The sequence below is a fragment of the Verrucomicrobiia bacterium genome, from assembly GCA_035946615.1.
Taxonomy (GTDB): domain Bacteria; phylum Verrucomicrobiota; class Verrucomicrobiia; order Limisphaerales; family UBA8199; genus DASYZB01.
The window spans coordinates 1-47,105 of record DASYZB010000109.1 but is presented as its reverse complement, the minus strand read 5'-3'; the positions used below and the strand labels follow the sequence as shown (position 1 = coordinate 47,105).

The following is a 47,105-nucleotide window of genomic DNA, read 5'->3' as shown; positions in this document are numbered from 1 at the left end:
AGCCTCCAGGCCGTAGGTCAGGCCGCCGGTAGCGCTGACGGTGAAGAGGAAGTTGCTGCCGTCCGGGCTCAGAGACAGCCCGCTGATTATCGGGGCTGGATTGGTACTGCCGACTCCGTTCATTTGGAAAGAAAAGGGCTGGATTGAGCCGGAGGTGTTGACCACATCAAGGAAGTAGTGACAACCAGCCAACCACGGCCAGGAGCTGTTGAGCAGGCTGACATCGAAGCTGGAATCCGCGCCGCTGCTGAACCAGTGATCAGACAGGGTCATGGTCGGTAGCGTGCCCTGTTCGAGATAAAGCCGAACGCCGCTTGAGTGGATGGCCGTGTGCGACCAGGCTGCGGCGCCCTCGGGCACGTCAATGCGATAGCGCAGGACACCGTTGGGAGAGATCAGGTTGGTAGTATATCCACCGGCAAATGGAATGACGCCGTCCAGGACAATAAGGTTGGGACCTGGCGTCGAGCGAATGGAGAAGGTGGCATCACTCAGGGCCTGCACGCCAAGGAAGTACACATTGCCAGGACGCACCGGTGGGATGGTGAGGGTGTAGGCGCCGGCGTTGAGGAAACGCGGATACGGGCCTTGGTCTTTTTGGTCGCGGCTCCAGTCCAGATTATCTGTCGAGTTGGTTCCTTGCCCCGGGGGAATGGTATCCCGAACATAAAGCGCCATACTGCCCCGGTCGGCGCTTAAGGACAGGGTCCATGAATCCGGCAAGTCCAGAGGCAACTGCACGCGGTAATATCGCCAGTCACCGGCTGCCAGGCTCTGGTTGTCCAAGCTGCCTCCGGCAAAGGCCAGGTCCGAGATGGCGCCAGTCGAGACCTGCAGGCGGTAGGTGACATTGGCGCCCCAGCCGGCATGGACGGCAATGTACCAAACACCGGGGGTCAGCCCGACCTCGGATTTGCCATTGAGCGGAACCCAGTTGCCGTATTCGGTGAAGGCGTTGGTGAGGAAGCGGTCGTAAATGGCGCCGCTGGCCCCGTTGGCATTATGGGAGAGCGTGGGAGGATTTGCGTAGCGCAGGTAGAGGTTTGGATTGCCGCTGAAGGCGTCCAATTCGGTGCGCAGCAGTCCTCCATTGCCCGGCGGCACGATGACTGCGTAATAATCCGAGCTGTCCTGCTCCAAATCCACAGGGCCGGTATCACCAAAAACCTGGCCCAGGGCGGGCATCTGCCAGGCCGCTTGGGCGAGAGTCAGCGCCTGGCTGGTCAGGGTGTAGTCGGTCAGACCGGTTGCGCTGACCTCGACATACCAAGTGCCGGGGCTCAGGTAATCTGGGACACAGACCGCCTGGCGCAGGAAATTAGTCGAAGTGCCGTCGCCGGGGACGTCGTCCGGGAGGGCGCCTCGGCGCAGCCGCATTTTGGGCGTGCCATAAAGGGAGCTGAGGCTGAGCTTCCAGCCCATAACCGGCTGGCCATTCAAGGTGTAGGGTATCTGAACACGCCAGTAACCTTTAAACCCATCCTGCAAGATGGCTTGGGCGACATTGGCCAGGCCGTTGGTGTTGAGTGTCGAATCGAAGTTCAGGTCGGGGATGACCAGGTCCCGCACCCAAAAGCGGACATTGGCATCGGGATAGTTCGTTCCGGACCCAGCAGCTTGAACGGTGATGGAAAAATCGCTCGGCGAAGGGTTGGGAATAGTGATGACGCCAGTTTGGATATTGGTTAGGAGCCACTGCGGTTGGGCGGTAACGCCGCCGTCGGCGCCGTACCGGTTCGGGGTAGCCATTGGATAAGGAGCGGCTGCCGGCGGATAGTCCCCCGAAGTCATAGTCAGAACCGGGTTGCCGGTAGTTTGGGCCGGATCAAAGACAACTTGCAAGGCGAGCACACCGGACGGCACCGTGAAGCCCCAAGTGTCGCTATCACCCCCTGTGAGCACGGTTTGACCCAGCAAATCCAAAGGCCCAACCCACCCCATGTCCAGAGGCGGCAGGCTCCCGTCGGTGTAAAGAGTAAAGGAATCGCTTCCGGCGCCGATGCGCCCGAGAGAGTTGCTCAGATTGAGACCCTCGCTGACAACTCCAAGGTAATAGGTCCCAGGCATCAGCGGAACGGTTGCGCCGGCCGCCATGCTCAACAGGTGTTCATCGCCCGGTTTCTGCATTTTCTTGCCGCCATTGACGGGGCTGTTCTGGGCAGTCAGAACGTTGGCCGAAGCAGCGGCCACATTGGGCAAGGCGCCGCGCTGCGCCAGCAGTAATCCGTCGCCGGTATCGAAGTTCAAGGCGACTTTCCAGCTCAGGACGTTATTCGAGACGACGAGGCGATACCAGGCCGCTTCGCGCGCTGGAAGAACTCCCGTCGCGCTCCCGCCGGCAAATGGCAAATCCTGGACCGGGACGCTCAAGCCGGCACCGATGCCGCGGCTGACAAGGGTATAGGAAGCTGGGTGGGAGCTATCCAGGTTTGTAATACCGACGTAATAAGTTCCCGCCTGGAGCGGATTGCCCAGGCCGGCCTGGAACACCCGGCCAGCGCTGGAAGTTCCATCGGCTTCGTTGAGCAGAGTCCAGTCGTTTGTCGGGGCCAACTGCGCTCCGCTGGGCCAGGTTGCCGAGGCGAATGTAACGCCGCTACTGGAATAAGTGCTTGGCGCTTGATCACGGCGGATGACCAGCCCAGGCGAGCCACTGCTGACATTCAAGAGACGCAGGTCCCAGCCGAGTGCGGTGGCAGGGACATTGATCATAAAGGCCGTCCAGCCGTTGGCTTGGTTGTTTACCTGGATGCTGCCGCCGTCAAACGGCAGGGTTCCCGGAGGCGACTCGACATGGAGCCGGAGAGTATATTGCAGAGGCGGCCAGTTGCTTGAAGTGTTGCCGGCCAGCACTGCCAGCGAATAAAGGCCGTTTGTCGGATTGTTAATGACATTGGTCACTGCGCTCCAGATAGCCGGGTAGCTTCCATCCTGGCCGTACAGCGAAGCGCTCAACGGCACGTGCGGGTCGTTGCGCAACCGCGCCACAGGCATGCCCGTAACCCTTTCGAGGCTAACGGTGTGATTGAGGGCGTTTGGCGAGAGGGTGAACTGGTAGGCGGCTGTTGCGCCTGCATCCAGTGTATTGGTGACCAGCAGGTCGGCCCCAGGCAGGACGGTACCCAGGTTGATCGGCGGAGAGGGCAGCGTGCTGGCAATGCTGAAATCGATCGTGCCGCCGCCGATGATGCCCTTTGATGGTTGGGCCAAAATGCCTTCACCGATGACGGCAACGTAGTAAGTGCCCGCGGTTAGGTTGGTCTGTCCCAGCAGTTCACCCAGGAGAACATTTTCGCCGCCGCCCTTCTGGAATTTATGGCCGCCTCCAGGGCCGGCAGCCAGCAGGTTGGTAGCAGCGGTAACGTTTGGCAGCGCGTCCTTGCGTACTGCCAGGAGTGCGTCTCCAACGGAGGGCGCCAGGTTAAGTTCCCAGAGCGGCGTGTTGGTCGGGACACTGAACGAAAAGTAAGCAGGGTCGCGCGGGTTCAGGCCGGTCTGGGAGACTACGGAGTAACCGGTGCTGACCTGGGAGACAGGAACGAGGAAACTGGGGCCAATGCCGCGGCTGACGATCGAGTAAGACATGGCGGTTGAGCTTCCAGGGGCGCTGCTCACACCGATGATATAGTGGCCGGGTTCGAGGGGGCTGCCTATGCCGGCGGCAAAGACTGTGCCGGTCGTATCGATGAGGTTCGTGCTCGTGCCATCGAACGGGTTGATGTCGTAGCGGTAGCCGGTCCAATCGATAGCGGGCGCGGCTTGGGCGCCGATGGGCCAATTTGTGGCGGCGCCCCAAGCCCAGGCAGTGCCGTTGGTGAGCCGGGAAGTTAAATCGTAAGGCCAGCCGGAGCGGCAAACCACCAGCCGCGGGCTGCCGCTGATGATATTGGTTAAGCGGATGTCCCAGCCTAGCGCCGTGGGCGGCACATCAACCGAGAAGAAGAGCCACTCGCCTGTAATGTGGCCGGCGATGCTGGTTTGGCCGCCGTCAAAAGCCAGCGGAATGGTATAATAGGCCAGAGGATAGATGCGCAGTTTGTAGGCGGCATCCGGGTATTGGCCCGAGACGCCTTCAGCCTGGATCAGCAGGTTATAAGTGCCACCAGCGGCCAGTGTGTCCAAACGGTTATAGGTCGGGTTACTCCAATCGGGTTGCCAGCCGCCCTGGCGGCCATAGTTTTCAAGCGTGCTCGGGCAGAGAGGACCCGCTCGAATGGTCATGGCAGGGTTATTACTCACGGTATCGATCCGCACCACCATAGGCCCGAGGTTGGCGGAATTGGGAGTGACATTGAAATCAAACGCCAGCACCGAGCCACCCGGCTGAACGATGTCGCGCGCGAAATAGAAATTCGTATCGATAGTGCCCAAGTCAGTTAGCGGCAGGACGCCGATGCTTTGGAGGACGTAGGCGCAACTGTTGGACCCAATCCGGCTTGTCGTTGCCGAGGGCGACATCCCCTCGCTTACGACGCCGAGATAGTACGAGCCCGGAGGAATGTTTGTGCTCGGCTGGACCGGCAGAAGCACGAAATGTTCGTCGCCGGTTTTCTGGAGCTTGCAACCAGCCGGGTTGGTGACCGAGGTGGTCATGGCTGCGCCGAAGTTCGGCAGTCCATCCTTGCGGATGAGCAAAAGCCCCTCGCCATTGGTCAGGTCCAGGTTGACTTGCCAACTGGGCGTGTTGCTGGGGACATCAACCCGGTAATAGACTGCCTCGCGCGGAGGAGTCGAGGTCATGCCGAGTTGCCCGCCGCTAAACCCCAGCGGCGTAATGGGCAGACTGTAATTGGTCCCAATGAGGCGGCTCAGGAGTGTGTAGTTCATCGGAACGGGGGTGGGGGCGGCTGTCCCGCTCGCAATCCCAACCACATAGTCGCCGGGTTCGAGCGGGTTGCCCATCGCAGCCATGAAAACCGTGCCCAGGGAGTTGGACCCCTTATTGGAAAGTCGATAGCCAGTCCAATCGGTGTCGGGCGCAATTTCCCACGCAGCGGGCCAATTCGTGGAGGTGTAGGGAGTCCAGGAACCGCCTGTGGCCGTCCGCGTCGTGAGGTCAAAAGGGAAATTAGTGCGGCAAATGACCAGGCGCGGGTCACCGCTGGTGATGTTGGTCAGGCGCAGGTCCCAACCCAAGGCATCGGGTGGAATCCGCACCCCGAAATACATCCATGTATCGGAAGGTTGGTTCGTAGCGATCATTCCGCTGTCGGCGGCCAAGGTCGTGAACGAGCCGGCCGAGACCTGGAGCGTGTAGCTGGTGTTTGTATATTGGCCGCTCACACTGGAGGCCTGCACTAAAAGCGTGTAAACACCCGCTGCGGGCCAGGGCACCCGGAGGACATTGGGACCCGACCAGGCTGCCGGCCACCCCCCGATACTGCCGTAGGTCGAGTCGGACGGGCGGCCCAGTTGGACATCTGCCCGCAACGACATGAGAGGATTAGAGACCCGATTGGTCAGCCGCACCTCGATGACAGGGGTATTGGGCAGGACTGTAAATTGGTAACCGAGGATTTCTCCACCGGCTTGAGTTGCCTGCGCTATCAAAGCGGTCTGGCCGAGAGGATCGACTGCGCCAAGGTTGGCCAGTGCCAGGGGTCCCTGGCTGGTGAATGTAAAACTCGATGTGTTGGACCCCGCCCGGCTGCCGGAGGGCGACTGACCTTCAGAGACAACCCCTACGTAATAGGCCCCAGCGGTGAGATTAGTATCCGGCTGGTTGGGCAGCAGCAGGAAATGCTCGTCCCCGAGCTTGCGTACGAGGCACCCGGTAATGTTTGTCAGCGAAGTGAACGTTGCGCCGTAATTGGGCAAGCCATCTTTGCGCGCCACGAGGAAACCATCGCCCGCGTCCAACCCCAGGCGCATATTCCAGCTTGGGGAGTTGGTAGGCACCACAACGCGGTGCCAGGCCACCCGGTGCGGCGCAAGGCCCGTCGCTGAATTGCTGCCGCTGAAAGCAACGTCGGTCACCGAGCCATTGGTGAAAATGCCCCGCACAAGCAGTTGATAGTTCATCTCATTGGTGCTCAGTGCGCCGTTGACGACACCAATGTAATAGGTGCCCGAGTCGAGCGGGTTGCCCATGCTGGCAAAGAAAAAATGGCCTTGTTCGCTGGCGCCGCTGCTATCGCTGGTGAACCCGGTCCAGTCATTCGGATAATAAACTTGAGCGCCAATAGGCCAATTGGTCGAGGTATTAGGAGACCAAGTGTTGCTAGTGAGCAGCCAAGTATTGAGACTGACGGGCAACTCGGCCTTGCAAACCACCAGGCGCGGGTCTCCGGTAGTGATGTTGGCCAATTGCAGTTCGAAGCCCAGTGCGTTTGTTGGAACATCAATATGGAAGTACTGAAACCAGCCTGCGGGCTGATCGCTCACCTGATTGATGCTCAGGGTTGGCCCAAGGGTTAAATCGGTGCGCGCGCTCTCGCGTCCGGACAACACGAAAGGTCCCAAGGGCTGGTTGGTATTATTGACACCTATATACCACACATCGGCCGGGTGCCGTGGCTGTTGCAAGGCGCCCGTAACTGACGCCGCGTCAATCCAAGTGGTGACCCCGGACGAATTACCCTGGGTGTAATTAGTCCGGTAAGTCCACTGGCCCGGGACGGCGCTGTGCCGGACCGCTATCTCGGTGCCAGGGGCAAAGTTGTTGAGGAGCAGTTCCCACCCCAGCGAGCCGATTTGGGAGGTGATGTTAGTGACTGTATAGAAGCGCCAGCCCTGGCGGGCGGGCAGGTCGTTGGTAATGGTGAAAACGTAATCCACCACCGTAACCGCCGGGCGCGAGTTGGTTAGACTTGCCGAGAAGGGCGGGGCGCCAAAGACCGTCAGGTAAAAAGAACCGTCGGTGAGGGTCGGTGGAACCAAGGTGACCGTTTCGAAGGGGGCATTGGCGGTGGCCGAGAAGGCGGTGCTGACATACTCGTTGGGGACGGCCGACTGGCGCACGGCGATGGACGGGTCCCCTGTGCTGGCCAGCAGGTCGAGTTGCCAGGCGATCTGGTTCGGAGGCACTTGAACATGAAAGGTGACGTAGCCGTAATCGGTGGCAGTCACGTTCGTAGCCGAATCGAACGGCAGTTCGATGATGGGCTGTTGTCTTGAGTCCAAGGTGAATGGCTGATTGTTTGTGCCGGCGACCGTCACGAAGTACTCGGTTCCGGATTTCAAATAAGGCGGCGCCAGCAGGATTTGGCCCGGCTGTTTCCAATCATAATAGCTGGCGGAGTTGGTAAAGGCGGTGGCGCCCTGGTGTACAAAGAGGTTATTGGTCAGTCCGCCCAACCCCAGGCGCCAGGCGATTGTGTTGGAGTCGATGGTTGTGCGATAAAAGTTAATCCCCTCCGGGCCAATGAACGTATTGGTCCCGCTGGAGGCATCGGCCCCGGGCGATGGCAGAGGGGCAACGAACAGATTGCCCGAATAGATCGACCATTGCGCCCCAGGGCTTGCGCTCACCATGGCATACCACACCTGGCCTGTCTGGTACTGAGAAGCCGGGGGGTTCTGCAAGAGGACCAAGCCATCCGAGCCGGGCTGGCTGGAGGAATAATCATACGCAGTCGCGGTGGGCAGGTTGGTTCGGCGCAGAAAGAGATTGGCCTCGCCGCCCAGGACATCCAGTCGCGTGCGCCAGGCCCCCGAGTCGGCATTGAGTGGGGTGATTTTGAAAAAATAATCGCCGCCCAACAGACTTTGGTTGGTGAACACCGCCACTGGCACGGCCGCCGAGCCGGGTTCCCAGTTGAGTGTCACCATCGGGGCGATCTCTGCCGCAAGGGTGTAGGTGGCCATGCCAGTGCCTGTGGCGGGAACAGTGACGCCGATGAAATAGGTGCCGTTAGTCGCGTCGGTGCTATCCAAAAAGACGGTCTCAATAGAGCGGCCGGTGCTCCGTTTGAGGTAGCTGGTGGTCGAGGGCAGCGCACCGCGCTGGACGTAAAGGTCGGGGATGGCCGTGCCTGAAAAGGAGGCGAGCACGACGCGCCAGCCCGGGAGATTAGTCGGAACATCGACCTGGAAAAACTGGGCTCCGCCCGGAGCGATGCTTCCAGTGGTGGAAAAGACCAGGGGCTTAAGGATCGGCATCGAGGCGAGCCGAGCGTCAGCACGATTGGTCGTAAGCGTTGCGGCAAAGGCCTGGGCAGTCGAATTAGTCGGGGTAAAAACTAACAAGCTGTAACTGCCAGCCGGGACCAGTTCGGGCACTTCAAGATTGATGCTGTTGGTGGTCTGGTTGAGCCGCGAGACGAAATCGTAGTTGGTCAGGGCGGCGTTTCCTCCACGCTTGAGGTACAGGTAGGAAAAAGCCACCGAGGAGTTAGTGGCCACCAAGGATATATTGGTTATGCCGGCGGCCAGGCTGAACCCGAAGGATGAGCCGCCGCCCGGCTGGTTATTGCCGAGAAAGGTTTGAGCCTCCGTTCGAGGCGCCTGCCCCAGGGCAGTCAAGGCCAACATAACCGAGATTAGTTTTTGCATAAAGGATTGTGGGTTTCCGACTCGCTCCTGCTTGATGGCGAGAGTTGAATTTTTGTTATTGGGCATTCTCAGCGATCTCCGGCTTCGAGGCATGATCTGTCTCATTATTGGTTTCCGGTGGCCCGTTTCAGCACACTCCACCGGCTGGCGCTTTTAGCCGCGCGGTCCTGCCGCTTTTGCGGCTGCTAATAAATAGCCCAAAATGCTTGCCGATGGGAACGAACCCACCAGAACTTTCTCGACAGAAAACTCGAACCAGGATTATGTCACAGCATATTGATTGCCAAAAGCAAATTGTTTTGAGACTGTCCATGCAAGGGTGCAAGACAGAATTGAAAAAGCTATAAATCGCTTCCAGTCGAATTTGGTCCTCAAGACGCCAGAGACGCGAGGCTTCCGCAGAGCCGCATGAGCGGGCTGCTGGAATCAGCAAAAGATTGGTTGAACGTCGGGCTGGGCTTTGTCTATCCCGAGGTGTGCCAGATTTGTCAAGAGCAGCGGGCAGGGCCGGCGGAGTGTTTCCTATGCCAGGACTGCCGGGCTGCTGTGCAATGGGTCGAACGGCCTTTTTGCGAGCGCTGCGGGTTGCCTTATCAGGGCGCAATCACCACAACCTTCGAGTGCGCCAATTGCCAGGAGCGTGAGTGGCATTTTAACTGGGCGCGTTCAGCAGTGCTGGCGCGAGGAAATGTGCTCGAGGTGATTCATCGCTATAAGTACCGGCGCGCGCTTTGGTTCGAGCCATTCCTGGCTGAGTTGCTCGTCAAGGCGTCAGGGCCGGGATTGCTCGAGGGCAAATGGGATGCCATTGTTCCGGTGCCATTGCATCCCATCAAGGAACGGGAACGGGAATTCAACCAGGCTGCTCGCCTCGGCAAACGGCTGAGCGCGGCCGCACAAATTCCCCTGAACACCAGAATCCTGCGACGCGTGCTCCCAACCCGCACCCAAACCCTCCTGAACCGCGAGGACCGCCTGGCCAACGTGAATCGCGCCTTCGCCCTGCGCAAGGGAGCCCGCCTGAATGGCGAGCGGTTGTTATTGGTGGATGACGTCTTTACTACCGGCGCAACCACTAGCGCCTGCGCACGGGTTTTGTGCGCCGGCGGCGCCGATGAAGTTTGTGTCTGGACAGTTGCGCGCGGAATTTGAAATTTAGAAGGCTGGTTCCTGGAAATTGCCTTTGACCGGTTTTAGCGGCCAACGTACGTTGGGGTTGTGGAAAAAGGGAATGCCAGCGCGTTTGATTCACGCCATGTGCGCGCCCTGTGGCGTTTGCCTTTGCCACCGACCTTCACGCATTACCTGGGCCGCAGCCTCCTTCGCCTGCTGCTAACCGTCCAGGGTTTGGGCGCTTTCACGCTCATCACATTAGGCGTCATCCTCGCCAAGTTCCGCTCAGCGCGGCATGTGGTTTGGCCGCTCATCCATCGCGAGACGGCGCGGGCGGGCCTGCGCTTGCTGCCGATGTTCTTGTTTGTGGCTGCCGGCCTTGGGCTGCTGGTGATAGGTCAAAGCGTCTCCTGGCTGACGCGCGTTGGAGCCATCAATTACCTGGGCACAATCATGGTGCTGGTGGTCGTGCGTGAACTCGGACCGCTCATCACGGCGCTGTTGGTGCTGGCGCGCATCGGCACGGCTAACGTGGTCGAGTTGGGCACCGCTCGGGCCACCGGCGAGGTCGAGGCATTGGAAGCGCTGGGCATTGACCCGGTCCATTACCTGGTTGTCCCGCGCGTGATCGGGATGGCCTTGGGTGTGTTCGCCCTGACGGTTTATTTGATCATCGGGGCGTTGTTCAGCGGCTATCTTTGGGCATTTCTCCAAAATGTGCCGCTGCTGCCGGCTGATTATTTCCGGCAACTGGCCGTGTCGCTGAGCGGTTTGGATTTTGCCTTGCTGGCGCTTAAGACGCTCGTATTCGGATTCGTTATTGCCATCGTCACCTGTTATCATGGCTTGGCCCAACCGCTCCACCTCGAAGAGGTGTCACATGCGACGGTTCGCGCGGTCGCCCAGAGCGTCATAGCCTGCGTGCTCATTGACGCGCTGTTCATCATCATTTATCTCGCGACTTGATGGACTCGCCTGCCCCTCAACTCCAGCTCCCGGTTATCCAGATGGAGGACGTCGCCGCCGGGTCAATGCTCGACCCCAGCCTCGTCGCCGCCGAAGGCATCCACTGGTCGGTGCAGGCGGGCGATTACTGGGTCGTAGCCGGCCTCCAGGGCTCCGGCAAGAGCGATTTCCTCATGATGACCGGCGGCGTGCTGCCGCCCCTGAGCGGACGCTATCGCTTGTTCGGAGAAGACATGCCAATCTTCGATCAGGCGCGTCTGAACCAGCGCCTGCGCCTGGGTCTGGTGTTCGACGGCGGCCAATTGTTCAATCACCTGACGGTGAGCGAGAATGTCTCGCTGCCGTTGCGCTACCATCGGAATCTGACCCCAGCCGAGGCCGAACCGGATGTGCGCGCCGTGCTTAAGGCGATGGAGCTGGAGCCTTGGGCCGACAGCACCCCGGGCGCCATCGGACCGAACTGGCAGAAGCGGGTCGGCCTGGCCCGGGCCCTGATGCTGCGCCCGGAGATATTGCTGGTGGATAATCCCCTCGCCGGGCTGGACCTGCGGCACTTGCAGTGGTGGCTGGATTTTCTAGACAAATTGTTACAAGGCCATCCCTTGTTCGGCGGAAAGGCCATGACCCTGGTTGCCACGACTGCAGACTTGCGCCCCTGGAAAACCCGGGCGCATCAATTTGCCATCATCGAGGGCAAACAGTTCCGTGTGCTGGGCGCGTGGCAACAGGTCGAAGAGGCCAGTGGCGAGCTGGTGCAGGAATTGTTGATGACAGAACGGGAGGGGAATTCAGGAACGCCAGGCTGACGGCTCAGCGCGAGGCCAAGCCCGCCCAGAGCAAAGGAAGGCGCGGCGCAATAATCCTGAATGAATGCCGCTCTCACGGTGGCAGGATTAAGATTTCCGGGCGCAATCTGCCGATGAATTGGTTGGGCAATCTTGTGTCCAGCGAACCGGACAGCATTGATTCCAGCGCCACATGCCCATCACAGAAAGTGACGTTGGCCTTTTGAGCATGGCGGAAATGGCCGTTGGGATAATTCACTGTGTTATCCACATAATACCATTCTTCAAACATCGGATTGCTGTGCGAAGCCGGCGCCTGGAAATCGTTCACCTGCGCGGCGTCAGCAAACAAAGCGGTTTCTGTTGGCCGCTTGATTCGGCTGCAATTTATCGGCGCCTGGCTGAGACTGACCGAGAGATAGTTATTGTAACCGTAACTGAACACCACATTGGTGGCCTTCAATTTGAACTGCGCCAACGTGGGGTCAAGTGCCGGGCAAAGCCGCACATCGCTGCCATTGAGATAAGGAAATAATTTCCCAACCGACAAGTCAAAGGGCCGATGGCCTTCGGGTCCCGGCCCGATCCAGCCGAACCAATAGGCCTGACCACCGTTAGTGGGGCCGTATAAATAAGTGAAGCAATTCCCTCCACTGTCACTCCAGTAGAGTTGCGTGGCGACGCCCAGTTGACGCAAGTTGCTTGCGCATCGGGCGCGATTGGCCGATGCCCTGGCTTTGGCCAGCGCCGGCAGCAGCAGCGCCGCAAGAATCCCAATGAGGGCAATCACCACCAGCAGTTCAATCAATGTGAAGGCGCGCCGCTTCATGATCTTTCAGCGCCGCACGCGTTCAACCGCTTCCCCCAAACACGCACGACATAGGCAAGCCGCCCCGGGCGCGCTAGACGGCTGGAGCGGTGGAAAATCATCGCACCAGCATCCGCCCATTTTGCACACGAACGCGTGGCCGCAGAGGGGGCAAGTTTTGATTCGGCTTTTGGATTCGCCGGCACTCGATGTTGGAATTGCGCGAAAGGCATCTGCGGGGCCGTTCCAGTCGAACAGTTCCGGGTGGAACAGATGCGCGAGCAGTTCCACTCCGTCCACCAGGCGCGGGCCGGGCCGGGCGAAATAGGCGTTGGCGTTTACGGCGAAAACACAGTTATCGCGGACCGCCGGCAGCTCGCTCCAGCCCGGCTGCTGCAAAAGCAAATTCGCCTGTTCTGTGGCCTTTTCGATGCCAAAACCGCAGGGCGACACGATTAGAATTTCCGGCGCCCACGCCGCGATGTCCGCCCACTTGGTCCGAACGGAATCAGTTTTCTTGCGCCCAAGCGCATCCTGGCCGCCGGCAAGTTCGACCATCTCCGGCACCCAGTGGCCGCTGCAGTAATATGGGTCAATCCATTCGAGGCAGAAAACGCGACGATGCGACGCCGTTTGCGTCAGGTCGGTGACTCTTTGCAAACGCACACGCGCGGAAGTGACAAGTTCTTCGGCGTTGGCCGAACGGCCAGTGGCCTTGCCCAGTTCGCGAAGGTTGTCGAAAACGTCCTCGATGCTATGGGGCGTGAACCAGAGGATTGTGGGCTTGGAGGGCAGCGCTTTGAGGGCGCGCGCGATTTCGCCGCCGGAGGGCGCGCAGACCTGGCACAGCGCCTGGGTGAGAATGTGCGTTGGCGCCAGCCGCGCGATGGCCTGTTGGTCCACCTCGTAAAGATTGCCGCCCTGGCCGATGCATTCGGCAACCGCAGAATCAATTTCCCGCAGGCTCATCGTTTCTACCGGCAACGAACACCGAACCACGACCGGTTTTGTCCTGGCGTCTGGAGGAAAGTCGCATTCATGGGAGACGCCAACGACCTGGTCCCCAAGGCCAAGGGCGTATGCCATTTCCGTCGCCGACGGCAGAAAGGAAACAATGCGCGCAGGGTTCATAGGACTTGCTCAAATGGCGTCTTCTTGCGTTCCGAGGCCGACTGTCTTGCTCGAGCAGCGGCGATGACACGAAGCTTTTCGGCATCGGTCAAGCGACCCCAGTTTGCGATTTCAGATAACGACCGAAAACAGCCGATGCAGACCGTTTTGTCTTCGGACATCAGGCAGACGTCAATACAGGGGGATTCGATGGTCATCAGACGACTCCCAACGCAGGTTCGCGCAGAAGGACAAAACGGCTTTCTGCGAGGGCGAATCCCCCGAAGAGCAGCGTCGAATAGAGCAAATCACCCAATAGCATATTTCGGAAGAAGGGGATGCCGGCAACATAACAATCGATCAGGCCCGCCAGGGTTTTCGGGTACAAGCTATCAATCGCCCAAACGCCGAAATTCGTCAGCGCGAAAAATAAAATTGCCCCTGCCAGGACTCCTAATGCGATGCGCCGCACGGAGCGGTGGCGGCGCACCCAAAAACCAAGGCAAACCGTGAGCGCGAAGCTCGCATAAACCACCGCGGTGATCGCGTAAAATCCTAAAGCGAGATCGCTCAAAAGCAGCCCAGCCAGCGGCACCAGGAACGCAACGCGTTTATCTGCGAACTGCGCGCCGCCAAACAGGGCGATAGCGGCAATGGGCGTGAGGTTTGGGGGATGCGGGATCAAACGCGAGGCGGCCGCTCCCAGGATCATTCCCGCGAGCACGATGAATCTACTTTTGTTCATATCTGTTTCCTTTCCGGTTTGTGGCCGGTTAAAACTTCTTCTGTTGTGTTGTCTGGTAACAAATCGCAAAACCAAAAGCCTTTGGTGCGGCGCGGAGCAGCCGGGCAAACGTAGGCCGAAGTCGAATCGCTCGGATGGGTCACTTCAACCGGGCGGTAAACTTTCTCGCCAAGTTCGAATTTCACCGGCTGCTTGAAAACCGGACCCGCAAAAGCAAACGAATGGAACTCACCGTTTTCGCCGCAGGGATCGACTTCCGGCGGCAGGGCGCGCAGGAATTCTTCGTCGATGTTGCGCCCCACCATTTCTTCGCCAAGATAGGCATCGTTGGCGCAGCAGATGACTGTGCGAAAGCCAAGAGCAAAAAACTCCTGAATGAGTTCGCGCGAATCCACTTTCCAAATCGGGTAAATCCCGCGCATACCGATTTTTGCCAGGTTTTCATCGCGCCAACGCTTCAGGTCTTTGAGGAAAATGTCGCCGAACGCGCAACCGCTCACGCCGCGCGCCTTGTGCGCGAGCAAGCACGCGGACATTTTTTGTTGATACTCCTCGTTGGAGCTGCGCTGGCTGACAAAGACCTTTTCCAGCGGCAACCCGATGGCTTCGGCCTGCGCGTCGAGCAGCTCCAGCCGGACACCGTGCATCGAGACGCGCTGGAAATGCTCGTTGCAGGTTGTGAGCAGCGAAACGATTTCGTAGCGGTTGTCCTGCCGGAGCCGGTTCAGCGCCAATGCGGAATCCTTGCCGCCGCTCCAACAAAAAAGGATTTTCTCTTTGGTCATGCGATTATGGGCGTTGGGCGCGCACGCGATAGAAACCCTGGCTTGCCGGCGCATTCGTGTCCTGCAAAACCAGATTCGCACCGTTGCCACTGGCGGCAAGAGAAACGTCCGTCCACGAAACAAAATCCGTCGTGCGTTCAAGCGTGTAAAGCCAGTTGCTGCGGCTGGTGAATTGCGCCTGCCACAGGCCATCACTGAGGGCGCCGGTCAAATTTTGCACCGGCGGCGTCGGCAGGGTGAGAACAAAATTGTCCGCCACGCCGTGCGCGAGCAGCGACCCTGCGTAGATAATCGTGCTGCCGTCGGCATTGGTATAAATGGTTGTATCCTGTCCTGCCTGGCTGTAGCTGCTGATGGAAATGGCATCGACGCGAAAATCCGTAAAACTGGCTCCCAACGTGGCGATGCAATTGGAAACAAACATCTGGTTGTTACGCAGGATGGTCATCACCAGATTGGAGTTGCTGGCAGTATAAGCCAGGTTCACCCGGTAAAGGTCGTTGGTCGTCAGACTGTCTGGGGCATAACCGCCGGATGCGTAGTTGAAACCGGTCGCATCACTGATGACCGCCGTGAGTGACGGCCCATATATCCAAGAACCGCCCGGATCAGGGAAAAAGGCGAACTCGACCAGGTCAGGGGAGTTATACCCGGTGCCGCGCAGGAAACCGGGTTGTGAGGCTTGAGCCAGATTGAGCAGCCCGACTGACAATGGGAATGTGCTGGGCATCTGTGGGTCCACACCAGCCATAAAGTCATTGAGCCGCAGATCAAACGCGACGCTGAAATCGTCGTCGCGGGCGAGAATGGTCCCCAGGGGATGGTAAAAACAACTGTTCGTTTGCGCTGAATCCCAAGTGACGGCAAGATTTTGACCCACCGAATCCCACTTGAACAGATTCGTCTGGCCGAAAACCTGCCAACCGTTTTGCAACGGATTGGTGGAAAAACTCTCAGTGAATGTGGCCGCGCGGACGGCGGGCAGCGCGAACAGGCCGGCAATTGCCAGCAGGCGGATTTTTTTCATGGCTGATCTTTCATTTCTGTTCCGAAAAAAAATTCGCGGAACGGTTGAGTTGAGAGACCAGCGCGAAGTTTGCAGGTTCTTGAAATGAAAAACCTTCAAACCCCTCGGCAAAACGGAGAATGAAGGCACTCAGCGAATCCCATCCCGCACTCACGGAACAGGCTGGCCTCATCCTTCTCTTTGACGGAGAAGTTGATCCCGCAGAGCGGGGTCGTGACGAGCACAGCCAAACCGGTATCCTGACTTCGGGCTCAAAACCTCGCTCCCGCCTTCCCGGCCTGGTGGACCAGTGGCTTTGGGAGTCTGTGACCCGTTACAGTGGCGCAACCGTCCCCGATTCACACGGGGTTCCCTGACATTTGGTTGTGACGAGATGATGAACCCAAAGGTCCATCACTTTCAAAGAACAGCGCCAGTTAAAATGGGTTCCCCCAAAAAGCCAAGAAAATTTTTCGCGCCGCCGCTGTTCTGCATGGACATGCCGGAAAGCGCAAAAATATTTCTGTGGTCGGAGTCCGTCTGGAGATTAGTGATCGTCAGCTCAAGGGGACCAACGATTCTTCGGAAGGGCATCCGAGGCGTCAGGTTCGGTTTGCAGCGTCTCAGAGCAGCCGTCTGCGACCGGAAATGAGGTTGACCAGGATCATGATGACTGCAATGACTAACAGCACGTGAATAAATGAGCCCATCGTGTAGCCGGTAACCAGACCCAGCAGCCACAGGAGGATCAGGACGACCGCAATTGTGTATAACATAATTTGTTTTTCCTTTCCGTTTTGTTCTTGGAACCCGCCGCCGACGCGCGCTTCCAGACGCTCGTCGGCTGGGGTTCGCCAAAATTAATTCGCGGACACAACCATCTCGGGTTCTTTCAGCGCCACCCTGACGCCATTGATGGGTTTGCTCACCGCCTTGCGGACCGCCTCGACCGCCGTCGAACCCACTTCCCCGGCGCCTTTCAAAGCGCCGCTGGCAGCGGCCGCGGCGGCCTCCTCGGCATTGACTCCTAATTCCTTAGCGCCCTGGATCGCCCCCTGGACGAGACCCGTGGCCGCAGCCTCGAGGTTGCCTCCGACCTTGGCCGTATCTCGCACGGCAACTTGTGCCGTATGACTGATGGCGTCCAGGACCGCCGTGCCTGTCTCTTTAGTGCCGCGCAGCACCCCGAGCATGATCCCTTTGGCCGCCTGCGTGAGGTCCACGCCAATCTGCGCCGCGGCGCGGATCGCGCCGCTGGCAACGTTGGCGATGGCACCCGTCACCGACGTGCCCACCTTTCCGGTGTCTTTGATTGTGGTCGCGAGGATTTGAGCAACGGTATCCACTGTCGCCTGGACGATGTTTCCCGTGCCTTTGATCGCGGTCACGATCTTGTCTTTTACTGTTTCAATCATTCCCGAGTTTGTTGTTTTCATATGCAGCTTTTCTCCATAAAACCCTTCCGCCTCATGGCGCGATTTTGTCGCTCACCCACTGGCGTGCCTGGCTGAACCCGTCCTTCGATGATTCGTAGGCTTTTTCGAAACCGCTTTTGACGCTGTCCCAGGTGGACTCGGTCGCGTTTCTGACACCGTCAAGCTGTTTGCTCAACTGCGCCGTTTGGTTGCGCAGCCCCTCGAGTTTGGGCTTGGCATCGGCCTTGACGGCGTCGCTGGAGCTTTCGACCTTTGCCGAAAGCTGGTCCAAATCCTGATTGAGCGCGGCCAACTGGCCTTGCATTTTCTCGACGAAGGAGGATTTTTGGGCGTAGGTGTAATCCTTCATGTCCTGCGCGGCCTGTTTTGTTTCCGTCTGGGCATTGTCGAGCTGTTGAGAGGTGGTTTGCTCTTTATTGCATCCCACCGCAAAAGCGGCAGCGCAAAGCAGTGCGAGAGTTAATATCTTATTGTTCATAATTGTGATCTTCGTGAATCCTCAGTGTCTAATCTTTTGTTTTGGCTCTTAGTAACGGTAATCCGGCCGCCTTTTCATATAGGGCCCCTTCGTGCCCGTGCCATCCAATTAGCGTGGGGTGTGCCACGTTCGCTTCCCAGCACCGCACCGGAAAGCAGCTCCAGGCGGGCTCCCTGCAAAAAGCCCGCAACCCCATTGCCAGCAACAATGTCCTTTGGCGATCCCCGCTGACACGGGTCGCCAACCGGTGGTCGAACGGTTTTCAGCGGCCAGTTGAAACCTCTTGTCCACCGTGCAAAGTGCATGGCGCGGCGGGGCTTGTCGTGCAGGCTGCAACGCTTTTGGATGGTGTTCATTGCGCGCCCAACGTCATTTCGACGAGCTGATGCTGCATCGCGTAGTGCATCAACTCGGCGTTGTTTCTCAGGCCCATTTTCTCCAGGATACGGGTGCGGTAGGTGCTGATAGTCTTGACGCTCAAGGCAAGCTCGGCGGCGATTTGGCTGACGATCTTGCCCGAAGCGATCAGGCGCAGGACCTGGAATTCCCGGTCGGAGAGCAGTTCCTGAGGCGGTTTTACCCGGTCCCTCGAAAGATTCGTAGCCAGTCTTTCCGCCAGCGCCGTGCTGACGTAGCGGCCCCCGGCGAGCACCTTTTTGACTGCCCCCACCAATTCCTCGGCGGCGCTCTCTTTGGTCATGTAGCCTGCCGCGCCAAGCGTAAGCACACGGACCGCAAACTGGTTCTCCGGGTGGATGCTGAGCACCAGCACCGGGAGCCTGGGCCGCGAGTTTCTGATCTCGCGCATCACATCGAGACCACTTCGCCCCGGCATTGTGATGTCCAGGACAACGATGTCCCAGTGCTCCTTCCCAACCAGGTCGAGGGCCTGCTGGGCGCTGCCTGCCTCGCCGAAGGCCGCCTGTTTAAACTCATCGGCCAATATCTGCTTCAACCCACGGCGCACGACGGTGTGATCGTCCACTAAAAGAATCCTCATGATTGCTTTCGGGCGCCTGGGTGCGGCCCTCCAGGGGGCGCGCGCAGGTGCGAGCGCGCCGATGCGCCTGGCCGGTTAATTGGGGCGAAGTTGGATTCCACGACACCTTTGGAAACCGCATAGCGGGTTAAAGTGGCGATTTCATGAATATCCAGCTTATCCATGAGAGACTGCCGGTGCTTCTCTACGGTTTTAAGGCTCACAGAGAGCAGGCGGCCAATTTCCTTGCCAGACAGGCCCTCGGCTATCAATTGCAAGACGTCCATTTGGCGGTTGGTCAAAGCCGGGCGGGCCGGTGAACTGGATTTGAGATTGCGGTGTTGCCACTGTTTCAATAAGCGGCTGGCTATGGGCGGACTGAAGACGGCGTTTCCCTTGAATGCCTCGCGGATCGCCTTCAGCAGACTCTCGGAAGCGGATTCTTTAGTTAAATAACCCGCAGCCCCCGCCTCGACGGCTTGTTGCACGTGCTGGTCGTCGCTGTAGGTGGAGAGAATAAGCACCTTGGCGGCAGGAACTTTCCGGGCAATCCGCCGGGCGGCTTCCATCCCGTTTAACAGCGGCATCGCGAGGTCCATCAGGACCACATCCGGCTGAAGTCTTCTGGCCTCGCCCACTGCCCGGTAGCCATTCTCGGCCTCCCCGATGACATCGATGTCGTCGGTTGCTTTCAGCAGAGACCGCAGCCCTTCGCGGAAAACGGCGTGATCGTCCGAGAGCAAGACAGTGATTTTTTTCATAGGCTTCCTTTGAGATAGCGGGACCGCTTTGGTCGGCGCACCCCATTAACGTGTGACCGATGCTTCGGCGCAAAACCGGTGAGGGATGGATGGGCGAGCCACACGACTCGTTCCAAGGGAGCTTCCAGCGCAGGCTCCTGCGGCAGCGTGTTGTGTGTCAGCCAGAAATCCTTGATGGCTTTGACCATCTCCTCAAGCTTGCTCGCTTCGGACGGCTTGGTCAGAAACCCACTGGCGCCCAGGCGATAGGCTTCCACAATGTCTGCCTCTGAACCAGAGGCGGTCAGCATGAGGACCGTCAAGGCCATCCCGGGTTGCTGGCGAATCCATCGCAGGACATCCAGCCCCATCACGTAAGGCAATTTCAAATCCATCAGCACCAGGCACGGAAACGGGAATTCTTCGCGGTCAGCGAATCTGCCGGAGCCTTGCAAATAGTTAATGGCCTGCTGTCCGTCACTCGCGACCTGGATGGGATTAGCAACGCCGACTTTCGTCATCGCGTGCCGCAGAAGGAAGACATCGTTGGGATCGTCATCGACCTGGAGAACTGTTTTCACGGTTTTATGCCTTCTGTAGTTGAATCCAGAAGCGGGCGCCCTTGCCCAGTTCCGATTCGAAACCGATCTCCGCGCCCATGCGTTCGCTCGCCTTTCGCACGATGGACAGCCCAATGCCGGTTCCCTCGTACTCGGTCGCCGGCTGAATCCGCTCGAACAAGCGAAAAATGCGCTCGTGATTTTCGGGGGCAATGCCGATCCCATTGTCCTTGAACCATACCCGTATGGAGGCGTCTTCCACCTTTTCGGCCGAGACCTCGAGACGTGGCGTGGTTCCGGGCGCAACAAATTTTGTGCCATTGCTCAGCAAGTTGGAGACGCACTGGGCCAGCAGCGCCTCGTTGCCCATCACCTGGGGCAGCGTGCCTTGGATGCGAATCTCCGGTTTGATACGCTGTCCGTTCGGGAAGGTTTCAACCATGTCGCGCACCAGGCGGTCCAGATTCACCCGCTCCAGCGGGAGGTTGGAGTGGAGAACCTTGGTGTAACTCAAAACATCCTGGATAAGCCGATCGAGCCGCACGGCTGAGCGCATGATCCGGTGCAGATAATCGACCCCTTGTTCATCGAGCTTGCTGCCGTATTCATCCACCAGGAATTGAGCGAAGCTTTGCATGGCCCGCAACGGCGCCCGCATGTCGTGCGAGACGCTGTAGGAGAATCCTTCCAGTTCGCCAATGGTTTTGCGAAGCTCACTGGTGCGTTCCGCGACCACTTCCTCCAGATCGAGGGCGCGGCGCCCAATCTCGTCTTTCGCATCCAAGAGCGCCCGCTCCGCCCGCTTGTTCTCGGTAATATCCAGTGTCACTGCGAGAAAGTATTGCTCGCCAGCGGGAGCGTGATTGATGCAGGAAACGCTGCTGCGCACCCAAACGATGTCTCCGTTGGGTCGCAGGCAGCGCTTTTCGATGGAGAATCCCCCGCCTTCCTTTCTTAGCTTTTTCAGAAGGGCTGTGTTGCGGGCCTGGTCGTCCGGGTGGACGAGGTCCTGCATTCGCAAGCCGAGCAATTCCTTGGCCGTGCGCCCGGCAATGTCGCTGTAACATTTATTGACGAGTGTGAAGCGTCCATTCATATCCGTTTGCGCTATCCCGGCGGTGGCCTGGCTGAAAATGGCGTAAAACCGCTTCTCACTTTTCCGCAGCGATTCCTCGGCCTGTTTGCGCTGGGTGATGTCGCGGATGTTGCACTGGATGACTTTCCGCCCGCCTTCATCGTAGAGATTGCTGACAAACTCGACCTCGCGGCGCTGACCCGTTTTGTTTTGGAGCGGCAGGTCCTCGTAGCGAATGAAATGTTTCTTTTGCAACTCCCGAAAAGCCGACTGGTTCGCCTTTTCATCTTTCAGCAAGCCGATTTCCCAAAGGTCCTTCCCGAGCAATTCGCCGCGAGGGTAGCCCAATAATTCCGACATGAACGGATTGGCGTCCGTGATTTTGCGGGTGGTGGGATCGAGAATCAGAATTCCGTCCCGGGCCGCTTCAAAGAGGCGGCGGTAGCGAATCTCCGAGACCTGGATGGCGGCCTGGGCCCGCCGCCGCTCAGTAATGTCTTCTATGAACAGCAGAATTCTCTGCAAGTGATCCACCTGGCGTCCGCTCAGCAGCATCGTGCGCTGGCCGATGCTTTCAAACTCGTGCGTCACTTCGAATTCTTTGAAAAACTTCTTCCGTGGCAGCACCTCCTCCAGCAAGGTGCGCAGCTTGGGAATGTTCCACTGCCCATTGCCCAATTTATACACCAGGCGGTTGAGGGTCTGGCGTGGGGAAATTTTGAAAGCTTTGCAGAACGACTGGTTGGCCGTCCGCACGCGCAGTTTTTCGTCGAGAACCAACAAAGGCGGCACCGCCTCGATGACCGCTTCGGCATAGTCGCGCGCGGCGAGCAGTTGATTCTGCAGCAGCAAGGCCTCTTCGAGCTTCGGCCGCTCCTGTTGGCGCGCGCGTTGCGGGTTGCCCCTCCGTGGCGGCCGTTTCCGAGCTTTGATTTCCACCCCACAACCTTAACCGAGAAGGCGCGCGCTGGTATTCTGGGATTAACCGTGGGGTGTTTCCCCCTCGGAGGCATTTGCGGAACTCGTGCAAGGCAGGTTTGACCCTGCTGTATCGCCGATGTCCAATCATTTCCAATCTGCAGCGCTGCGGCATGCCGACGACCGGCCAACTGGAAGCCGGTGATACAACAGGTTGAAACCTGGGCTACTTTTCGAGCGCGTCGATCCTGCCAAACATCTGAAAGGAGCCTTTTTGAGATGTCTCCGAGACCGCTTTCGGGTTCGCTGGTTGCTATCGATTGATCGGCGAGACCCCTCGTCGCTTTCTCCACCGGCGTCTGCCGCCCTTCGCTTTTCCTCCGCCTGGCTTTTCCAAAGCTCATTTCGCAAGAGGACCAGTAGGCCCCTGCTGCTCATGGAATTTGCCGGGCGCGGGATTCCGTGGCTGTCTTTGAAGTTCGCCACAATATCTCTTCTTCCGATGTGTGCTTGATTTATTCGCTTATCACCGGCTCGGCTTCTCTCCTCACCTGTGGGCGGGCTGGGCCTGAGCCGACTGGCCAAATGGGCGCGAGGCTGGTCTCAACCATTCCGCTGGAAACGGCGTAACGGGTCAGCATGGCAGTCTTGTGGATGCTCAGCTTGGTCATGATGCTCTGCCGATGTTTCTCGACCGTTTTTACACTTACGCGCAGCAAGCCGGCTATTTGTTTGTTGGCAAAGCCTTCGGCGACCAATTGGAGGACCTCCTCTTGACGCCTGGACAAGGTCGGGGTTCCGTTAACCGGGCGGCGGCTATCACGGCGCGCTTCCCAATATTCTTTTGAGAGACGGACGAGGAGCGGGGGGCTAAAGGGGGCGCCTCCATCGCGCGCCTCGCGGATGGATTCCAACAAATTATCCCCGGCGGATTCTTTCATCAAATAACCGGCAACCCCTGCCTCAATGGCCTCGCGCAGGTGTTGCGCGTCACTATAACTCGAAAGGATGAGCACCTTGGCTGTGGGGACCCTGCGCGCAATCTTTCGCGCGGCTCCTACTCCGTTCAACAGGGGCATGGCCAAGTCCAGCAGGACCACATCTGGCCAAAGCCTTTCGGCCTCGCTCACGGCCTGCTGGCCATTTTCCGCTTCGCCGGCCACCTCCATATCTCCTGCCGCCTCCAGCAGGGCCCTGAGTCCCGCTCGAACAATGGCGTGGTCGTCAACCAGCAACACTTTGATGGGTTTCATAGATCGCTCCGGCTGCAGCGGTGGGCTTATTCCTGTGCTTACGGTCATGTCGTGAAAATAGACCGGCAAGGCGGTATGGGGTATTATGGGGATAACCTTAGGGGATTCGCCCCATACAAGGCAGGGAAAGCCGCGGCGCTCCGCGCACTCACCTGTTTGAAGCCTTGGGTGAACCCAACCCCCTCACCGGCGCTTCCGCGCTCGATGGCAAGGGCCGCAGGGGCGGCGGATTGGTCCAATTCACGTACTTGCGCAGGAGCCAGTGCCGTTGCATCGCTTCAACCAACCGTTCCAATTCGCGCATCGAAATCTGCGTCTGCAAAGCCAGCCCGGGAAGTTGTCCAGCCTCGTGGCCAACGGCCGCGCTGATCGCCGGCAGATTGGTGCTGGCAACCCGCAGGTCGCCGCTCGCCGCCTGCAGATTGGTCAGCGTAAGCTGCATTTCGTCCACCGACCGGCTGGCTTTGCCGAGGAGGGTCTTCAACTCCTCTGCGGCCGCGGGATCGCTCAGAAGCCTGCCCGCCGTGCCTTTGCCCTGCTGGAGCCCGGCAGCGATGCTGTCCATGCGTCCGATGAGCTGGTCGAGCCGCTCGCGCGAAGTAATCAGGTTCGAGCCCAATCCGCTCCACGTTTCAAGGCCCGCCCTCAGTTTCTTCAACGCGGGCACCGCCTCTTGGCGGATTTCCTCGACCGCGGATTCCAGCGCGCTGGGAAGCTGCTGGGTACAGATAATGCTGGCATTTTTCTCCGGCAACGGCTGGCCATGACCGCGCGTGATCTCGAAGTAGGCATCTCCCACCAGGCCGAACTTTCTTTTGACGACAGCGGAGGAGTCGGCGCGCACGAACCGGAAGAAGTCCCGGCGAATGTTCACCTCTGCCTCCATGCGTCCGGCGGGGTTGGCGCTGACATCGGAAACGGTCCCCATGAGGGTGCCCAGGAAATAGACCTCCGAGCCTTCCCGGATGCCCGCGGCGCCTTCCTCGGGCAAAACAATCCGCAGGGTGACATTGCCGATGAACCAGCGCTGGCTGCGGCCCGCCAGCACCAGCGCGGCGATGAGGACTGCGAGCACGACGAGCACGAAAGTGCCCGTGATCGCGTGAACGTGCCGGAATTTGAAGCGCTCTTCCATCACGATGGCTGGGTTGCCTCGGCGGTCAGCTCGTCGCACCTCAGGATGCAAATCGGTTTGTTCACGGCTAGAGGTAACTCAGCAACGACACAACCGCCGAAATGACAAACAGTCCGGCGACGGACCGAGTCAGCGCGCGCTGCGTAGCGCGCGGGATGTCCGTAACCGGCCCGCCGACGCCCAGCCCGCCGATGCAACAGGAGGCGCTGGTAAACAGGGCCGGAAGGATGCTCTTGGCCACGATGCCCGCGATGTCCTGGGGATGCAGCGCCTTGAGCACGCTGTTGGTGAAAAACCACACGTCCCGGCTGCCCGTGCCCAGCCAGGCCCCGAACAAATACCCGCTGGCAAGCGCCACCAGGATAAAAAGAATCGTCAGGCACAGTGTGGACACAGCCAGACCCAGCACGCGCGGCATCACGAGGTATTCGAAGGGATCGTTTCCCTCCCTTTGCAGGACACGAAGCTCTCCGTTGATTTTCAAGACCCCGAGTTCTGTCGCCATCGGGCTGCTGCTGCGCACGATCACCACCACGTTCGTCAGCAGCGGGCCAAGTTCGCGGGCCACGACCGCCACCAGCAGCGGCCCGAGCAGTTGTGACTGCCCCGCTTCGCCAGTCCAGAAGGCGAGCTGGACCACAACCGACATTCCGACAAACGCCGCTACTGCGCAGACAAAGCCGGCCGGTTCGACCCCGGCCTCCAGAACCTGCCGTGCGAAAAGGTTCCGCGCTCTGCGCGCCCAGTACCGCGGTTGAACACAGAGGCACAGCACAGTTCCGATCACCGCCGCCGCATGCCTCAATTCATCCCCCTGTGCCCAAACTACCTTCCCCAATTTGGCAAGGCCGCTCATGAATGTCTCGTCCTAATGGGATGTTCGCGGATTCGCGGTCACATCCTGGCGAGTCTCTTTTCACTCACCGGCTCATGGGCCAGCCCTCGGCTTGCCAGCCAAATGGGCGCGCGGTTAACTTCAACAACTCCGCTGGAAACCGCGTAGCGGGTCAAGACCGCGGTCTTATGGATATTCAGCTTAACCATGAGGCTCTGCCGATGCTTTTCCACCGTCTTGATGCTCAGCAACACTCGGATGGAATTCATAGATCGCTCCGTATCTCTGAAGGCACCCCCGCCAGGAAGTTGGTTGTTGCCAGGCACGCGCGCGCGCCAAGCCCCTCGGCGGGCCGGTCTGCCGCACTCTCCCACCTTCGGCGCCTCCGAGCGAGGCGCGAAGGGGTGTTTTGCGCCAGCCAGAAATCGTTAATGGCCTTGGCCATTTCGCCCAGTTTGTTGACTTCAACCGGTTTCACCAAATAGGCGTTGGCGCCCAGTTTATAAGCCGCCGCGATGTCCTCCTCCTCCCGGGAAGAACTGAGGATGATCACGATGGGGACCAATTCGGACTGCTCGCGGATCCATCTCAGGACATCCAACCCCATCACGAAGGGCAGCTTCAAATCGAGCAGGATCAGCTCTGGCAGCGGGAATCTCGATCGGTCGGCGAACTTGCCCGCCCCGCGCAGATAGTCAATGGCCTCCTGGCCATCCCCGGCCACCTGGAGGGGATTTGTCATGCCCGCCTTGCTCATCGCCCGTTGAAAGAAAAACACATCGTTTTCGTCGTCTTCCACCAGAAGGATTGGTTTGGTAATCATCTCTTAGCCTTTCGTTAATTGAATCCAAAATTGACTGCCTTTGCCTAACTCAGAGTCGAAACCGACCCGCGCCCCCATGCGCTCAATGGCTTTGCGCACAATCGTCAACCCAATGCCCGTGCCTTCGTATTGCGAGGCCGGGTGGATGCGCTCGAACATTCGGAAAATCCGGCCATGGTCCCGCTGGGCGATGCCGATGCCATTGTCCTCGAACCACACGCGGACCCCCGCCTGCACCGCCTCAGCCCGAATCCGGACACGCGGGAGGGTTCCCTGCGAGACAAATTTCAGCGCATTGCTCAACAGGTTCGAAATGCACTGAGTCAATAAGGCTTCGTTGCCCAAGACCGGCGGCAGGGCCGCTTCGATCCGTATCTCGGCTCCGGATTGCGACGGCTGGGTCTCGATGATGTCACGCATGAGTCTATCCAAATCCACCCGCGTGATCGGCGCCTCAGCGCGCAGCACTTTGGTGTAGCTCAACACATCCTGGATCAGGTGGTCCAGCCGCAGGGCAGCCCGGGAGATGCGCTGAAGGTAATCCGCCGCCCTGCCGTCCAGAGCCTTGTCCGTGTACTCCTCGCTGATTACGTTCGCATAGCCCTGCATCGCTCGCAGCGGCGCCCGCATGTCGTGCGACACGCTGTAGGAAAAAGCTTCCAGTTCGCTCACCGTTTCACGCAGCTCCGAGGTGCGCTCATCGACCAGTCCTTCGAGTTGGCTGGCGTGCTGGCTGATGACATCTTTGGCCGCCCGCAACTCACGCTCGGCCCGCTTGCGCTCCGTGATGTCACGGATATTGCATTGGATGACTTCCTGGCCGTCCTCGTCGTAAAGGTTGCTGATGAACTCCACCTCATGATGCTGGCCCGCTTTATTTTGGAGCGGCAAATCTTCGTAGCGAATAAAGTGGTTGCTCCGCAATTCTTGAAATGCGGCCCTGCTGGCGCTTTCATCCTTCAGCAACCCGATTTCCCAGAGCTCTTTGCCGAGCAATTCGGCGTGGGGGTAGCCCAATAACTCGGTCATGAACGGATTGGCGTCGGTAATTTTTCCCGTGTTTGGGTCCAGGATAAGTATCCCGTCGCGGGCCGCCTCGAACAACCGCCGGTAACGAATCTCCGAGGCTCGCATGGACGCTCGCGAGCCCCAAACCTCGGTGACGCCGCCTGCCACCCCTGCCCGGCTCGTTTCGGCTCTTCCAGACAGCCTTGGGCTTAATTTCATGTTTGCGGTCATGCGTTGACAATAGACCATTTGCATGGACTGGGGTATTATGGGGAAAACCTTGGGGGATTCCCCCCACATAACCAGGAAGGGTCCATACTTGCATTGGAGCATGAATACTCCATAGCGGACCGCGGGATTTATCGGGAAGGGCTCGCGTGAAGGGAGCCCGCGAAACCGGATGACCGGGCTGCCAGCGCCCGGCGCGGGGCCGGGTTAAAATTAACCCTGCGACCGGGCTGAACCGGTCGCAGGGCTTGCTTCGGCGAGTCAGGAACGAGCGTGGTTGCAGGCAGCCGCAGCAGGGTGCGGTGTTCGCTCAGTTGCCCCAGTTTCCTTGGCGGAAGAGGATGCCGCAGCGGCATAAATGTTCTGCATAACAAATTGCAGCGATCCGCTCGGCCATTGTACCAGGTGCCTCTATGAAATCGTAATGCTCGCCATTGCCCGTCTCTATTTTCATCACGTAACCGTCACACCCCGCATCGGGGATTCCCCCGATGGGCGTTTTTTTGAACTCTTCCCCGCCATTGGCTATTGACAATGCTCACTGAGAGTATCAAGGAGGCGCAGACGCCCCTCGAACTCGCAGCCGGGACGCTGCGCTACGTAACGCAGGCGTTCACGCCTGCGAGTTCCGGCAGCGTCCCGCTGCCGGTGCGGTGGCAGTGTTCAGGTGCGAACCATCACCGCTGCAAGGATTCGACTGCCCGCCCGCTTTCCCGGACGGGCCGCGGCTTGATATACTCGCGGACATTGGCGCTTTGACCCAAGACCTCCTTCACCGCTTCCAATAGCTCCTTGCGGGAAAAAGGCTTCTCCAGCGTCCCCGCCAGGTGCAGCCACGGATTCCGCTTCAGCTCATCCCTCGGCATCTCTCCGGACACCAGAATGACCGGAATGGCCCAGGCTTCGCCACGCAGCCGCTTGACCAGCTCCACGCCCGAAACCTTCGGCATGTTGTTGTCGGTGATCAGCAGATCGTAGTTCCTGGCATGCAGCGCTTCCCAGCCGCCGTCGCCATCTTCGGCCGTGTCCACCTGGTAGCCGGAGTCGCCCAGCACCGTGGCGCTCCACAGGAGAAGGGTCGCGTCATCATCGACCACCAGGATGCGAATCCGGCCAGTGGCCTGGCGTCGGGTTTGTGTTGCGAGTGGTTCTCCGGCGTTCAAGGTGTTGTTGCCTGTCACAACTACTACCATAACACTGCAGAAACCTCCGCGTCAGGTGGGGTATTCACCGTGGGGTATTCTCCTTCAGGCATTCAATCCTCCGGGCGAGCGAGCCCCATTTGGCGTTGGTTTTTTTGGTTTCGATTGCGTTTTTCACTTCACCCTGTATGGGGTGACAAAGTGTGTCACCGAGGTGACAAACCATGTCACCGACTCAAAAAAGTGGTTGGGCGTTGATAACTCCTCAACCCAGGTTTTGCCAGTCGGCACAACGATCATTTCCGCCCGCGGCACGGTTGGCAAAGTTGCGTTATCCGGCGCGAATGCTGGGAACCGGGGAAATCGTTCCCGCCATGCCTCTCCGCCTTGGCTTCCGAGAGCGTGATGCTTTCCTGGAGTGGTGATTACCAACTGGTCACTGCAACGAATGTTCTGGGGCCCTATGTTCCGGTTACCGGCGCGTCGAGTCCGCTAACCAACATGTTCACCGACCCTCAGCGCTACTTTCAGCTTAGAACGCCAGTTCCTTGATCATGGGGAACATCGAGAGCACTCGGAATATCGCGGCTTTCCTGAATCTGAGGGGAATATCCGCGTCCGTGCGGACTAGCGGCAGCCCCATCGAGCCGGCGCAGGACGAAGCTGGCTAAGTAATAGTTAGCCGAACACTGCTCTCGATGATCCCCTCGGCGATGGCGTAACGGGTGAGGCCCGCGACGTCGTGGATGTTGAGCTTGGTCATGAGATTCTGCCGATGCTTGTCCACGGTTTTGAAGCTCACCCCCAGCTCGGCGGCGACCTGCTTATTCGGTTTGCCCTCAGCGATTAATTGGAGCACCTCGACCTCGCGCGAGCTCAGGCGGTTGGTTCTCCGCTTGGATTGTCCCGCGCGATCGCGGTAGCTGCCTTCCCCACCGTTGACCCGTTTGGCGACCACCGGACTGAAAAACGTGTTTCCTTTTTGGACTTCGCGAATGGCTTTGGCCAGAACGTCTGACGAGGTCTGTTTGAGCAAAAACCCCGCCGCTCCTAACGTGGCCACCTGCTCGACATACGCGCTATCGCTGTGGGCGGACAGAATGAGCACTTTCGTCTCGGGAAAGTTTTTGCGGATCTGCCGGGTCGCTTCCAATCCGTTGAGCAGCGGCATCGCGATGTCCATTACGACCACCGCTGGCTTCAATTTTCGGGTCAGTTGCACGGCCTCGCGGCCCGTGGCCGCTTCGCCCACGACTTGAATATCGCTTTCGTGTTCCAATAACGACCGGAAACCTTCTCGGACCACACGGTGGTCTTCAGCCAACAGGACGGTAATCTGATTCATATAAGTCAAAGTGTTCTATTAATTGATTGAGTCAGCTCAGCTTCTCCTCCCCCCCCGGGGGGGGGGCCGATTCCGATCCTTTAGTGGAATTTGTGCAAGGATGGTGGTGCCTTTGCCGAGGGCGGACGTGACAACGAAATTGCCGCCCACCATTTCCAATCGTTCTTTCATGCCTAGCAGCCCCAATCGTTTGCTCTTATTGCCACGCACTACGCATTCCTGCAGAAAGCCTTTGCCATTGTCCATTATTTGCATGCAAAGAGTGCCGTCCAGGATCTGGAACTTCACCTCTGCCTGCGTGGCATGGGCGTGGCGTGAGACATTGGCGAGCGCTTCCTGGGCCACGCGAAAGAGCGCCGTGCGTTTGTCTCCGTTCACTTTCTCCGCCGCCGCCAGCGCCGACAACGTGACCCGGATACCCGTCTCGGCCCGGAAGTTCTTCAGATACGAATGCAGGGCCGGAATCAGGCCCAGGTCGTCCAACACCGTCGGGCGCAATTCGCGGGCAAAACGGTGCACGATCTTCACCGAGCGCTCCACCAATTGTTGCGTCAGCTCGATGCTTCGTTCGATGCCTTTGGTGTTGAGCGTGGCCTCTTTCCTTAAAGCCGCCAGGCGCACATTGATACTCGTCAAGGTCTGGGCGATCACATCATGCAGCTCCCGGCTGATCTTCTTGCGCTCTTCCTCCTGCGCCGAGAGGAGCTGCCGGGACAACAGCCGCAATTGTTCTTGCATGTTCCGCGAATGCTCCAACAACCGCCCATAGTGTTGCTCGCTTTTCTTGAGCGACTCCTCCGCCAGCCGCCGCTGCTCGGTTTCCGCCTTCAACCGCTGGTTGGAGGCGGCCAGGTCCATACTGCGCTGGCATAACGCCTGGGTCAGTTGCTCCAGGCGCTGATTGGTCTCGATCGCCGTCCGATGAAGCTCCTCGATCGGAGTGATGGCCGCCGCAAAAAAATTACCGGCTCGGCGCACGACTGCCCCCCGGCTCGCCGGCGAATCGCTCGGCGCCACCAATTGCAGCAACGTCCGCTCGTGAATCCTGACCAGGTCCAGCGTCTCCAGTTCCAGGTTAATAGCTCGGCGTCCCAAGTTCTGCGCCGGCTGCAAGCTCGCCCGCGGACCTTGCTTGAGATGTTTCCGCAACGCCGTCCAGTATTGCCTTGAAAGCTGACCTAGCTTACGATTCATGGCATCTCCCGTATTCACTGGTGAACCGCTCTATGGTTCTTACCGACCGATCCACCAACCGCCCCGTGCGGGCAATCTCCTCTTGGAGCTGCTTGGCGTTGTGGCCGGCCGCCTCTTTCACCGTCAATAGGCGCACATTGATTCCCAACAGCGTCTGGGCGATTTCATCCTGCAAATCGTGACTAATCTGCTTTCGCTTATGCTCCTGCGCCGACAGAATCTGGTGGGTGAGGTGCTGCAGATGCTTTTGCAGCGCCAGCGATTCCTCCAGCAGGGTTCGATAGTACTTCCCGCTTTTCTTGAGCGCTTCCTCCGCGGACCGGCGCCGGGCGATCCCCAGTTTCAATAGCCGGTTGGCGCCAGCCAGTGCCAGGGTGCGCCGGTCGAGCGCCTTGCTCAGTCGCTTCAACCGGGCGCTGGCTTTGAGCGCCGCGCGATGCGTCTCCTCGATTGGCGTGATCGTCTCCGCAAAGAATTCCCCCGCCCGTTCGAGTACCCCATCCCTGCTGCTGCCTGCCTCCAGTTTCTCCAGGGCGCGCTCGTGAATCCTCGCCACGTCCAGTGTCTCCAGCCCCATCGACGCCGCCCGGCAGCCCAGTCCCCGCGCCGTTTTCAGCCCTGCCCGCGGCTTTTGCCTCAGGTGCTTCTTCAACGCTGCTGCATATCGACTCGATAATGCGTTCACTTTGGGTTTCATTTTCTGTCCGAACTCGCCCTGCCATTTAGGGCGGCCTGTGGTTACTGTCGGCCCCGTCGGCCCAGCGAACCACTCCAACATCTACCCTTTGCTCCAAACTGTCTAATCGGGGATGTCCCCGATACACTTAGGACCTTTCTTTCACCGTAAGCCCTGTACGGCAAGAGATTGAAAGCGTGGAGGGTTTCTGTTTAATAGGGGGTTGATGGCCGGGCCGATGAAATCACAATGGGATTTTGGCGAGCTGTTCCCAGTCGAACAGACCCGCAAGGTGCTCTCGGTGACCGAGTTGACCTGGGAAATTCGGCGCGTGCTGGAAAAGCATGTCGGGTTGATTTGGGTGACCGGCGAGATTACAAATCTGCGCGTCCAAGGTTCCGGCCATATCTATTTCACCTTGAAAGATGCCGGGGCGCAGTTGAGCTGTGTGTTGTTTCGCGGGGAATTGCAGGTCGATAGCGCCTTGTTGCAGGATGGGCGCAAGGTGGTTTTGGGCGGCGACATCACCGTTTATGAACTCCGTGGACAATATCAGTTGCGCGTCACCACGGTTGAGTTGCAGGGGTTAGGCGCCCTCCAGGCCGCTTTTGAAAAGCTCAAGCTGAAATTAAAAGCAGAGGGCCTGTTTGCGACGGAACGGAAGCGGCCTCTGCCTCGCTTTCCACAGCGAATCGGTTTGGTCACCTCACCCACCGGCGCGGCGATTCGGGACGTGTTGCACGTGGTCAAACGGCGCAACCCCGGGCTCGAACTCATTTTGGCCCCCTGCCGTGTTCAAGGGGACGGGGCAGCCCTGGAAATAGCCGCCGCGATTCGCTTGCTGAATGATTTCCATAAGCGGCAGCAGGGCGGCCTCGATTTGATATTGGTGACCCGCGGCGGGGGGAGCCTGGAAGATTTGTGGGCCTTTAACGAGGAAAGGGTAGCCCGCGCAATTTTTGAGTCGGCGCTGCCGGTGGTTTCCGCAGTCGGCCATGAAATCGACTTCACCATCAGCGATTTTGTCGCCGATGTCCGCGCCGCCACCCCCAGCGCTGCAGCCGAGGTTCTGACCGAAGGTGTCTTTTCGAGTTGCCAGTTTGTTTCCGAGGCAACCGCCCGCCTCGGCCAATTGGCCAGGCAACAAATGGCTGATAAGCAATACGTGCTGAACCAGGCCGGGCTGCGGCTGGGTCGTCTGCACCCACGCCGCCGGTTCAACGAGTGGCTGCAGCGGCTGGATGACCTGCAGACGACTCTGAGCCGTTGCGCGCAACAGGGCGTCAGGCGCCAGCGGCTGGCATGGCGGAATCTTTCTGACCGCCTGGGGCGATTGCGTCCCGCTTTTGTGCTCAAACAACGGCGCGAGGTGTTGGACCAGGCCGGCCAACGCCTGCGCGAACAGGTCCGCCACAGGCTCCGCGAGACCCAACAACGGTTGGATGCACTGCAAATACGCCTCCGCCTGCTGGGACCGGAACAAGTTTTGGCGCGCGGCTATTCGATTACCATGGATACGGCTTCAGGAAGGGTGCTGCGGGCCGCCGCCGAGGCGCGCCAGGGACAGACCTTGAGGACAAGGCTGGCACAGGGAGAGATTGTGAGCAGAGTGGACACGAATGATGAGGAACGAAGGAGGAAGAGTTATGAATGATGAAGCGAGTGGCCTGGGAGTTTCGCGGAGGGACTTTTTGAAAACGACGACGGCGGTTTCACTGGGGGCGGCCTTGAATGCGGCCGCCCTGGCTGAAGGGGCGCCGGAGACGGGAGGAAACACTGGACAAAAAATGATCGGCATTCAGGCCGGGGCGGTTTCTTTTGTGGATGAGGGCGTCGAGCGGGTGCTGGACATCTTTCAGGAACAGGGGGCGGTGAACACGATCTTTTTGGGAGCCTTTACTTATGGCCGCGGTCTGGCTGGCCGCCAGATACCAGGCCAGCCTTTCCCCGACCACGGCGTGCAGGATTCCGATGAACGCTTCTTTCATGGAGGCAATTACGCCACCCCGCACCCCGAGTTCTATAAGGACACCGTTCTGAAACAGACCCGCGCGCCGGACTTCGGCAACCTCGATATTCTGCGAGCGGTGCTCCCCAAAGCGAAGGAGCGCGGGATGAAAGTGTTTTGCTCTTGTGAAGACGCCTGGCGCCCGTCGGTCCCTGGCTTTGAAGAGGTCGCCGAGGTCGATCTCAACGGGCACAAAACCGGTTCGCAATGCCTTTTCAATCCGAATGTGCGCAATTTCTGGGTGGACCTGGCGACCGATTATTGCCGGTCATATCCGGTGGACGGGGTTTTGTTTTTCAACGAACGCAATGGTCCGCTGCTCAATGCCCTGGGAGCAAGCCATGCGCAAAGCATCGCTTCTGGCCGCGTGACCTGTTTCTGCGAGCATCATCGGCTGGCGGCCCAGGCGCGCGGCATCGACATCGAGCGCGCCCGCCAGGGTTATAGAAAGCTGGACGAATTCGTGCAGCAGGCCCTGACCGGCCAGCGGCCAAGCGATGGCTACTTCGTCGAGTTCTGGCGGGTGCTGGTCGAGAATCCTGAAATCCTGGCCTGGGACAGGCTATTCGATATCAGCAAGCACCAGGTCGTGGCGGATGTGCGGGCGGCTGTAAAACGGGTGAATCCCGCCCTGGAGGCGGGCTTTCACATCGAGCATGTCAACTCGTTTAATCCGATCTTCCGCGCAACGCGTCGCTACGACGAGCTGGCCCAGAAAGCCGATTTCTTGAAGGTGGTTGTCTATAACAATTGCGGTGGTGAGCGCTATGCCCACTTCATCCGGAACGTCGGCGCGACGGTCTTTCGTGATGTGCCGCAGGAAGAGCTTTTGCGCTTCAACAATCATTTGTTGAATTATGCCAATGAGGCCGGTTTGAAGGAGTTGCCCCAGGCCGGTCTTTCCCCCGATTATGTCGCGCGAGAGACCAGGCGGGCCTTGGATGGAGTGAAAGGCAAATGCAAAGTGCTCCCAGGCATCGATATCGGAATTCCGACAGGAAAAAACAGCCGCAAAGCTTCACCCGAAGACACTTATGCGGCAGTCTCAGCCGCGCTCAAGGCAGGGGCGCAGGGGATCATTCTCTCGCGCAAATATTCCGAAATGCGACTCGCCAATCTCTCTGCCGCCGGGCAGGCGGTAAGGCAGAGCTAGCAACAAGGTCGTCCCAGGAAAAAGTGGGTCTTGCCTTGGGTGACTCTTCAAAACACTGAGGGATCACCCCCTTTCTTATTTTTTCGACTCGGCATTATCAGAGGCTTTGCAGTAATGCCATCAGTTGATCGGGCGGGCGGTATCGGGGAGGCCGTCCGTAGAAGGGCTCGGTCTTGGTCAGCAAACAAACGTCACTGGCTGACTGTTTGCGGCGGAATATTTGTATAGCTTCCGGCATCCGCGTGCACCCGATTACCTGCAGGGTCAATGATGGTTGCGGTGACGAACACGAGCGTGTGCCGATTAAGAGAGTTTGATTTGCTGCCATCCAGTTCCGCAAGCGCGGCGGCCGCAGGCATTTGATCATCATTCAATCTAAAAACCAGCGTTTGGCCGTCCAGCATATTCACTGAATTCGTTGTTTGCTGCACGCGAAATTGAGGTGAGACTGTCGGGATATCAAATTCCTGCCCCGCTGAATTATAAGCTGGCGTCGTGTTCGCAGATGGGGCGTAACCTAAGAATTCGGTCACCGAAGTGATGACCGGTAATCTGACTGTATAACCGTCGGACAAGACTGTCGGCACCGCGTCGAGAACCGGACCACACTCGATAGGCCCTGCTTGAGGAACGATGCTGCAAGTGCCATTTGTTTCCTTAAGGCAAAAATTGGTCACGACAGAAATGGTTTGTGTTGTCCCGATTTGAACCTGGCGTCCGCTCAGGGTCACGACTCTCTGCTCAGCGAGACCTTCAACATCATCGCGTGAGCGTAATTGCTTTAGCCCGGTTAAGAAGCTTTCGCTGGTAAGAACACTGGGACTGGTCGAGTCATACCAACCGGCAGATACGTCGTTCGGCACCGTCATGAATCTGGCTTCCATCTCGATTTGCGGCACGGACGAATTGGTGTTCATTGCCACAACTACGGCCGGCAGCGCGCGATGTTGTTTAGTCGCTTCGTCCAGTTGCCGCCGCAAAACGGCGGTTTCGCCGCGCAATCGCAAGAGTTCATCCCGATTGTTTTGTTGCTGCTCATTTTCCCGTTGTGCCGCCGCCAATTGACTTTTTGCGTCGTCGCGTTCCTGGCTCATTTGCGCAATTTGCTGGTTCTGCGATGTTTGTTGTTCCTGTAACGCGGCGACTTGCTTTTGCAAATGAAACGAGTAAATGCCGGCGCCAATCGCGACCGCGGCAAATCCAGCGATAAAAAGCTTTTGGAGCATGGCGATTCCGGCGGTAACGGTTATTGCGGAAGTTGCGGCTAAGATTTTCGCAGCCAGTCCCACCGGGGCAGCGTGCACGGCATTCGCGGAAATCAAAATTCCCAGACTGCCCGCGCCCATGGTGATTTTGTTCTTCGCGAAAATCTCGCGCAGTTTTTCCACTGCACGGCTCACCCGTTTTTGCGCGGCATCGTCGCTCACCCCGAGAATGGTGGCGATTTCGGCGGCGGATTTCTTATGAAAATAGCGCAGCACCACGGCATCGCGGTCAGCGTCAGTCAATTCGCCCAGCGCGGCATCCAGGTGCGGTTCGATCTGCTCCCACCCGGCATCCGCTGAAGTTGAAATCGGTTCGCTCATGGCAAAGGCCTCCTGTTCGCGCGCCCGACGGCGTTCGATGGCGCGGACGGTCTGGGCGGCGATGTTTTGCGCGGTCCGGTGCAGCCACCCCGCCAAAGTCGCCCGCTCCACCAGTTCGGAAGCTTGCCTGGCCAGCGCGATGAATGCGCCTTGGGTCACGTCTTCGGCAAGATGCGGATCACGAACCATTCGAATGGCGGCTGAATAGACAAGGTCCACATGGCGGTGGACCAGTTCGTTGAACGCGGCCTCAAGCCTGCGTTCGACGTAGGCTTTCAGCAATAGGCTGTCGGTCCGATCCGTCACTCATTGCATGTTAGCCACCGGGTCAGAAATCGGACAGGGAAAGGTGCTTTTTCTCGAACCAGATTTGCGCACCGCCCAGCCTGCGGCCTATGCCGCCGCGGGTTGAACCCCTCAAAAACCTCGTTTTGCAGGTAAATCAGGCCAGAAAATGGGTTTCTTGCGACAACTGATTGGAAATGAAGTCATTTCTCCAAAAAGTCGGATTGAACCGCCTTGTTCGCTCTCAGACGCTAGCCGTTTCCTTCAAAAAACCCTGGAATTTCTCGGCTGAAACCACCGCCGCTGCGCAACGCGCAGCGACCAAATCCGAACGAAATTCAATATGGTGGAGCCGACAGGAATCGAACCTGCGACCTTCTCATTGCGAACGAGACGCTCTACCAACTGAGCTACGACCCCATCACGTTAATGGGAATTATTATGGAACAATAAAGACCGCCCGCAAGCGCAAAGAACTGCAGCCTACGGACCGCGGACCGCATAGAAAGGACGGTTGAATTTAGGCATCACCTCAGCGATGTTCGCTCGTGAATCAATCCGTAACACTCGATGAAATCGGTACGTGCCGGTTGGGCGAGGTCCGCAAAGCACTGGCCCCCTGTTCCATCGTCATCTTCGGGGCCAGCGGCGATTTGACCGCGCGCAAACTGGTCCCGGCCCTCTACCACCTTTTCATCGACAATCAAATGCCGCCGGATTTCCGCATCATCGGATTTGCGCGGCGGGAGAAAACCGACGCATCCTGGCGCCAGGAACTGCGCCAGGCCTTGGACCAGTTCTCCCGCACCAAACCCGTCGATAACAACGTGTGGGAACAATTCTCACAGCACATCTCCTATTGCCGGGGCGACCTGACTGACCCAGGGGCCTATCAACGGCTCGAACAGCAACTCACTGCCCTGGGCAGCGAACCGTTGCGCAAGAACCTGCTGTTTTATCTCGCAACCTTGCCCAGCCAGTTTGGGTCGGTTATCGAACAGCTCCATCAGGCGGGGCTTTTGCAAAAAAATGATGCCAACGGCCGGGGCTGGCAACGGATTGTGGTCGAGAAACCCTTCGGCCATGACCTGGAAACGGCCCGCCAGCTCAACCGGGAACTGACCCGCTATGCCAGCGAACAGCAGGTCTTTCGCATCGACCATTATCTGGGCAAGGAGACCGTCCAGAACATCCTGATGTTTCGCTTTTCGAACGCGACTTTCGAGCGGCTCTGGAATCGGGACTCGATTGATCATGTGCAGATCACCGTCAGCGAGGAATTGGGCGTGGGGCAGCGCGGAGGCTATTACGAAGAAGCCGGGGCGTTGCGCGATATGGTTCAGAACCATCTGCTGCAGGTCCTTTCGCTGGTCGCCATGGAGCCGCCGGTTTCACTCGAAGCCGAGTGCATCCGGGATGAAAAAGTCAAGCTGCTCAAATCCATCCGGCGCCTGACACCCCAAGAGGTGGCGCGCCAGGTCGTTCGCGGCCAGTACTTTGCCGGCAAAGTCGATAGCGAACTGCGGGTCGGCTATCGGCAGGAGCCGAAGGTAAAACCCGATTCGAATGTGGAAACCTATGTAGGGCTTGAATTGTTCATCGATAATTGGCGCTGGTCGGGTGTTCCCTTTTTCCTGCGCACCGGCAAGTGTCTCCCGCTCAGCGCCAGTGAAGTGCGCGTGCAGTTCCGCCCCACGCCTCACGTCCTGTTTGCCGCAGAGTGCGGCCAACAACTTGACTCCAACTCTCTGACGCTGCGTTTGCAACCCAACGAGGGCATTACACTCCGTTTCAACGGAAAGGTGCCTGGCACCAGCCTGGCTGTCCGTCCCGTGCGCATGCATTTCAGTTACGACAGCGAATTTGGCGCCTACACGCCCGAGGCCTACGAACGGCTCCTGCTGGAGGCCATGGCGGGCGATGCCACTCTGTTCATCAGGCGCGACGAGGTGGAGACCGCGTGGCAAATCGTGGATTCCATCCGCCAGGCCTGGGATGCCAAGCCGCTGACCAATCGCGAGTTTTATTCAGCCGGCACCTGGGGGCCGGTCGCGGCCGATGACCTGCTCGCCCAATCGGGCCATGCCTGGCGCGAACCGGCAGTGCTGACCGGCAAAGGGCCTGCCGCGAGAATCGCCGAAGATAGCCCTGTGCCACGCTCCTGATTTCACTGTGATGAGCCATTTCGACCTCCTCAAGCATCCCAATCCCGAGAGCCTGGCCCAGGCAGCCGCTGCCGCGTGGCTCGATGAGCTTGGGCGGGCCGCCACCCAGCCGGGGCCTTATCTGGTGGCTCTTTCCGGCGGGCGCATTGCGGCTCGCTTCCTGCAACGCGCATCAGAGCTTGGGAAGGCAAGCGCAGATAAAATCTTCCGTTCTGTTCATTTCTTTTGGGGTGACGAACGTTGCGTGCCGCCGGACGACCCGGAAAGCAATTTCGGAATGGCGCGCCAATGTTTTTTGCAGCCTCTGAGAATTCCAGAGGCCCAAATCCATCGGATTCGCGGTGAGGACCAACCCGAGTTGGCAGCAGCCCAAGCCGAGGCCGAGCTCTGCTCGAAGGCCCAGCGCGCCGCCAATGGCCAGCCGGTCATCGACCTGGTCTTCCTGGGCATGGGTCCAGAAGGCCATGTCTGCTCGTTGTTTCCAGGTGAACCCGAAGACCTCGCCCTCAGCCCCGCTGTGTTTCGCCCCGTGGTAACACCTAAACCGCCGCCCCGTCGAATTACCCTCGGCTACCCCGCTCTGGCTGCCGCGCGCCAGGTGTGGCTTCTGGCATCCGGTGAAGGAAAGGAAGAGGCATTGCGCGAATCACTTGCGCAAACTCGCCGCACACCCTTGGCCCGTGTGCTGGCTATGCGCTCCCACACACGAGTTTTTACTGACCTGGCCATTCCAACTTGACGCGGCGGCGCTTCAATGGAATGAGTAACCATGAAGCTCTTCCCTGGCCGGGGCGGCCAGAGCAGTGTTTTTGTGACGGCCACGAGCATCTTTGAAAAAGAGAAGATTTTTTGAACAAGTAGCGTCGCTATTGCATCTATTATAGCAGTTGCGAAGCAGATTTCGCTGTTCGTTTAGGGTTAGTATAGAGGTTTTGCTTGTAATGCGGTTCGAACAGCGAGCAAATAGTTGGCCGCATTACCCTTCTGAGCGCCTGGGTGAAGGCGTATAAACCTCGTCACCACTGAGAGCCGGATGCAAATCCGGCTCTTTGTTTTTTGCTTTTGACATCCCCGCCCTTGCACTAACTTTCGGGACGATGAAACATCACCTCGATTTCGAAAAGCCGATTGCAGAATTGCAAACCAAGCTCGACGAATTGAAGAAACATCCCGAAACCCACTCCCTCGACCTGAGCGTGGATGAGGAGGTGGCGTTAATCGAAAAGAAACTCGAAGAAACCAAGCGGCAGATTTTTTTGAATCTCAGCGCCTGGGACCGGATCAAGATCGCACGCCATCCCAAGCGACCGTTTTCCCTGGATTATTTCCAGTCCGCGTTTACTGATTTCAATGAACTGCATGGCGACCGGCTTTTCGCCGAAGACCGCGCGGTGGTGGGGGGATTTGCGTCGCTGGGGCCGCACAAACTGGTGGTCATCGGCACGCAAAAAGGGCGTGACACCAAGGAAAATATCCTGCGCAACTTCGGGTCTGCGCATCCGGAGGGCTATCGTAAGGCCCTGCGTTTAATGCGGTTGGCGGATAAATTTGGACTGCCGATCATCACATTGATTGATACAGCCGGCGCCTATCCGGGCATCGGCGCTGAGGAACGCCACATCGCTGAGGCCATCGCGGTGAACTTGCGTGAAATGATGCTGCTCCAAGTGCCCATCATTGCCGCAGTCATCGGGGAAGGGGGCTCTGGCGGCGCCCTGGGCATCGGTGTCGCCGATCGCGTGCTCATCCTGGAAAACGCCTATTACTCGGTCATCAGCCCTGAAGGGTGCGCCGCGATTCTCTGGAAGGACCGCTCGGCCGCTCCTAAGGCCGCCGAGGCTCTCAAGATAACCGCCAAACACCTGCTGGAATTGGGTCTGGTGGACGAGGTGGTCCCCGAGCCGCTTGGCGGCGCCCACACCGACCACGACCGCACTACTGAGACCTTGAAGGGCGTCCTTCTGCGGCACCTGGAACAACTCCTGGCGCTGTCTGCCGCAGAACGGCTCAAGCAACGATACGCCAAATTCCGAAGTTTCGGTCATTTCAACGAAAAGAAACCGGCAGCGCTAAACGGCGCCGACACCCCAACCCAATAACCCACTTCATTCGCGGGATTGGAATGTTATATCCCTTTACCTTTCACCCAATCTTTAAGCAGCGGGTATGGGGCGGACGCGAGTTGGAGCGCCTTTACGGCAAAGGGCTCCCCCCTTCGGCGCCCATCGGTGAATCCTGGGAAGTCAGTGATCGGCCCGGCGACGTCAGCGTCATCGCCAATGGCCCGTTGGCAGGCAAAGACCTGCGTTGGCTGCTCGAACAGCATTCCAGCGAATTGCTTGGACATTCAACCCCTCCTGAGGCGCGTTTTCCGCTCCTTATCAAAATCCTCGATGCGAGGGAAAAACTCTCGCTCCAGGTCCACCCGCCGCCGGCCAAGGCAGCGCAGTTGGGTGGCGAGCCCAAAACCGAAATGTGGTATATCGCCCATGCCGAGCCCGGCGCCGAGCTTTATGCAGGGCTCAAACAGCGAGTGACCCGCGCGGGATTCGAACAGAAACTGCGCGATGGCTCGGTGGCAGATTGTTTCCACCGTATCCCCGTTCAAGCGGGCGACGCGATGTTCTTGCCCAGTGGCAGGGTTCATGCCATCGGCGCCGGTCTCGTTATCTTTGAAATCCAGCAAAACTCGGACACGACCTACCGCGTGTTCGATTGGAACCGGGCGGGGCTCGACGGCAAGCCGCGCCCGCTTCACTTGCGCGAATCACTCGAGAGCATTGATTTCCAGGATTTCGAGCCGGGCCTTGTCAGCAACGAGTTCCGCCCCATAAGCCCCGGCACTGAGATTCGGTCGCAGACCCTCGTGAACGACCCGCTTTTTGTGGTGCAACGCTATCGCATCGGTCCGCTCGCAACTTTCAGCCTCCAGCCGCATCGAATGCAAATCCTGGGCGTTATTAGCGGCCAACTCGAACTGCGCGCCACCCATTTGAATGTGCTGCTTCCGGGCCAATTCGTCCTCATCCCCGCCTGCTTGGCCCAGGCCTCGATTTCAACAGAGCGTCCTGCCAGTTTTCTCCTTGTGCAGCTCAGACTTCCTGATCCCGTGCAAAAGGAGTGAGACGGTGTTCTGAGGCTCATTTCCAGAGTGGACAATGCGAACCGATGCGTTCATTCTCTGCTCGACTTCTTCATGAGAACACTCTTGCTGGGCATTGACAGCGGCACACAATCCACCAAGGTCCTCGTCGTCGATGCGCGCGACGGCAAGGTCCTGGCAGCGGCGGCGCAGGAATACGAGCTATTGCCAGACCTGCCGCCCGGGGCCAAGGAACAGCACCCGCACACCTGGCGCGAGGCGACCGCCAGCGGGATTCGCCGCGCGTTGCGCCAGGCCAAAGCGGTCGCCGCCGAGGTCAAGGCCATCGGCGTTAGCGGTCAGCAGCACGGCTTCGTGCCGCTTGACCGCAACGGCGAAGTCATCCGGCCAGCCAAACTGTGGTGCGACACTTCCACTGCCGCCGAGTGCGACGAAATCATGGAACGGCTCGGCGGCCTCAAAAAGACGGTACGCGCGCTGGGCAATGCCGTCCTGCCTGGATTCACCGCATCGAAGATTCTCTGGCTCAAGAAGCATGAACCCAAGAATTATCAGCGGCTTGCTACGGTGCTGTTGCCGCATGATTACTTGAATTTCTGGCTGACCGGCGAGCGGGTGATGGAGTACGGCGACGCCAGCGGCACGGCGCTGCTCGACGTGCGCAAGCGTAAATGGTCCGATACGGCGTTGGAGGCTATCGACCCGGACCTTGCGGGCAAGCTGCCGCCGCTCATCGGCAGCGACCAGCCGGCGGGAGTCCTGCACTCAGCGACGGCCAAGCTGCTGGATTTAAACCCGGGCGTGCTGGTCAGCGCCGGCGGAGGCGATAACATGATGGGCGCCATCGGAACGGGCAACACCCGTGCCGGGGTTATTACCGCGAGCTTCGGCACCAGCGGCACCATTTTCGCCTGCGCCGAAAAACCCATCGTCGATCCCCAAGGCGAGATCGCCGCCTTCTGCGACTCGACCAACCGCTGGCTGCCCTTGCTCTGCACCATGAACGTCACGGTGGCCACGGAGATGGCGCGCGACGATTTCGGGTGGTCGCACGAGAAATTCGCGGCGGAGGCGGCGCGCGTGGCCCCCGGTTCTAACGGGCTTATGTTGCTCCCCTATTTTGAAGGGGAACGGACTCCCAATGTGCCGGACGGCACAGGCGTCTGGTTCGGTGTGACTCAAAAGACTTTTGAGGCAGGCCATTTTGCCCGAGCCGCAATGGAAGGCGTCACGCTGGGAATGAATTATGGCTTGCGGCGCTTGGCGGAATTAGGGGTCAAGCCGGTCCAAATCCGCGCCACGGGAGGCGGCGCAAAGTCCAAGGTCTGGCGCCAGATTATGGCGGATATTTTCAACACGGAAGTGGTCACCTTGAAAGTGAGCGAAGGGGCTGCCTATGGGGCGGCGTTGCAGGCCCTCTGGTGCTGGCGCCGGCAACAGGGCGAGAAGGTCTCGATCAGCGAGATTACCCATCAATTTGTTGAACTGAACTCAGCCGAAACAGCGGAACCTTGTCCAAAAGACGCGGAGGTGTATCGGCAGATGCAGGAGCTGCAAGATGACCTTTCGCTGGCTTTGAGGGGCGCGTTTAGCAAGCATCGCCGGTTGATGCTGCGCGGATTGCCTGGAAGGGATATCACTTAGAGCGGCTCTCCCGTCGTCCTCGAAACCCCTGGAGAATCGAGGACGAGGACGAGGAGGATGGCGGCGATCAGTCATAGTGCGTTATTGTTAGTTTGGCCAGGTTGCCTGTAGGCACTCGTCTGATTTGCCGTCGAACTCGCGCACCGAATATCGCTGCTCAAACTCGCCAATCGAGCCGGGAGGATCGTCGGAAGAAACCGCGACCATGCTGTTGCAGAAATGGTAGGAGCTGTAGAGCCATCGCCCATCAGAGGCATGCCCAAGAAACAAATGGTGCACAAATCCACTGTTGGCGCCGTGCCAAAACGCGTAAATAATGAACTCGCCGTTGGTCATTCGGACAACATTGTCGCTCGTCCAGGGAGTAAGGCCTTTAAGCCCGTCGAGTTCTTTGCTGATCTCCTCATTCGTGATCGATAATCCGGCTAGGCGGCCTAGCGTTTCCGTCTTCCATGCGGCCCGGGCGTGTTCGTATCTCCCCTTGGCTGCCCACCAACAACCACCGAGCAGGAGGACGATTGCCGCCGGGATCGTTAGCCACGGTAGGACTTTGCGGCTCATGGATTATAGCGCGTTCCTCGCTTTGTATCCGTATTTGCGAGCAATTCACACCACACACTCTGGCCTTTCGCCCAGGCCCAGCATCCATTCATAGACCTGCGCCATCTGGATGCCGATAGGCCCCCAAGTATATTTGGCGGCGACCAGTTCCCTGCCGCGGCGCCCCATCTCGTACAAGGCAGCGTCCGGCAAAGCGCACGCCGTCTTGAGCGCCTGGGCCAGCGGCGCTACTCCCGTGCCGATCCACCAACCGCATTGGTGGCGTTCGAGTTCCTGCCAGGGAGTTGCCTGGGTCGTGATGACCGGGAGTTCGCAGCTCAGCGCCTCGGGCACCACGAGCCCAAAATTCTCACTCAACGACGGCAGCACGAACAGGTCTGATTCGCAATAGAGCTTTACCTTATCGCGCCCCCAGACTTCGCCGCAAAAGATGACCCGTTGCCCCAACCCGCGCGCCTGCGCCGCCGCCTTCACCTCGGCCAGATGTCCACCTTCATCGGGTCCGGCGATGACCAGTTCCCAATCGCTCGGGCCGGCGGCGTGCCAGGCCTTGACCAAGTTCAGCAATCCTTTTTTAGGATGAATGCGCGAGAGGAACAGGAGCCGCCGATTGCGCCTGCTGCGCGCGGTGCGCGCTGGAAGGCGCTCGGGCACTTCAACCCCATTCGGCACGAGCGCAATCCGGTTGGAGTAGCCGCCACGCCGAATGCCATCGGCTTCCATGTTCGAGGTGGCGCGCAGGCAGGTTGCGGCTCGCAAGCAAGCGCGTTGATAGAGCATGGCAGCCAGGCGCTTTGCCAATAGGGATTGTGTCAGGGCCCATGGTTCGAGCATCCCGTGAGGCGAAACGATGTAAGGCCGGCGGGTCCGGCGGGCCCAGCGCCAAACCGCCACTGCCGGATATTTCCAAAGCCCATGCAAATGGACCAGCACAGGGTGGTTTTCTTTCAGGGCGCGAGACAGGCCGGGCGCATAGCCAAACCTTCCTGGGCCAATGACCGCCTGGGTGCGAACGCGCAAAGGAGCCCAGCAGGGCACGTCGTGCCCGGCGCGTTCGTCTTCAAGGCCCAGAACGGTCAGGTCCGCCCCGGTCGCGTCCTGGACGCTTTGCGATAAATGCCGAACGCTCTCGAAGAGACCGCCGGCCAGCCGGGAGACGGACTGGGTCACATGAACCAGCCGTGCACCTTCGAGGCTCCGCAAACCAGGAACAGGAGCTAACGGCGGAAAGGAAGGCAATTCAGTTGTGGCTGGGGTCATAAGACTCGTCGCGTGAGGCCGCGCGACGGAGCTTCCGGCGCGGGTAAACGTGACGCAGCGATTTCACAGTGCGAAAATATGCCTTTGCGCAAGGCGCCGCAATCCGCAACGGATAACCCAAAACCTCGCCTCGCCTAAAGAATTTTTTTGAGCCGCGAAGGAACGAGAGCAGGCCGAGTTGTGTCTTCAATGTGTTCCTGGCAACATGCGGAAAAAACCCCAGCAGGCATTGGCGTCCTCCCCGATGTCACGGCGCGTAGCCGTAGGCCTGGACCGTGGGCCAGGTGCGAATCCCGCTATGCTGAAAGAAAGCGGAATCAGCGCCAGCGCCAGAAGCTTGCTTCTCATGGAAACACCCCACTGTCTTGGAAAGGGCCAGCCGTTTCGATGGGGTCGTTTCCTCCTTTCCATCTGAGGGGCGACCCAGGGGCGGGATTACAAGTTCTACATCCAAACCCTCCGAGTAGTGGGCTAGCCGCTAGGCCCCGCTAGGCCCAACCAGTCTGAAGCAAATCGTGCATTAGGACGCACCCCCCGGCAGCAGGTATCCCAACGCCCGCACAGACCCGCCAGGTGATGACGAGTTACCGCGATTTCTCCCCCACGTCCTGCAACCTAAATAAGTGCCTCGCCACATCTCTTAGCCCTTCGGCAGAGCATTAAATTGAAACTGATAGATTGCTTTTTGGCACGCGAATTGTTTTGTACGCTGCGCGGGTGATCTCAATACCGAGGTTCACCTTTGCGGTTTAATGCGTTAAGCTTATAATGAAACAAGAATAACCGTGGAAAAACCGTCAACTATTCGCCTTCATTTTGTCTTGCTCGTGATCGTCTCGGCTTTGACTCTCGTTGATTGCTTGCCGGCTCAAGCCCTGACCACGATTTATAATTTTACGGCACAATCCACCTGTTGTGGATTTCCAACTAACAACGATGGATCACGTCCTGTTGGTGTAATCGCTTTGGGCAACACTCTCTACGGTACTGCACAATCAGGCGGCATTTCCGGGATCGGTACTGTTTTTAAGGTCAACGTAGACGGCACGGGCTTTACAGTTCTGCATTATTTCACCAATTCCGCAAATCCTCTTGCCGGTTTGATATCGTCAGGCAACACCCTGTTCGGGACCACAGAGTGTTGCTATGGCAGCGTGTTTGCTATAAACACAGATGGCATGGCCTTTCGGACACTGCATTTTTTTCCTTTTTTGGACAGCGGAATGAGTCCTCGGGCACCGTTGGTCATGTCGGGTATCACACTATACGGGACCAGTTTTGGTGCGACACCGAGCTTTGGCTATCAGCCGGATCCTGGATCGGTTTTCGAGATCAACAAAGATGGAACGGGTTTCAGATACCTATACGTGTTCAGCATCTTCAACAGCGGTGGGGCCTACCCACAGGCAGGGTTGATTTCCTCAGGTGACACCTTTTATGGCTGACATTTTGGCGCTAATTTATGGGAGGTTATTCGAGGTTCAGACCTTAGTTTTCCGCAGTGTTGGGCGGTTTTGCTGCTTTCAAGAGCTTTCCAACTCACAGGAGCGGTCCTCTGGGTGAGTTTAAAATACCTTCGGAGCCGGTAATCCTCTTACACCAGTCCTAGGACCTTTTTGCTGAGCTTCTTTCGGCGCTTGGGACCGGGTAACGATTCGAAGAGTTCTTCCCGGCTGAGCCGTTGCATCTGGCGAAGGATGTCCT

General features: G+C 58.7%; 39 protein-coding genes, 1 tRNA gene and 1 riboswitch. Of the genes, 11 read left to right on the top strand and 29 right to left on the bottom strand.

The window, feature by feature from the left end:
* Nucleotides 1–8,472, bottom strand: an 8,472-nt coding sequence (locus tag VG146_15810) for a hypothetical protein (protein ID HEV2393819.1), incomplete at its 3' end; no start/stop codon positions are given.
* A 429-nt stretch (nucleotides 8,473–8,901) separates the two neighbouring features.
* On the opposite strand from VG146_15810, the gene VG146_15805 reads away from it, so the two are divergent.
* The 3 genes from VG146_15805 to VG146_15795 all read left to right on the top strand — a co-directional run bounded on the left by VG146_15805 (nucleotide 8,902) and on the right by VG146_15795 (nucleotide 11,378).
* The gene (locus VG146_15805; GenBank protein HEV2393818.1) at nucleotides 8,902–9,645 is read left to right on the top strand and encodes a ComF family protein; all 744 of its coding nucleotides are present in this window, start codon (nucleotides 8,902–8,904) and stop codon (nucleotides 9,643–9,645) included.
* Between the two features lie 66 nt (nucleotides 9,646–9,711).
* On the top strand, nucleotides 9,712–10,572 hold the full coding sequence (locus tag VG146_15800; GenBank protein HEV2393817.1) for an ABC transporter permease: 861 nt from the start codon (nucleotides 9,712–9,714) through the stop codon (nucleotides 10,570–10,572).
* Nucleotides 10,572–11,378: an ATP-binding cassette domain-containing protein gene (locus VG146_15795; GenBank protein HEV2393816.1), complete on the top strand. Its 807-nt coding sequence runs from the start codon at nucleotides 10,572–10,574 to the stop codon at nucleotides 11,376–11,378. Before VG146_15800 ends, VG146_15795 begins: the two co-directional genes overlap by 1 nt.
* Nucleotides 11,379–11,451: 73 nt before the next feature.
* On the opposite strand, the gene VG146_15790 is transcribed toward VG146_15795, so the two are convergent.
* The 24 genes from VG146_15790 to VG146_15675 all read right to left on the bottom strand — a co-directional run bounded on the left by VG146_15790 (nucleotide 11,452) and on the right by VG146_15675 (nucleotide 31,657).
* The gene (locus VG146_15790) at nucleotides 11,452–12,186 is read right to left on the bottom strand and encodes a prepilin-type N-terminal cleavage/methylation domain-containing protein (GenBank protein ID HEV2393815.1); all 735 of its coding nucleotides are present in this window, start codon (nucleotides 12,184–12,186) and stop codon (nucleotides 11,452–11,454) included.
* Nucleotides 12,187–12,192: 6 nt separating this feature from the next.
* A complete protein-coding gene (locus VG146_15785) occupies nucleotides 12,193–13,296 on the bottom strand; it encodes an ABC transporter substrate-binding protein (GenBank protein HEV2393814.1) in 1,104 nt (367 codons plus the stop codon).
* Nucleotides 13,293–13,457 carry a DUF1289 domain-containing protein gene (locus VG146_15780; GenBank protein HEV2393813.1) on the bottom strand — a complete coding sequence of 55 codons (165 nt, stop codon included), beginning with the start codon at nucleotides 13,455–13,457 and terminating at the stop codon, nucleotides 13,293–13,295. The genes VG146_15785 and VG146_15780 overlap by 4 nt, the downstream gene beginning before the upstream one ends.
* 35 nt (nucleotides 13,458–13,492) lie before the next feature.
* A complete protein-coding gene (locus VG146_15775) occupies nucleotides 13,493–14,020 on the bottom strand; it encodes a DUF6580 family putative transport protein (GenBank protein HEV2393812.1) in 528 nt (175 codons plus the stop codon).
* Nucleotides 14,017–14,805 (bottom strand): ATP-binding protein, encoded by a 789-nt coding sequence (locus tag VG146_15770; protein HEV2393811.1) that lies wholly within the window; start codon nucleotides 14,803–14,805, stop codon nucleotides 14,017–14,019. The genes VG146_15775 and VG146_15770 overlap by 4 nt, the downstream gene beginning before the upstream one ends.
* A gap of 4 nt (nucleotides 14,806–14,809) precedes the next feature.
* Entirely contained in the window at nucleotides 14,810–15,832 is a 1,023-nt protein-coding gene (locus VG146_15765) for a hypothetical protein (GenBank protein HEV2393810.1), read from the bottom strand.
* Nucleotides 15,833–16,043: 211 nt separating this feature from the next.
* Nucleotides 16,044–16,210: riboswitch (cobalamin riboswitch) on the bottom strand.
* A 224-nt stretch (nucleotides 16,211–16,434) separates the two neighbouring features.
* Complete coding sequence (locus VG146_15760) at nucleotides 16,435–16,587, bottom strand: lmo0937 family membrane protein (protein HEV2393809.1); 153 nt, start codon at nucleotides 16,585–16,587, stop codon at nucleotides 16,435–16,437.
* Nucleotides 16,588–16,671: 84 nt separating this feature from the next.
* On the bottom strand, nucleotides 16,672–17,247 hold the full coding sequence (locus VG146_15755; GenBank protein HEV2393808.1) for a hypothetical protein: 576 nt from the start codon (nucleotides 17,245–17,247) through the stop codon (nucleotides 16,672–16,674).
* A 31-nt stretch (nucleotides 17,248–17,278) separates the two neighbouring features.
* Nucleotides 17,279–17,725, bottom strand: coding sequence for a hypothetical protein (locus VG146_15750; GenBank protein HEV2393807.1), 447 nt, complete (start codon nucleotides 17,723–17,725; stop codon nucleotides 17,279–17,281).
* Nucleotides 17,726–18,077: 352 nt separating this feature from the next.
* Nucleotides 18,078–18,728 (bottom strand): response regulator transcription factor, encoded by a 651-nt coding sequence (locus VG146_15745; GenBank protein HEV2393806.1) that lies wholly within the window; start codon nucleotides 18,726–18,728, stop codon nucleotides 18,078–18,080.
* The gene (locus tag VG146_15740) at nucleotides 18,722–19,465 is read right to left on the bottom strand and encodes a response regulator transcription factor (GenBank protein ID HEV2393805.1); all 744 of its coding nucleotides are present in this window, start codon (nucleotides 19,463–19,465) and stop codon (nucleotides 18,722–18,724) included. Before VG146_15740 ends, VG146_15745 begins: the two co-directional genes overlap by 7 nt.
* Nucleotides 19,462–20,025 (bottom strand): response regulator, encoded by a 564-nt coding sequence (locus VG146_15735; GenBank protein HEV2393804.1) that lies wholly within the window; start codon nucleotides 20,023–20,025, stop codon nucleotides 19,462–19,464. The genes VG146_15740 and VG146_15735 overlap by 4 nt, the downstream gene beginning before the upstream one ends.
* Before the next feature lie 4 nt (nucleotides 20,026–20,029).
* On the bottom strand, nucleotides 20,030–22,018 hold the full coding sequence (locus VG146_15730) for a PAS domain S-box protein (protein ID HEV2393803.1): 1,989 nt from the start codon (nucleotides 22,016–22,018) through the stop codon (nucleotides 20,030–20,032).
* Nucleotides 22,019–22,512: 494 nt separating this feature from the next.
* Nucleotides 22,513–23,250, bottom strand: coding sequence for a response regulator transcription factor (locus VG146_15725; GenBank protein HEV2393802.1), 738 nt, complete (start codon nucleotides 23,248–23,250; stop codon nucleotides 22,513–22,515).
* Nucleotides 23,251–23,398: 148 nt separating this feature from the next.
* The gene (locus VG146_15720) at nucleotides 23,399–24,424 is read right to left on the bottom strand and encodes an MlaD family protein (GenBank protein ID HEV2393801.1); all 1,026 of its coding nucleotides are present in this window, start codon (nucleotides 24,422–24,424) and stop codon (nucleotides 23,399–23,401) included.
* Between the two features lie 28 nt (nucleotides 24,425–24,452).
* On the bottom strand, nucleotides 24,453–25,241 hold the full coding sequence (locus tag VG146_15715; protein HEV2393800.1) for an ABC transporter permease: 789 nt from the start codon (nucleotides 25,239–25,241) through the stop codon (nucleotides 24,453–24,455).
* Between the two features lie 38 nt (nucleotides 25,242–25,279).
* Nucleotides 25,280–25,489, bottom strand: coding sequence for a hypothetical protein (locus tag VG146_15710; GenBank protein HEV2393799.1), 210 nt, complete (start codon nucleotides 25,487–25,489; stop codon nucleotides 25,280–25,282).
* The gene (locus tag VG146_15705) at nucleotides 25,486–26,043 is read right to left on the bottom strand and encodes a response regulator (protein ID HEV2393798.1); all 558 of its coding nucleotides are present in this window, start codon (nucleotides 26,041–26,043) and stop codon (nucleotides 25,486–25,488) included. The genes VG146_15710 and VG146_15705 overlap by 4 nt, the downstream gene beginning before the upstream one ends.
* Before the next feature lie 3 nt (nucleotides 26,044–26,046).
* Complete coding sequence (locus tag VG146_15700; protein HEV2393797.1) at nucleotides 26,047–27,270, bottom strand: ATP-binding protein; 1,224 nt, start codon at nucleotides 27,268–27,270, stop codon at nucleotides 26,047–26,049.
* 319 nt (nucleotides 27,271–27,589) lie between these two features.
* Complete coding sequence (locus tag VG146_15695; GenBank protein HEV2393796.1) at nucleotides 27,590–27,814, bottom strand: hypothetical protein; 225 nt, start codon at nucleotides 27,812–27,814, stop codon at nucleotides 27,590–27,592.
* Nucleotides 27,815–27,956: 142 nt separating this feature from the next.
* On the bottom strand, nucleotides 27,957–28,472 hold the full coding sequence (locus VG146_15690; protein ID HEV2393795.1) for a response regulator: 516 nt from the start codon (nucleotides 28,470–28,472) through the stop codon (nucleotides 27,957–27,959).
* A 616-nt stretch (nucleotides 28,473–29,088) separates the two neighbouring features.
* The gene (locus tag VG146_15685; GenBank protein ID HEV2393794.1) at nucleotides 29,089–29,766 is read right to left on the bottom strand and encodes a response regulator transcription factor; all 678 of its coding nucleotides are present in this window, start codon (nucleotides 29,764–29,766) and stop codon (nucleotides 29,089–29,091) included.
* Between the two features lie 36 nt (nucleotides 29,767–29,802).
* Nucleotides 29,803–30,960, bottom strand: coding sequence for a histidine kinase (locus VG146_15680; protein HEV2393793.1), 1,158 nt, complete (start codon nucleotides 30,958–30,960; stop codon nucleotides 29,803–29,805).
* The gene (locus tag VG146_15675; protein HEV2393792.1) at nucleotides 30,950–31,657 is read right to left on the bottom strand and encodes a histidine kinase; all 708 of its coding nucleotides are present in this window, start codon (nucleotides 31,655–31,657) and stop codon (nucleotides 30,950–30,952) included. The genes VG146_15680 and VG146_15675 overlap by 11 nt, the downstream gene beginning before the upstream one ends.
* A 217-nt stretch (nucleotides 31,658–31,874) precedes the next feature.
* Here VG146_15675 and xseA point away from each other — a divergent pair, with 217 nt between their 5' ends.
* Nucleotides 31,875–33,290 (top strand): exodeoxyribonuclease VII large subunit, encoded by a 1,416-nt coding sequence (xseA, locus tag VG146_15670; protein HEV2393791.1) that lies wholly within the window; start codon nucleotides 31,875–31,877, stop codon nucleotides 33,288–33,290.
* A complete protein-coding gene (locus VG146_15665) occupies nucleotides 33,283–34,797 on the top strand; it encodes a hypothetical protein (protein ID HEV2393790.1) in 1,515 nt (504 codons plus the stop codon). The genes xseA and VG146_15665 overlap by 8 nt, the downstream gene beginning before the upstream one ends.
* 191 nt (nucleotides 34,798–34,988) lie before the next feature.
* On the opposite strand, the gene VG146_15660 is transcribed toward VG146_15665, so the two are convergent.
* Entirely contained in the window at nucleotides 34,989–36,689 is a 1,701-nt protein-coding gene (locus VG146_15660) for a sigma-70 family RNA polymerase sigma factor (GenBank protein ID HEV2393789.1), read from the bottom strand.
* A gap of 323 nt (nucleotides 36,690–37,012) precedes the next feature.
* Nucleotides 37,013–37,088: transfer RNA gene (locus VG146_15655), tRNA-Ala, on the bottom strand.
* A 128-nt stretch (nucleotides 37,089–37,216) separates the two neighbouring features.
* Between VG146_15655 and zwf the strand changes: the two genes are divergently transcribed.
* The 5 genes from zwf to xylB all read left to right on the top strand — a co-directional run bounded on the left by zwf (nucleotide 37,217) and on the right by xylB (nucleotide 43,580).
* Nucleotides 37,217–38,833 (top strand): glucose-6-phosphate dehydrogenase, encoded by a 1,617-nt coding sequence (gene zwf, locus VG146_15650; protein HEV2393788.1) that lies wholly within the window; start codon nucleotides 37,217–37,219, stop codon nucleotides 38,831–38,833.
* Nucleotides 38,834–38,843: 10 nt separating this feature from the next.
* Nucleotides 38,844–39,572: a 6-phosphogluconolactonase gene (gene pgl / locus VG146_15645; GenBank protein HEV2393787.1), complete on the top strand. Its 729-nt coding sequence runs from the start codon at nucleotides 38,844–38,846 to the stop codon at nucleotides 39,570–39,572.
* Nucleotides 39,573–39,930: 358 nt separating this feature from the next.
* Nucleotides 39,931–40,932: an acetyl-CoA carboxylase carboxyltransferase subunit alpha gene (locus VG146_15640; protein HEV2393786.1), complete on the top strand. Its 1,002-nt coding sequence runs from the start codon at nucleotides 39,931–39,933 to the stop codon at nucleotides 40,930–40,932.
* A 23-nt stretch (nucleotides 40,933–40,955) separates the two neighbouring features.
* Nucleotides 40,956–41,957: a type I phosphomannose isomerase catalytic subunit gene (locus VG146_15635; GenBank protein ID HEV2393785.1), complete on the top strand. Its 1,002-nt coding sequence runs from the start codon at nucleotides 40,956–40,958 to the stop codon at nucleotides 41,955–41,957.
* A 72-nt stretch (nucleotides 41,958–42,029) separates the two neighbouring features.
* Nucleotides 42,030–43,580 carry a xylulokinase gene (xylB, locus tag VG146_15630; protein HEV2393784.1) on the top strand — a complete coding sequence of 517 codons (1,551 nt, stop codon included), beginning with the start codon at nucleotides 42,030–42,032 and terminating at the stop codon, nucleotides 43,578–43,580.
* 87 nt (nucleotides 43,581–43,667) lie between these two features.
* On the opposite strand, the gene VG146_15625 is transcribed toward xylB, so the two are convergent.
* Nucleotides 43,668–44,141, bottom strand: coding sequence for a hypothetical protein (locus VG146_15625; protein HEV2393783.1), 474 nt, complete (start codon nucleotides 44,139–44,141; stop codon nucleotides 43,668–43,670).
* Between the two features lie 45 nt (nucleotides 44,142–44,186).
* Entirely contained in the window at nucleotides 44,187–45,401 is a 1,215-nt protein-coding gene (locus VG146_15620; protein ID HEV2393782.1) for a glycosyltransferase, read from the bottom strand.
* A 785-nt stretch (nucleotides 45,402–46,186) separates the two neighbouring features.
* Here VG146_15620 and VG146_15615 point away from each other — a divergent pair.
* Nucleotides 46,187–46,846 (top strand): choice-of-anchor tandem repeat GloVer-containing protein, encoded by a 660-nt coding sequence (locus VG146_15615; protein HEV2393781.1) that lies wholly within the window; start codon nucleotides 46,187–46,189, stop codon nucleotides 46,844–46,846.
* Nucleotides 46,847–47,105 lie beyond the last annotated feature (259 nt).

What these genes read in the sequence shown, in the direction of transcription:
- VG146_15775 (HEV2393812.1), bottom strand. Translation starts at nt 14,020, where the DNA reads ATGAACAAAAGTAGATTCATCGTGCTCGCGGGAATGATCCTGGGAGCG.
- VG146_15665 (HEV2393790.1), top strand. Translation starts at nt 33,283, where the DNA reads ATGAATGATGAAGCGAGTGGCCTGGGAGTTTCGCGGAGGGACTTTTTG.
- VG146_15700 (HEV2393797.1), bottom strand. Translation starts at nt 27,270, where the DNA reads ATGAAATTAAGCCCAAGGCTGTCTGGAAGAGCCGAAACGAGCCGGGCA.
- VG146_15620 (HEV2393782.1), bottom strand. Translation starts at nt 45,401, where the DNA reads ATGACCCCAGCCACAACTGAATTGCCTTCCTTTCCGCCGTTAGCTCCT.
- VG146_15770 (HEV2393811.1), bottom strand. Translation starts at nt 14,805, where the DNA reads ATGACCAAAGAGAAAATCCTTTTTTGTTGGAGCGGCGGCAAGGATTCC.
- VG146_15780 (HEV2393813.1), bottom strand. Translation starts at nt 13,457, where the DNA reads ATGTCCGAAGACAAAACGGTCTGCATCGGCTGTTTTCGGTCGTTATCT.
- VG146_15785 (HEV2393814.1), bottom strand. Translation starts at nt 13,296, where the DNA reads ATGAACCCTGCGCGCATTGTTTCCTTTCTGCCGTCGGCGACGGAAATG.
- VG146_15675 (HEV2393792.1), bottom strand. Translation starts at nt 31,657, where the DNA reads ATGAAACCCAAAGTGAACGCATTATCGAGTCGATATGCAGCAGCGTTG.
- VG146_15795 (HEV2393816.1), top strand. Translation starts at nt 10,572, where the DNA reads ATGGACTCGCCTGCCCCTCAACTCCAGCTCCCGGTTATCCAGATGGAG.
- pgl (HEV2393787.1), top strand. Translation starts at nt 38,844, where the DNA reads ATGAGCCATTTCGACCTCCTCAAGCATCCCAATCCCGAGAGCCTGGCC.
- VG146_15750 (HEV2393807.1), bottom strand. Translation starts at nt 17,725, where the DNA reads ATGAACAATAAGATATTAACTCTCGCACTGCTTTGCGCTGCCGCTTTT.
- VG146_15725 (HEV2393802.1), bottom strand. Translation starts at nt 23,250, where the DNA reads ATGAAACCCATCAAAGTGTTGCTGGTTGACGACCACGCCATTGTTCGA.
- VG146_15715 (HEV2393800.1), bottom strand. Translation starts at nt 25,241, where the DNA reads ATGAGCGGCCTTGCCAAATTGGGGAAGGTAGTTTGGGCACAGGGGGAT.
- VG146_15765 (HEV2393810.1), bottom strand. Translation starts at nt 15,832, where the DNA reads ATGAAAAAAATCCGCCTGCTGGCAATTGCCGGCCTGTTCGCGCTGCCC.
- VG146_15680 (HEV2393793.1), bottom strand. Translation starts at nt 30,960, where the DNA reads ATGAATCGTAAGCTAGGTCAGCTTTCAAGGCAATACTGGACGGCGTTG.
- VG146_15635 (HEV2393785.1), top strand. Translation starts at nt 40,956, where the DNA reads ATGTTATATCCCTTTACCTTTCACCCAATCTTTAAGCAGCGGGTATGG.
- VG146_15760 (HEV2393809.1), bottom strand. Translation starts at nt 16,587, where the DNA reads ATGTTATACACAATTGCGGTCGTCCTGATCCTCCTGTGGCTGCTGGGT.
- xseA (HEV2393791.1), top strand. Translation starts at nt 31,875, where the DNA reads ATGAAATCACAATGGGATTTTGGCGAGCTGTTCCCAGTCGAACAGACC.
- VG146_15740 (HEV2393805.1), bottom strand. Translation starts at nt 19,465, where the DNA reads ATGAAAAAAATCACTGTCTTGCTCTCGGACGATCACGCCGTTTTCCGC.
- VG146_15790 (HEV2393815.1), bottom strand. Translation starts at nt 12,186, where the DNA reads ATGAAGCGGCGCGCCTTCACATTGATTGAACTGCTGGTGGTGATTGCC.
- VG146_15625 (HEV2393783.1), bottom strand. Translation starts at nt 44,141, where the DNA reads ATGAGCCGCAAAGTCCTACCGTGGCTAACGATCCCGGCGGCAATCGTC.
- xylB (HEV2393784.1), top strand. Translation starts at nt 42,030, where the DNA reads ATGAGAACACTCTTGCTGGGCATTGACAGCGGCACACAATCCACCAAG.
- VG146_15685 (HEV2393794.1), bottom strand. Translation starts at nt 29,766, where the DNA reads ATGAATCAGATTACCGTCCTGTTGGCTGAAGACCACCGTGTGGTCCGA.
- VG146_15805 (HEV2393818.1), top strand. Translation starts at nt 8,902, where the DNA reads ATGAGCGGGCTGCTGGAATCAGCAAAAGATTGGTTGAACGTCGGGCTG.
- VG146_15690 (HEV2393795.1), bottom strand. Translation starts at nt 28,472, where the DNA reads ATGGTAGTAGTTGTGACAGGCAACAACACCTTGAACGCCGGAGAACCA.
- VG146_15710 (HEV2393799.1), bottom strand. Translation starts at nt 25,489, where the DNA reads ATGAATTCCATCCGAGTGTTGCTGAGCATCAAGACGGTGGAAAAGCAT.
- VG146_15705 (HEV2393798.1), bottom strand. Translation starts at nt 26,043, where the DNA reads ATGATTACCAAACCAATCCTTCTGGTGGAAGACGACGAAAACGATGTG.
- VG146_15755 (HEV2393808.1), bottom strand. Translation starts at nt 17,247, where the DNA reads ATGAAAACAACAAACTCGGGAATGATTGAAACAGTAAAAGACAAGATC.
- VG146_15640 (HEV2393786.1), top strand. Translation starts at nt 39,931, where the DNA reads ATGAAACATCACCTCGATTTCGAAAAGCCGATTGCAGAATTGCAAACC.